The following is a 56049-nucleotide window of genomic DNA, read 5'->3' on the forward strand; positions in this document are numbered from 1 at the left end:
CTTCGAGGTCAGCGTCAGCACCTGGCGCAGCGGGTTGCTGTCGGCATCGAACGGGGCCTGGCCGTGGAAGGTGGCGCCCATGCGCACCATGTCCTTGTGGTATTCGTTGCTGAGGAAGACGGTCGTCGAAGCACCGATCGATGTCTTGACGCCGGGGAAGTTCTCGCAAATGGTGTCGAAGTTGGCCAGTTGTTTCTTGGTCGCTTCACCAGCCTCGGGCGTGGCACCTTCGCCCGGCACGACGTCGCCTGAATTCGCCAGGTGCGTCATGACGTACTGCAGCTTGATGTTGCCGAGGTTGCCTTCGCGGTCGTCCAGCAAGGCCCTCAAGTCGTCTGCATGCATGCCCGCGCGGTTCATGCCGGAGTCGACCTGCAAGATGGCCGGCAAGGTCGTCGATCGCTCCTGGCCGGCCTTGTTCCACGCTTGCACCTGCTCCAGGCTGTTGAGCACCGGCGTGATGCGGTTCTGGATCAGGAATTTTGGGTCGCTGCCGGCGAGGTTGCCGTCGAGCACATGGATGGCGATCTTGTCGGCCATGGGGTGGCCCTCGGCACGCAATGCCTGGCGCAAATCCACGCCTTCGCTGATGCGTGCAACGAAGAAGTCCTTGCAGCCTTCTTCGATGAGCACCTTTGCCAGTTTTGTGGCTCCCAGGCCATAGCCGTTGGCCTTGATCACCGCGGCTGGCGTGACGCCATCGCCCAGCTTGGCCAGGCCGGTGCGGAAGTTCTCCCGAACTGCGCCCAGGTCAACTGTGGCGATCGCTCCGGCTGCGTCTTTCTTCAAGCGGTGGGTTTGCGTATTCGTCAGCGCTTGCCGAAGCAGGGAGGGCTCGGGCGCATGGGTGCGCTCCACCGACAGCGGCCACACGTTCGGCGACGGCTCCTGATTGACCGCAGGCCTGGGCACGGCCGGGTCTTCATGGTGTTCCATGTGAATGCGGCCGGCGAGCTTCGTCTGGGTTTCGGAAGGGTTGGTGTCGTACATGTTGCCGAAGTGATCGGGCGTGATGCCGTCACCCATCAGCGTGACCTTGGTTCCCGGCTTCAGGAACTCCGGTGGGATGTTGGTCACGTCGATGGTGGTCATGTCCATCGAGGTGGCACCCACCAGCGGGGCCTTGAACTGCCCACCCACGAGCACGTAGGCCTTGGCCGGTTCTTCCCCGGGGCGGTTGCCGGCGGCGATGCGTGGCACGCCGTCGGCATAGCCGATGGGAATCGTGGCGACTTGCATGGGCTGCTTGGCGGTGAACTTCAGGCCGTAGCCGATGGCGTCCGATTCGGACAGCTCACGCACCTGGGCAATCTTCGAGGTCAGCGTCAGCACCTGGCGCAGCGGGTTGCTGTCGGCATCGAACGGGGCCTGGCCGTGGAAGGTGGCGCCCATGCGCACCATGTCCTTGTGGTATTCGTTGCTGAGGAAGACGGTCGTCGAAGCACCGATCGATGTCTTGACGCCGGGGAAGTTCTCGCAAATGGTGTCGAAGTTGGCCAGCTGCTTCTTGGTTGCCTCACCAGCCTCGGGCGTGTTGTCGCCGAGTTGCTGCGAGGGTTGGGGGTCCAGTCGCGGCCTTTTGGCTGGCGGGCTCGATTCAGGCGCATCTGCGTCGCGCGGCACGGTGTCGCCTGCGTTGGACAGGTGCGTCATGATGTACTGCAGCTTGATGTTGCCGAGGTTGCCATCGCGGTCGCTCAGCAAGGCCCTCAAGTCGTCGGCATGCATGCCCGCGCGGTTCATGCCGGTGTCGACTTGCAAGATGGCGGGCAACGTCGTCGAGAGTTCTCTGCCAGCCTTGTTCCATGCCTGCACCTGCTCCAGGCTGTTGAGCACTGGCGTGATGCGGTTCTGGATGAGGAACTGCGGGTCGCTGCCTGCGAGATTGCCATCGAGCACATGGATGGCGATCTTGTCGGCCATGGGGTGGCCCTCGGCACGCAATGCCTGGCGCAGACCCGTCCCTTCGCTGATGCGTGCGACGAAGAAGTCCTTGCAGCCTTCTTCAATGAGTACCTTTGCCAGCTTGGTGGCGCCCAGGCCGTAGCCATTGGCCTTGATCACCGCAGCCGGCGTGACGCCATCGCCCAGCTTGGCCAGGCCGGTGCGGAAGTTCTGCCGAACAGCACCGAGGTCAACGGTTGCGATCGCTCCGGCTGCCGCTCGGCGCAGCGCCGGGGCGTTGCTCAAGGTCGTGCCTTCGATGTTGAGCGGCATCGGAATCACCGCACGAGGGCCAGCGCCCTGGATCGACGGTGTCGCGCGTGCGGGAGGCATTCCCGCCCTGCCTGTCTCGCGTGCCTGGCCGCTGCTTGCTTGCTCGGCGGGCCGCTGCTGAACATCGCTGGCCGTGGAAGCCAGCGCCGGCGGTGCGAATCTTGAGGGGGTGGGGGTGAAGCGCATGTTGCTGCTACCTTTGAATGAGGCTGATGGAGAAGGTCGTGGCGGTCGATCGGGACAGCGCGTCAGCTGCGCGAAAGAGGCGGCTGCAGCGCGGCATCGACGTCGACGACATGGGTGTCGTTCCGCCGGACCTCATGGCCTGCATCGGCCGGTCGGCTGTTTGTCTCGAACGTGGCTTGGGCCACCCAATCAGCCGTGAATCGATCCGATCGCCCTGTGCCGCTCAGCAACCGATTCGAGCCGATGTGATCCCCAGCCCCGGGCAACGCTGCGGTGGACACCATTTCCATGCTGGCCGCCGTAGTCTGAACGGCCGTCGGCTGAGCGGTGGGTTGCCCGGAGCCTGCATTGGCGAAGGGCTCGTACAAGATCGCGTTGAATGCGCCGACGATGAGGTCGTTGACGGCTTCAACCAACTTCGGATTGTTGGCATACGCCGGGTCCTTGGCATAGGCGGCGACGATGGAGGTCACGCCGATCGTTGTTGCCAGAATGCCCGTACGGACCGCCCACGGACCGAGCGCCCCGTTGACGAGATTGCTCTGCTGGTAGCCGACATCCTGGATGCTCAGCTGCAGTGCATGGCTTTCCTGATTCGGGTCCAGGCGCGAACGGATGGCCGGGATGCTCTGGAACATCAGGTCCTCGCCGATCTCGCCCAACATGTTGAGGGCCGCCCGCACGAAAGCGTTCTTGGGGCTGATGCCGGCGTGATCGGTGAACGCGGCCGGCCCCGAAGGCGATGCCAGCGCCGACATCCCAAGATTGACGAGGCCCTGGTCGAGGCCGTAGCCGGCGCTGATCAATGCAAAGTGTCTGGCGTCCGGTACCTGGCCCACCGTGTTGGCATTGCTCATCCTCAGACGCGACTGCACGACCAGGTCGCGCATGGCCGTGTAGGCCGTGAATGCCAGCATCAGCGACGCGACACCGGGCGCGGCCATGGTTCCCGTCGCTGCGGTGGCGAAGCCTGCCACTGCAATCGTCGAGCCCATGATGAGGCGGGAACGTTCGCTGGTCGGGGTGTGCGTGCCGGCGGCCCTGTCGCGATAGGCGCCCAGTGCGAGCGCACCAATGGCCACACCGGGAACCACCACACCCAGCGTCGTCTTGACCGAGTCGCTGGCTCCCGCCTTGGTGAGCGCTGCTTCGATGCCGTAGCTGAGCAACTGGCGTATCGCAGTCGGGACGAAAACCGCGGCCGCGTTGCGCATGGCGACGTTGGCAACCGAAGCGGCGATCTTCGCCGGGGTGCTCTCGAAATCCTCGTTGGCGTTCACGCGCTTCACGAACGCGTGCGCCACCCTGCCCGCACGCACGAAAGCACCGGCGGCCGTGTTGACCGAATTGACAGCCGCCTGAGTGGCATAGGCGGCCGCATTGGCCACGTACGCAACCCCTTCGCCCAGCGTGCTGGCACGTGCCTGCTGAACGACCTGCGAGATGAAGGCATAGGCACCTCCCTCGGCATGCTGAGCGGTCGTGGGCACCTCGGTGCCTCGGATGAACGCATCGAGAACAGCGGCTGCGGCTTGCTCTTCAGGTGTGAGTTGTCTGTCGAGCGCGGGGCTGAGAATGCTGAGCGCAGCAGTCACGCTCTCCACCGTCGGTGTTTTCGCCGCTTCGATGGCGTGCAGGCCGTGCCCGGCCTCCAGCGCTGCCAAATTGAGTTCGGCCAGAAACTCCTGGCGGGCCGCAACAACATCTTTCAGCGTGATCTCTTCCATGGGCCGTTTCCCTGCGGCTTTTTCGCGAGCGGCTGCGCTCATATCAACCGCCGCCGTGTCCGTCGCAGCCACAGCCGACGTTCCGGCAGCCGATGAACTGCCGGCTGCCGACGATGCGGCCATCGTGGGTGTCTGTGCCTGGGTGGGGATCGGCGCCCGTGGTGACGACGAAGGCGAGTCCGCCGCACCGGCACGCGATGACGGGCGCCCCGCAGGCAGCTGTGGATCGACGGGTTGCTGTGGCGTGCCGCGAGGCGACGATGGCTGCGATGTGGGGCGCTCGGCATCGAGGGCCAGGGACGCACTGCCGGATTGCGACGAGCCGATGRACGAGGTTTTCATGGCGCTGCCTTTGCAGAAGGGAGGAATGTGAGCTGCGCCTTCGTCGATCAAGGGCCTGGACTCACGGATTCGCCGATTCTGTTTTTGATGTTCTGCGCGAGAGGCAGCAACACGAAGCCGAGTCGCGCGTGGCGAACGTGTCATCGCTTCGACACGGGCTTGTCAGTGGTGCGTGGTAAGCGCAGCTCGTCTCGCGACGACATGCCGCACGGCTAGCGCGTTATGCGCCGCGCTGCTTCAGAGCTTGGCGTTCGGCGCTTGCAGCGTCTTGCGCAGACGGCCGGGTGCCATGCCGTAGAGCTGCTGAAAATGCCGGATGAGATGTGATGCGTCGGAGAAGCCGCTCTCGTAGGCGATCGTGACGATGGGCAGGTCGGTCGTCGTCAGCAGGAAGCGGGCGTACTTGAGCCGTGAGTTTCGGTAGTACTCCGAGGGGCTCGAACCGGTTTCGGCCTGGAACACGCGCTCGAGTTGCCGGCTGCTCGAGTTCACCAGCTTGGCGATGACCGAGATCTCCAGAGGTGTGGTGATGTTCTTCTCCATCAACACCACGGCCTGGCGAAGCGTCTCGTGGTCGTTGGAGTCGTAGCCCAGCGCATGGCGGCGGGCCGTGTGGGTGGAGGTCTGGGTGGCACGCACCGTCATCTGGTGAATCACCTTGGCGGCACGGTCCGCGCCGCAGTGCAGTCGCACGAGTTCGGCGGCCAGCTCGACGATGGAGGTTCCCCCGGCGCAGGTGATGCGGTCGGCGCTCAATGCGTAATGCGAATGGGTTTCGAACGGCAACCCGGGGTGCATGGCTTTCCAGTCGTCGACATGGAATGGGTGGATGCAGGGTGTGTGCCCTTCGAGCAAGCCGAGCCGTGCCAGCACGAAGCTGCCGGTGCAGATGCCGATCAGCGGCACGTTCAGTGCGGCGACGTAGCGCAGGAAGCTCGGGTAGCGCGTATCGGCATCGCCAATGCGCAGCAGCAGCCCGCCGATGACGGCCACATAGTCATAGTCGACCGTTGCAGACAGCGGCAGGTCCACCGGCACACGCACGCCACAACTGGCGGTGACGGATTCGCCCGGGTTGCCAAGAATCGCCCACGAACATCTCATCTGCCGGCTCTGGTCACCCAGGTCGGCCGCATGCCGCAGGCCATCGCACAGGCCGGCGAGCGACAGCAACGGAAAGCCGGGCCACAGCACGATGCCGATTCGCAACTCGGCACCCGACGCGCGCTTCTTGCCAGGCAGCGGGCCGACGGCGGACGCGTCGAGCCGGTCAACGACCGAACGGAACTCGTTCTCGACTGACGCCGAGGTTGGCGAGGGCCCGGCCGCCGCTGCGTCCATCCGCGATGGGCGGCCGTCTTCGGCGGTATTGAGGGTTGTCCCGGTGTGTCGCATCTGTTCAATCTAACCGCTTTCACCTGCCATGGTCCCGTGGCTGCTCGCTTCTAGCATCGAGTCCGTCGACTTGCTCACGAACGAAGGAACCCGGTGAAAGACTCATTGCTGACCGTCGAAGGGCTGAAGAAGAGCTACGGCGCGGACGACGTGCTGCGCGGCATCTCGTTCGACCTCAAGCGCGGCGAAACCTTGTCGCTGATCGGGCCCAGCGGCTCGGGCAAGTCCACGTGCCTGCGCTGCCTCAACTTTCTCGAGCGACCCAATGCGGGCGAAATCGTGCTCGAGGGTGAACGCATCGGTCGCGTGGGCACCGGCGGGCGGGAGCGCTACATGACCGACCGTGAACTCGCGCCCCAGCGCCGAGAGATCGGCATGGTGTTCCAGCTGTTCTATCTGTGGCCTCACCTCACCGTGCGCGACAACGTGGCCCTGGCGTCCATCAAGGCCGGTGGCATGCCCAGGAGTGAGGCCTACGAGCTTGCCGAGGAGATGCTGGAGAAGGTCCACCTTCGCCACAAGGCCGATGAGTATCCCGAGCGGCTGTCGGGTGGCCAGCAGCAGCGGGTGGCCATTGCCCGCGCGCTGGCGCAAAAGCCGAAGCTGATCCTGTTCGATGAGCCCACCTCAGCGCTCGATCCCGAGCTGGTCGGCGAGGTCTTGGGTGTGATCCGCGAGCTGGCCGAAGAAGGCCGTTCGATGATTCTCGTCACGCACGAGATCCGCTTCGCCCGCGACGTTGCCGACCGCGTGATCTTCATGGACGGTGGTCACATCGTCGAGCAGGGGGCCGCAGCCGATGTGATCAACCGCCCGCAGATGGAGCGCACCCGCGCCTTCCTGGGGCAGGTGGGCGAGTCCTCCGGGCTCGCGAAGTGATCGCCATGCCGGAAGTCTTTGCTTCGATTCTGACCACGCTTCTCGCGGGCGCGGTGACAGCCGCGCAAGTGGCGGTGGGGGCGGCACTGATCGCGCTGGTGCTGGGGCTCGGACTCGCGCTGCTCACGGTGTTCACGCGGTTGGCGGTGGTGAAGCTGGTCATCGGCGTCTACGTCGAGTGGATGCGCAACGTGCCGGCCCTGGCGCACCTGTTCGTCATCTACTTCGGCCTGGCATCGGTCGGGTTGCGGCTCTCACCCAAGGCGGCCGCGATTCTCGGGCTGGGGCTGGTGGGCGCGGCCATCCTGTGTGACGTGTTCTCGGCCGGGATGCGCGCACTGCATGTCGGCCAGCGCGAGGCCGCACTCTCCGTCGGCCTGTCGCCATGGCAGGCGCTCCGCTGCATCGTGCTGCCACAGATGCTGCGGCTCTCCATGCCCGCCCTGGGCAACTACGCCAGCCAGCTGATCAAGGACACCTCGATCGCATCGGCGATTGCCGCACCGGAAATCATGTTCTACGCACGCAACCTCGTGACCTCGACGTTCCAGACCCCGTTGATCTACGCCACCGCGATACTGCTTTACGCCAGCATCGTCTTCCCGGTGAGTTGGGCGTTCAACATCGCCGAGCGCCGCCTGGGAGCAGGCCGATGAACGCCTTCTTCCACGTCTACGGCGAGTACCTGCCCGAGTGGTGGCCACGGCTGATGGAGGCGGCTCGCGTGACGGCCGAGCTGTCGTCGCAGGGGTTCGTGTTGGCGCTGGTGCTGGCGTCGCTGCTGGTCGCCATGGTCCGCTCGCGCTACGCGGTGCTCAGGCAGGTCGCCAACGCCTTCATCCAGTTCGTGCGGGCGGTTCCGTTGCTGGCCCTGCTGCTCGCCCTGTACTTCGGGCTGCCTTCGTTCGGTGTCACCCTTTCGGGCTACTGGGCGGGCGTCGTCGGTCTCGGCTTGCAAGGGTCGGCTTATGTGGCCGAGGTGTTGCGCGGCGGTTTGAATTCCGTCCACCGGGGCCAACGCGAGGCCGCACTGGCGGCCGGCCTGTCGCCCTACAGGGTGTTCACCAACATCGTGTTGCCGCAGGCCCTGCGAGTGATGCTGCCACCGCTGCTGAACTGCTACGTCTCTCTTCTCAAGGACAGCTCGTTGTGTGCGCTGATCGCGACCGACGAGTTGATGTTGACGGCCCGTGCGATGTCGAGCGAGTACTTCTTGCCGCTTCACATCTTTGTGCTCGTGGGGCTGTTCTATTTCGCAATTGCGTTCCCGCTGTCGATGTTCTCTCGCCTGTTGGCCAAGAGACTGTCTCGTGGTCGACGCGCACTAGGAGTGGCATAACCGATGCTCGAAATCAAACCCTACGCGTCCCTTGAAGAAACCGCCGCTGCCATCAGCGACGGTGAGATCACGAGCGAAGCGCTTGTCGATCACCAGCTGGCGCGCATCGCCCGGTTTGACGGTCAGCTGAAGGCATTCGTCGACGTGTACGCCGAAGAAGCGCGCGAGGCAGCACGCGCACTCGACCGGCTGTTGCAGGCCGGCGTGCGGCTCGGCCCGCTGCACGGCGTCACCATCGCCATCAAGGACTTGTTCGAGATCGAAGGCCGCCCGATCGGGGCCGGCTCGCTGGCCGTGCCCGCAAAAATATCCAACGCCACGGCCACGGTCGTCAAGCGGCTGCGTGCCGCAGGTGCGGTGATTCTCGGCAAGACGCAAACGGTGGAGTACGCCTTCGGCGGCTGGGGCACCAACACCGTGATGGGCACGCCGTGGAACCCCTGGGACATGCAAACCCATCGCATCCCCGGCGGGTCGAGCAGCGGCTCGGCAGTCGCGGTTGCCGCCGGGCTGTGCAGCGCGGCACTTGGAACGGACACGGGCGGCTCGGTGCGCATCCCGGCCGGAATGTGCGGGCTGGTCGGCATGAAGACGAGTCATGGCCTCGTCAGCCGCAACGGGCTGGTCGAGCTGTGCCCCACGCACGACACCGTGGGCCCGATCGCCCGCACCGTGCGCGATGCGGCGCTGCTGCTCGATGTGATCGCCGGGCCGGACCCGCGCGACCCGGTGACGCTTCAAGGGCCGACCCGAAGCGTGATGAACCACCTCGAGCACGATGTGGATGGAACCCGCGTCTGGGTGCTCCCGCAGTCCGAGCGGCACTCCATCGAATCGGATGTGCTCGCGCTGTACGACCGGGCCTTAGCCACGCTGGCCGAGTCGGGCGCGCGACTGGTCGAAAGAGACCTGCCGCAGAGCCTCACCGAGTCGATGCGCATTGCCGGGAGCCTGATGAGTGCCGAAGGTTATGCCAGCCTGGGCGAGCTGTTCGAGCAGGACCTGGTGTTCGACCCGAATGTGCGGCGACGCATCCTCGCCGGCCGCGACATCGACGCAGCGCAATACATCGAGCTGCTCAAGATGCGCGAGAAGGCCCGCGTGGCCATGCTCGACACGATGGATGGCATCGACGTCTGCTGCTTCCCCACGAACGCCATCACCGCCATTCCGGTGGCAGATGTCGATGAACTGTCGACACCGCTGTCCCGCCTGGGCCGTTTCGTGAACCTGCTGGACCTGTGTTCGGTGGCCGTTCCGGCAGGCCTGTCCGGCGCGGGGCTGCCGGTCTCGGTCCAGTTCATCGGCCGGCCGTTGTGCGAGCCGCTGGTTCTTCGGGTGGCCCATGCGTTCGAGAAGGTGACGCCGTGGCACAAGGCTGTGCCCCGCGGGCTCGACTGACAACCGTTTGCAGCAACACAGCAGAGACACAGCAAAGACACACATGCTCCACATCACCGACCAGCAAATTGCCGAGCAGCTCGACTACCGCAGCGTCGCTTCTGTGCTCGAACAGGCCTTCCATGACATGGCTCACGGCGGCGCCGCCGTGCATGGCCGCCAGCGCACCGATTGCGCGGGCATGAAGCTCAGCACGATGGGGGCGATCTGGCCCGCGAAAGGCGTGGCCGGCGTGAAGGTCTACCCGACCGTGGCAGGGCAGTTCAGCTTCGCGATCGTTTTGTTCGATCTGAAAAGCAACACGCCGATCGCCGTGCTCGACGGCAACGAGCTCACCCGGTTTCGCACTGCGGCGATGACCGCGCTCGTCGCGTCCAAGGCGGCCAATCCGGCCTCACGCAAGCTGGCCTTGTTCGGGGCCGGTCTGCAAGGGCGGTCACAGGCACAAGCGCTTTGCGAGGTGTTCGGTTTCGACGAGGTCTGCGTGGTGGATCCGGTCGCCGACCTGCGTTGGTGCGAGTGGCTTCAAGGTGTCGCCGATGCGCCGGTCCGGGTGACGTCGGCGCAAGACGCGGTGAGAGGCGCCGACATCGTGGTGACGGCGACACGATCCGGCCAGCCGGTGTTCGACGGCGATTGGCTGAGCCCGGGTGCCTTCGTTGCTGCCATCGGCACCAGCGCCCCGAAGGGCCGCGAGCTCGACGATCTGACGATGCTGAGGGCCACGCGGATCATCGTCGAGTGGAAGCCGCAGAGCCTGCTGGAAGCAGGCGAGATCGTGCTTTGGGATGGGCAGCGGGACCTCGAGAAGATCGTCGATCTGCCGCATCTGTTCAAGGGCGACCAGCCTTGGCAGGCGGACCGGCAAGCCATCACCGTCTTCAAGTCGGTGGGAGTGGGCTTGTCCGACGTCGCCACCGGCCACCTGGCACTGTCGAGAGTGCGTGCCAGCCTGGAGCAGCCTGCGGCAGAGGCCGGCGCGTGACGAGCGTTTGCGTGGTCGGCGCGGGCATCGTCGGTTGCGCCACGGCCTACCAGTTGGCACGGGCGGGGTTCCAGGTTCACCTGGTCGATGCTGCGCCTGAACCGGGGACGTTGACGAGTTTCGCCAACGGCGCGCAGCTGAGCTACAGCTATGTCGAGCCCTTTGCCTCGCCTGCCACCTTGCGCTCGCTGCCGAGCATGCTCTTGTCGCCTGATTCGCCGGTGAAGTTCAGGCTCCGGGCAGATTGGCGGCAGTGGGCGTGGGGCCTGCGGTTCCTGTCGGCGTGCCGTGCCAAGACGGCGCGTGATGGAACGGCCCGTTTGCTGGCGCTGGCGCAGCTGAGCCGCCACACACTCGAAGGCTGGATGCGCGAGGAACCGTGGTCGTTCGCCTTTGCGCGCAATGGCAAGCTGGTGCTGTGCCCCGATGTGCAGACGTTGCAGCGCCAGGAGGCACAGGTCCAGGTGCAGGCGGCGCTGGGCTGCGATCAAGAGGTTCTGACGCCTCAGCAGTGCTTGCAGCACGAGCCTGCGCTGAAGTCCGGCAAGGCCGCCATGGCGGGCGGAATCTGGACGGCCGACGAGTGCGTGGCCGACCCGTACCTGCTGTGCCGGGAGCTGGTGCGCAGCCTGCGCAGGATGGGCGGGAAAACTTCATTCAACACACGCGTGAGTTCGTTCGCGCGCCAGGGCCGTCGCTTCGTGGCCGCCAAAGCGGGTACGCATGACATCGCGGCCGATGCGTTCGTGCTGGCTGCGGGGCCGCACGCTGCGGCACTGGCGTCGACCTTCGGGCTCAGGCTGCCCGTCTACCCGATCAAGGGCTACAGCATCACGGTGCCCTTCCTGACGAAGTTCCGCCCCACGGCGAGCGTGACCGATCTGGGCCGAAAGACGGTCTTTGCACCGCTCGGCGACCAGTTGCGCGTGGCCGCGATGGCAGAGATCACCGGCTACGACATGGCGGTGTCGCCCGCACGAGTCCGCGCGATGGTCGAAAGTGTGGAGGCCGTCTACCCGGGGCTGTGCGACACCCGTGCGCCACAGGTCTGGTCGGGACTCAGGCCTGCGACGCCCAACTCCGTTCCCATCATCGAGCGCATGGCGGAGACCAACCTCTTCGTGAACGCGGGTCACGGTGCTCTCGGGCTGACCTTGGCGGCCGGCAGCGCAGCACGCATCTCGGAGCAAGTCGTTCGTTTCGCTCGAGCTTGAACTCGACCCTGTGGCGACGCGCCGGAATCCGACGTCGGAGGCTCGTTCGGAGTGCACCAGCGGCAGGCAAATTGGGGCTCATGTGGTGCGAACGCAAGCCAGCGCGCGACCCACTTCAGGGCGCCGTCTAAGTGCTTCCCCGGCCTGTCGCAAACGTTCAATTCCATCGGCAAAGCCTCCCATGCGCGCAGGCCTCCAAACCCTACATTCGTTGCGTGTTTCAGCCGGAACATAAAGACGATCAGGAGATTTCAAATGTTCATTCGAAAGTCACGAGCCGCTGTCTTGCTGGCGTCGCTCATCACCACGTTCGCACTGTCCACGCAGGCAACAGCCCAGTCGCTCGAGACGGTGGAAAAGGGTTCGTTCACCATCGCCTTCACCGGTGACATGCCGGGCACGGGTTATCAGGATGGCGTGATGGTGGGCTATGACGGCGAGATCCTGCAGCGGGTTGCCGACACGCTCAAGTTGAAGGTTAAGCCTGCGCTGATGGAGTGGTCGGGAACCATCGCGTCGGTGCAGTCCAAGCGCGTCGACGTCATGGCCGGCACCATGGGCTGGACGGAACAGCGCTCCAAGATCATGACGCTGAGCGATCCGATCCATTACTTCAAGAACGGCATCACCCAGACCGAGAAGAACAACTGGAGCAAGCTCAAGGACCTCGAGGGCAAGAAGGTCGGCACGATCACCGGCTTCTCGTTCATCCCCGAGCTGCGGAAGATCAGCGGCCTGCAGCTGGCCCTGTACGACACCTCGGACGCCGCCGTGCGTGACCTGCTTGCCGGCCGCATCGACGCCGTGATCGGCGACCCCCCGGTGATGCAGTACGCCATTTCGCGCAATCCGCAATGGCACATCAAGTTCAACGCATTCACCGACGCGTCGCCAGACTTCCCTCTGCTCACCGGCCTTGGCCAAGTCGTCTTCGGGTTCAACAAGGAGTCGCCTGAGCTGGTGAAGGCGGTGAACGCCGAGATCGCCAAGCTGTGGCAGACCTGCGAGCTGCGCAAGATCGGCAAGACCTACGGGCTGGTGCAAGACGTGTGGTTCGTGCCCGTGGGGCAGAACCCGCGTGCCGGCGTGGACCGCCCGGCGGACTGGAAGCTGCCGTCCTGCAAGTAAGCATTGCGCCGATTCTTCGGCGTGATTTTCTGCGTGATCTTCTGCGCGATGGCCGGCCGCTTGGGCTCAGTGCTCAGGCGGCCGGTGCGTTGATGTGAGTGAGAGTCAAAAGCGGGGTGGCGCGACCAGCCATCTCGAGGTCATTAGCTCACCTTATGGTTGATTGGCATCTTCCAATGATGTGAGCGGGGCAACGGCAATGAGAATTCGGCCACACCACGTGGTGAACGTCTCTGCCCTTCACTCATTGCAAGGAACATCCCATGCACACGAATGCCCGCCGGATTCTCTGTCTCACGGCTGTTGTCATGTCGGCTGCTGCGACGGCGCAGACCCCGTCGACCCTCGACAAGGTCAAGGCCAGCGGCGTTATCACGGTGGCCTACCGCGAGTCGTCGATCCCGTTCTCCTACCTCGACGACAAGGGCCAGCCCACCGGCTTCGGCTGGGAGATCTGCGGAAAGATCGTCGACGACGTGAAGAAGGCCACCGGCCGTGCCGACCTGAAGGTCGAGACCCAGGCCGTGACCTCAGCCAACCGCATCCCCTTGCTGCAGAACGGCACCATTGACATCGAATGCGGCTCCACCACCAACAACTCCGATCGCCAGAAGCAGGTTGCCTTCGCGATCAACTACTTCTACACCGGTACCCGCTTCCTCGTGAAGGCCGACTCGCCCATCAAATCGCTCGACGATCTGAGGGGCAAGACCGTGGTCTCGACCACCGGCACCACCAACTACAAGGTCATCCGCAACCTCAGCGAAGAGAAGAAGCTCGACATCAACCTGCTAGGCGCCAAGGACCACGCCGAGTCGGCGCTGATGGTGCAGAGCGGCCGCGCGGTCGCCTTCGGCATGGACGACATCCTGCTGTACGGGCTGAAGGCCAGCGCGCTCAACCCGGCCGAGCTCGCCATCGTCGGCGCACCGATCCAGGTCGAGCCCTACGCCATCATGCTGCGCCGTGACGACCCGGCGTTCAAGAAGCTCGTCGACGGCACGCTGACCAGCCTGATGAAGAGCGGTGAGTTCACCACGCTCTACAAGAAGTGGTTCCAGTCGCCCATTCCGCCCAAGGGCATCAACCTCAATGCGCCCATGAGTCAGGAGCTGCAGGACAACCTGAAGAACCTGCTCGACAAGCCGGCCGCCTGAGCGTGGTCGTCATCGAACTGGACGGCGGGCACTCGGTGCAAGCCCTGGCCGACGACAGCGTTCGGGACTCCTCGCCACCGCGCGAAGAGGCTCCAGGCCTGATCGGTGTGCTGGGCGGCATGGGGCCGTTGGCGACTATCGACTTCATGCGCAAGGTGCTGATCGCGACGCCCGCGGTGTCCGACCAGGACCATGTGCCCATGGTCGTCAGCTCGATCCCCCAGGTGCCCGACCGCACCGCAGCGTTTAGGGGTGACGGCATCTCGCCGCTCGCCGCCATGGTCGCAAGCGGCCAGCGACTGGCGCGTGCCGGTGCCGGCCTGGTGGTGATCCCGTGCAACACGGCCCACCTCTGGTTTGCCGAGCTCGAGCGTGCGTTGGCATTGCCGATGCTGCACCTGGTCGACGCCGCACTCGAAGATGCGGCAGAAAAGGTGGGCACCGGTGCACCGATCGGCCTGCTGTGTACCGACGCGACGCTGGCTTCCGGCTTGTATGTGAACCGCGTGCCGCGATCGGCGAAAGCCACGCGCGTGCAGTGGGCACTGCCCACCGCGACGGAGATGCTCGAGCTGGTGATGCCAGGCATCGCCGCGGTCAAGGCGGGCGCCCTCGATCGCGGTGCCGAGTTGTTGCGTGCCGCGGCGCAGGCCCTGGCGCGGCGCGGTGCACAAGCGCTGATCCTCGGTTGCACCGAAGTGCCCTTGGTGCTCGACGCAAGCAACTCGCCGTTGCCGGTGATCGATGCGACCGATGCACTCGCTCGGCGTGCGGTGGCGTGGTCGCTGTCGCAACGCAAGTTGGCCATCAAATCATGAAGTCGAAGCGATGAGATCGCGCCATGCCTGCGTGATCGGCGCCGGCATCGTCGGCTGCGCGACCGCCTACGCGCTGGCACGCGACGGCTGGCGCGTCACCCTGGTCGATGCGATGCCCATTCCCGGCCAGGGCGCGAGCCGCGCCAATGGCGCCCAGCTGAGCTACAGCTACGTCGAACCGCTGGCCACCCCGGCGACGCTGCGGGCCTTGCCGGGGTGGTTGCTGTCTGCCGACAGCCCCTTGCGCTGGCGACCGCGGCCCGAGTGGTCTCACCTGCGCTGGCTCATGGCCTTCACGCTGGCCTGCCGCTGGTCACAGGTTCGCAGCACGACGAAGGCGTTGCTGGCGCTGTCGTTCCTGAGCCGCGACGTGCTTCATGGCTGGCTGCAGGAGCAGCCCGGGATGGGTGCGGCGACGCTGCATGGCCGGCCCGGCAAGCTGGTCATCTACCGCGACACGGCAGCACGCGCTGGGGTACAGCGTCAACTGGCCTGGCAGGCCGCGATGGGCTGCGAACAGCAGATCGTCGAAGCGGATGAATGCGGGGTGCTCGAGCCCGCGCTCGCCGCGACAGGTGGAGGCCGGATCGCCTTTGGTGTGTGGACGCCCAGCGAAGAGGTCGTCGACGCGGCGGCGCTTGCGAATGAACTCGCACGGGCCAGTGGTGCTGCGTTCGTGTTCGGGCGCGAGGTGTGCGGCTTCGAGATGCAAGGCGGCGCCATCCAGGCAGCGCGCCTCGGCCGGGGCGAGGGCAGCATCACCGCCGACCACTTCGTGCTCGCAACGGGCCCGAGCGCAGCCGGTTTGTTGGGCCCACTGGGCTTGGCCCTGCCCATCGAACCGATCAAGGGCTACAGCGTCACGCTGCCCATCGTGGATGCCGCGGCAACGCCGCGTGCCAGCGTGACCGACACCGCCCGCAAGCTGGTGCACGCGCGCCTGGGCGATCACCTGCGCGTCGCAGGCTTCGCTGAGCTGCGCGGACACGACCGAGCGCTGCAGGCTCGGCGCATCGAGGCCTTGTGCGCAGCCGTGCGAGAGACCTTCCCAGGAGCGTGCGACTTCCGCGAAAACCAGGCCTGGGCCGGGCTGCGCCCCGCGACCCCCAGCGGCCGGCCGCTCGTCGGCTCAACGCGCTGGTCGAACCTGTGGGTCAACGCCGGCCAAGGTGCCCTGGGCCTGACGCTCGCGCCAGGCAGTGCGGAGGTGCTCGCCAGCCTGATGGGCCAACGACCGTCCACCATCGACGCCGATCCGTTCCGCGTGGACGCGCTGGCAATTCGCCCTTGACCCCGGCCCCGCGCCTCAGGGCGTTGTGCCGACGATGGCCTTGAAGGACTCGATCAGATCGGCTGCCGGCCGAGCCGAACGCACACCCTGCGGCAGCAGCGCCTGCACACTCACAGGCACCTCTGGCAGCAGGGTTCGCACGTGCAGCGTGTCGCTGGTGCTGGCGGCTGCGGTGAACGAATCGATGATGGCTGGCCCGAAGCCTTGCTCGGCCAGCACCATGGCGATGTGATGGGTCTGCACGGTGACGCCGCCGATAGCAGCCAGGCCTTGGCGAGCACACTGCTCAGCCAGCATGGCGCCGATGGGGTCGCGCTCGTCGATGCGTATGAACCCGCCGCGCATCACCTCGGCCAACTCGATGGTGGTGCGCCGGTCGCTGCCTGGCGAGCGAAGCGGCGAGACACACACCAGCCGCCCCATGGCCACGGGCACGTGCTGCACGGCCGGGTGCTGCGACGTCCCGTAGACGATGCCCACATCGCCTTCGCGCAGCGCGATGGCTTCGGTGATCTGCCTGGAGTGCAGTGTGCGAATCGACACCGCGAGTTCGGGGTGAAGCTTTCGAAACAGCTTCAGCGCATCGGGCAGCGCCCGCACCGCGAGAGACGGCACGACCAGCAAGCGCAGCTCGGCGCTCTTGCCTGACTTCAAGGCACCGGCCAGCCGCCGCACCGACTCGAGTTGCGAGACCAGCCGCATCACCTCGGGGTACAGCGCCTGCGCTTCGCTGGTGGGCACCAGGCGGTTGCGCTGGCGTGTGAAAAGCGTGTAGCCCAACTGAAGTTCGGCGTGCTGCAGCGTCTGCGTGACGGCCGGCTGCGTCACGTGCAGTAGCCGGGCGGCTCCGCTCACGGAGCCTGTCAGCATGATCGCGTTGAAAACTTCGATGTGCTTGAGGCGCATGTCCTACCGTGCCTTGATGTCGCCGCAGGGCAGGTCGTTGCCTGCCCGGGCTCGCATGGTAGTTCAGGCCTCGGTGATGAACGCAGCCATCACCGGTCGGTCACGCTCTCTGGTTCACGCCCTTTCAGTGCACGAAGCGCCCACCGGTGCCGATCATCGTCATCTCGACGGAATGTGAGCCGTTGTGGTTGGACGGGCTGAATGACACGCGAAAGCCGCCAGCGTCCCAGTTGGTCATCGTCTCCAGCGCGGCAATCAGCTTGGCCCGTGTGACGTCTCGCCCGGCGCGGCGCAGTCCCTCGACGAGGGTCTTCGCGGCCAAGAAGCCTTCCATGGACCCGAAGCCGAAGCCCGGTACGCCGGCCTTGTGCATGGCCCCGGCATATTCACGTTGGACTGGCGTGGCCTCGCCCCAGGGGAAGGGCACGACTTCGGAGACCATCACGCCCGCGCCGACGCTGCCCAGTTCGTCGGCCAGCGCCTTGCCGCCGACGAAGGACACGCTGACGAACTGCCCGCTGTAGCCGTTCTTCTTCATTTCCTTGACGAGCGCGGCGCTCGACGAGTAGGAGCTGATCAGCACGACCGCGGCCGGCTTTGCCGCCTGCAGCGCTTTGGCCGCGGCGCCCACGTCGGTGCTGTGGCGCTCGACCATGGCCGTGGCCGACACTTTCTGGCCGCGCTTTTCGTTGGCCCTGACCATGGCGTCGAGCCCCGACTTGCCGTAGGCATCGTTCTGATAGAAGACGGCGACGTTCTTGATTCCGGTGATCGACAGCTGGTCGATGATGTATTCGGCTTCGTCGTGATAGCTCGCTCGCATGTTGAACACGTAGCGGTTGAACGGCTCGCGCAGTGCATCGGCTCCGGTGACCGGCGCAAAGAACGGCACCTGGGCGGCTGTGATGACCGGCAGGGCCGCCAACGTGGTGGTGGTGCCGACGTAGCCGAACAGCGCGAGCACGTGTTCCTTGTCGAGCATGTCGTTGGTGTTCTGAACCGTCAGGTTGGAGTCGTAGGCATCATCCTTCGCACGCAGTTCGATCTTGCGGCCATGCACGCCACCGTTGTCGTTCACCATCTGGAAGTATGTGCGTGCACCCAGGTTGAAATCTGTTCCGAGCTGCGCCGAGGGACCGCTGAAGGGGGCGGACTGGCCAATGACGATGGCTTCGTCGCTGACCCTGTCCTTGGCGATTGCTGGCAAGCAGGCGAAGCTCAAGGAGCTGGAGATGGCGCAGGACGCTAACAACAAACGCATGGTGGTGTCTCGTGGTGAGTGGGCGGTGGTGCGAGAGCCATCGATTTTTTGGTGGCTTGCTTTGAGGCCGCGGAAGCTTTGCTCCGGCGCTGGCATCTTCGATCGACCACCGCGGCGAGCGGCGTCAAGTCGGCTGCGAATATAGGTTTGAGCAGCGAGACAAGTATTTCTGAGTTCTGATTGAATCATGACGACGCGACGACGTGCACCTGATGCTGTGCACTCGTTCACACGTTGGGTGCGCTGCCACTTGTCCGATGTCCGTCGGAACGTTCACCTCTGTGACTTCTGCATGCCTGGTGGTGCGTCTTGACGCGTCGGGTGAACAACAGCCGGATCTTGAGCGGGGTCGGGCGCGTCGTCCGAGAACACAGTGAACAGCAGCGCGCAGACGATCACCACGACCACTGCGGCCAAGGCCCACAGCAATGCGGCAACCACATCCGCGTTCGACTTGTCGGCGGCAAGTGTCGACTCGAGCTCATCCACCTGCCGCTGTGCCGGCACCGCGGCGGCAAGCGGTGCGATGCGAGCGGTGCCACGCGCTGCTGAGTGCGGGCTCCATGGCGACTCACCCGCAGAACCAGGCCTTCGTGCGTGGCCGCCCGCAAGCGTTTGATTGGACGAACCACCAGTGAAGTTCTGCGAGGTTTGCACGCCGTCTCCGCCTTCATCCACAGCGGCGTGTGCCGCTTGCTGGCTCCGGTCTTGGGACTCATCGTGAGACTGTTCTTGCGACTGCCCTTGAGCCTGATGCTGCCGTCCGCGCGGCCGTTGCCGGCGTCCATCGCGAGTCACCCGCTGGTGAGACGGGCGAGTGAGCAACTCCGCGCCATCGCCGGCTTGGGTGGTCGCCTGATCGATCGCGTCGCTCGCCCAATTGGCAATGGCGCTGTCCATTTCTTGCGGCAGCGCTATGGACTCCTCCGTGCCGTCGTCCTGGATCTGAACGTCTTCGCTTTGTCGCACCGCGAATGCTTGCGTGCGCTGCGCGCCATGCGAGCTCCCGCCTGCCGACGCGCTCGCGATGCTGCGCAGGATGCTGGCACCGCTGCGCCTGGCCGTTCGGCTCGACCCCTCGCCAGCGTTGCGCGATGGCAGGGCTTCGCGCAGAGCATCACGTGGTGCCACCTGGCTGCCGGCCTGTGTCGATGCCTCGTCCGACAGCACCTGCTCCGCGAGGGCCTCTGCCGATGCAGGCGGTGCCGGCACGGTGTTGTGCAGCTTCATGTTCGCGTCGGTGCGGTTGATTCGGGTGGCATGTTGGTCTGCACACGGTAAGGCTTACCGGCTCAGATCGACCGGGCCGAACCGAAGTACGGAGCACGAGGGCGAAGGTGGCGATTTATCAACGAATGATCACAGCTTGGTCATGACCAGGGCTCGTCGCCACGCCATACTTTTTGCACTGTTGTCTGTGTGTCTCCCGAGTCAACCGCTATCTACATCGCGGTTCGTGGTCTCCTCTCCAGAAGTGGCTCGGGTTCAAAACCTGGGGCTTGCCCCAGGTTTTTTTTGACGCTTGCTTCTCGCAGTCAGGCGCGACTCGGATGCTGTTCATCGAGCAGCTCACAGAGGTCTCGTGGCTCGACGACTTCACTGTGCCGGATCCAGATACCGTCGGCTGAGACGTACGTCGATGCGGTCACCACAACCAGAACCCGGCTGGGTTCGTGGTCATGGCGGTGCTTTCAATGCATCAAGGGCTATACAAAAAAGCATTGGGCAAGAGCGGCCGCGCCGACGATCATTTCGACATCGCAACCCGCCAACCGGCAGGAGACACCCCGTTCATGAACATCGGAATCATCGGCTCAGGCAACATCGGCAGCACCCTTGCGCGGCATCTGGTGTCTCTCGGACATGAGGTATCCATCGGCAACTCCAGAGGTCCGCAGTCACTGGCGGCAGTCTCGGCCGACACAGGCGCGACGGCTGTGACGGCAGAGCAGGCCGCAAGATCTCGGGATCTCGTCATCATTGCCGTTCCTCAGGCCGCTGTTCCGCAACTACCGATCGAGGCACTGCGCTCGAGTTCCGCCGTGGTCGTCGACACCGGCAACTACTATCCGACGCGCGATGGCGCCATCGTCGAAATCGACAACGGTTTGACCGACAGTCAATGGGTGGCAACGGTGCTGGGCAGGCCGGTGATCAAGGCGTTCAACAGCATCGTCGCGAGCAGCTTGGCGGATGGCGGCCTCCCTGCAGGAACCCCGGGCCGCATCTGCCTCCCGGTGGCTGGAGACGACCCCGAGTCCAAGACGCTGGTGCAGGAGGTCGTCCGGGCAATAGGCTTCGACACCATCGATGGCGGATCGTTGGCCAACTCGTGGCGGCAACAACCCGGAACGTTCGCGTACTGCCGGGACCTGGACGCAACCGCGCTCTCAGCGGCGCTGGCACAGGCGGATGAAGGTCAGATTGCCAGCTATCGCAAGAAGGCGGACGACGAGGCAGCCCCTTACTTCAGCGCCGCGAAAACGTAGCGGCCCTTGGCGTCGAACACTATGCGGCCGCGTCAGCCTGGATCTTGGGCCAGCGCAGGCAGCGCCGATCCATCAGCCGCAGATGCGGGTACCAAAGTGACCTCCCGTCGCGCTCGACCCACCGCCACTCCGGTGCGGCCGGCTTGACGACCAGGCCGCGTTTCGCTGCGACGCCGGTCAGGTGGGCAACCGAGGTGTCGACCGTCAACACGTCGTCGAGCATGGACGCGAGGCAGGCCGTGTCGTAGAAGTCTGCGTCGGCTCCGAGTGGCGTGACGATGCGCTGCTTCAATGCCTCCGGCAGCTCGTCGAGGTCTGCCGTTCTCGGGCCGACCTGCAGCGACACCAGTGTGCCGGTGGTGCCGCGAATCAGCGGCTCCATCGTGGCCGCGGCGCATCTGCCATCAAGGTGTGCGGCCGCGAGCAGCGAGTTTCGCCCGAGCGCTTGGGCGACACGCGCCGATGCGGCCTCGATGCGCTGCTCGCGCACCTGTCGATCGGCGAAGAAGCGGCAGCTGGTGATGAGCGGCACGGAACGCCGGAGGTCGTGGAAGTGCTCCGATGATGCTGAAGAGGGCCTCGGCCAGGTCGGTGTTGCCGTCGCGCAGTGCATTCCACCCGCGTTCGGCAAGGTGGGCAGGTGACTCGATTGCGGGAGCGGTCGTGCGCGGTCGCGTCAAGAGTTCTGTCATGGTTGCTGCCAGTGAGTTGTCGGGTGTGATGGGCGACCGCCCGCAACGATGGCGCGGCATGGCGCGTCGGTGGCGCTGCTGCAGCCACGCCGATGGCCTGCCATGCCTTGCATCGCGAGCGGTGCTCAAGGATGTGAAGAGAAGAGGGTATGAAGCGCCGGTCGGTCCGCCGCGGCTTTTGGCGAAGCAGTCGGTGGAGAAGCGAACCGCCGCGTCGCTTCGGCCGGACCTCGGTCCTCGGTCCTCGGTCCTCGAGCCGAGGCCGCTTCGCGCCTGCGTGCGCGGTGGCAAGCGAATGGGGCACGTGAATTTTCCACGTGCTTCCCCTCCGCCTTGAATGATCGACGCGCGGTCATGAGTCGCACATGGCTCCGTAATGACTCTCCGCGTACTGGGTGCTGCAATTCATACCCGACAGAACATGAACAAAAGCCGTGGGTGCCATCGATGACTGCGACAACGCGCAGCTCGATGCATTCAAGGCCCAGGAGGCACACCGCATGCAGCACGAAAGATCACCGAGCCCGCACCATCACGACAGCGGGGGCGCGTCATCGCCAGTGCCGAGCGGCGTCTCGTTCAACGCAAGGGGTCTGATCGCGATGTGCGCTGGCGGCCTCGCGCTGCTGGCCACCACGGCGGCCGGCGCGGCGCCAACGGTCGATTCCACGGTGGCGGCGAGCGCCATCTCCGCAGGCGACACGGCATGGATGCTGACCAGCACGGCCCTCGTGCTGATGATGACCTTGCCCGGGCTGGCCTTCTTCTACGGCGGCCTGGTCCGCAAGAAGAACATCCTCGGCACGATGACGCAGGTGTTCATCGTGGCCGCCGTCGTGAGCGTGCTGTGGTTCGCAGTGGGTTACACGCTGGCCTTCGCATCGGGCTCGCCCATGATCGGTTCGTTCGACATGAACCTGAACCTTCCGTTCCTGCCCAAGGGAGACCGCGTTCCGGTCCACGCGCTTGCGCCGCACATCCCCGCGCCGGCGTTCGCGCTGTTCGAAGGAGCGTTCGCGATCATTACCGCGGCGCTCATCGTCGGCGCGTTTGCCGAGCGGGTGAAGTTCGGTGTCGTTGCCTTGTTCTGCGGCCTGTGGTCTGTGCTCGTCTACGCGCCGGTCGCGCATTGGGTGTGGCATCCCGAGGGCTGGCTGTACGCCATGGGCGTGCGCGACTTCGCCGGCGGCATGGTGGTGCACGTCAACGCGGGCGCGGCCGGCCTGGCCTGTGCACTCGTCGCGGGCCCGCGGAACGGCTACGGCCGCGAGCCGATGATCCCGTCGAACCTCGCCTACATGCTGATCGGTGCCGCATTGCTGTGGATTGGCTGGTTCGGCTTCAACGGTGGTTCGGCACTAGCGGCCAACGGCGCCGCGTCCCTCGCGATGGTCAACACCCAGATCGCGGCGTCGCTGGCGGCGGTCGTGTTCGTGCTGTGCGAATGGATGATGAAGGGCCAGGCCAGCCTGGTGGGCATGTCGACCGGCGCCGTCGCCGGGCTGGTGGCCATCACGCCCGCGGCCGGCTACGTCGGCGTGGATGCGGCTTACCTGTTCGGCATGGTCGGCGGCTTGGTGGCCTTTGCATCGCTGCTGTGGCTCAAGCCACTGCTCAACATCGACGACTCGCTCGATGTCTTTGCGATCCATGGCACGGTGGGCATCGTCGGTTCGCTGCTCACGCCGTTCTTCACCATCGCCGAGTTGGCCGGTGGCAAGGGGCAGCCACAAGCCGAGGCGATCGGTGTCGCGGCGGTGCTCGGCTACAGCTTCGCCGTGAGCTGGCTGCTGATGAAGGGCCTGGACCTCATCGTGGGATGCCGGGTCAAGCGCGGGGAAGAGCAGGACGGACTGGACCTCTCGCAGCACGGCGAGCAGATCGAGTAGTGCCTGCCTACCGTCCCCTGAATTCCTGAAGCGAGTTGCAAGTGCATCCACAAATGTCCCGAGGTGTACTCGCGATGCGGCTGCGGCTCGCTTTGCTGAGGCAGAAGATTCCGGTTGAAATGGATCGCCTGCTCGCCGACTCCGTGTATGCGGCAGAGGTGCTGCTGATGTGCGAATACACCGAGCAAACGGAGTTGATCTCGCTGGCCCGGCAGGTCGTTTTCAGCGAAAGAGAAGCTCCCGCGGCAGGCGCCGCGCCGAATGCCACGCCCAGCGCATCGTCGAGGTTCCATCTGGGGTCGAGCGGAGGTTTGGACTCCGTTACGGCGGCTGCACAGCCGGCTGCCTCTCGGCCGATGCCGACCACCACGGGCGGGAGCCCGAGTGGCTCCGAAGATTCGCCCGCGCCCGATCCGGGCGATCCGGACGCACCGCGCAACCGGCGCTACCTTCGCGGCGCACGCTGAGCGTCGAGACTGCGGACGCATCGCGCTGGCAATCGCGCGTCAGTGGTTCGCACTGCTCGCGTTGCTGTTCAGAAAGGTTCTTGGCCTCTGTCGATTCGCATGGACTTCGCCGTCGCGGCGATACGCTGTGCGATCACGGCGAGAGCACGCTCGGAGCGGGGCGAAGTCGTTCCTCCGAGACGGCCCGTGAGCCTGCGGGAAGGCGACGCACATGCGGTCGCCGCCCGCTGAGCTCCGGGGATCAGATCGTCAGTTCGCGCTCGACGTCTTGCGCCTTGCGACGAGCCAGCGCCAGGTTCGACTTGCTCTTGTCCAGCACGAAGTAGACGAACACGCCTTCCTTGCGCGAGACCGGGCGAATGATGTGGTACTGCTTGCCCAGCGTGATCAGGATGTCGTCGATCACGTCGTTCAGGCCGAGCTGGCGCATGGTCTTGAGCTTGGAGCGCACGACTTCGGTGTTGCCGGCTGCGGCCACTTCAAGGTCGACGCCCGAACCCGAGGAGCCGAGCATCATGCCGCTTGCAGAGTCGACCACAGCTGCGCACATCGCGCCGTCCACGGTCAGCAGGTCGTCCAGGGCTTGTCTGATGGTTGCCATCTTGATTCCAATCGTTGGTTGAGGTGGGTTCGTCATGAACCCGGAGTGGAGATCGTTTCAGCGTCGCTCACGAGGTGAGCGCAACGCCATGCCCGATCTCCGGACTGGCATGTCTGTTGGGGCGAACGAAGCCCTAGCCTGAGCGGTGCAGCAGGTCTCCCAGCTCGCGCGCCATGCGCTGCAAGGCGATCCAGTCGACACCGCGGTGCTCGCCGTGGGCGACGAACAGCACGTTCGGGTCGGTGCAGCACGGGAACACGGCGAGCACGCCGCCGGTGTGGTACATCACTGCCGCACCGAGCGTGCCGAGGCCCGCAAAGTGAAGCTTCTGGCGGTCGTGAAGTCGCCAGTAATCCACGGCCGCCTCCCACACATGCGTGGCCTCCGCTGCGCCGCCGCGACTGGCCCACACCAGCCCGGTTTGTGCGTCGACGAGCGCACAGCCGACGATGCCGGGGTGGGCTGCCATGCGGTCGAGTTCGGCATCGATCTGGGGCAGGTTCATGCCGCGTTCATCAGCTGTTCGGCCTGTGCCAGATGGCTCAGCACGAAACCCAGCGTCACCGACTTGTCGGTGAGAACGACCGCGACGAGCGCCTGCTGCTGCACCTGCATGCAGCGCACCACGAGCCGCCCATCAGACGACTCGATGACCAGATAGCGGGGTGTGCCGATGCCGGTCTCGCGGCTGGCAGCGTCGCCGAGCGCGGACACGGAGCTGACCATCGCGGCCAAGCGCGCTGGGTCGATCGTCTGGTGGCCGGCATGCGCGAGGTCGAAGCCATCGGCGGTGGCGATCACGACGGCGCGGGCGCCATCGACCTCGGCGAACAGAGCCTGAGCGGTCTGTCGAGCCGGGTGGAGCAGGGTGGAAGTGGGCGTGGACAAGGTCATTCCGTTCATGTGCGCATCTCGGCCTGGATGAGCACGGTGTCGACAAGCATCAGCACGTCTTCGCGCCGACGCACGTCCACCGGCAGAACCGGGAATGCCAGGCCGCGTTCGGCCAACAGACTGCTGAACTGGTCGACCGTCGGCAGCGCGCATTCGCCCGTGCGGCCGATGCCGACGGCGCAGTTGATCGTCGGGAGCAGGTCGGCGTAGGCGTCGAGATAGGTTGCAAAGTCGTCCAGCGGATCGGGCCGCGTGTTGTCGATCAGGATCACGAGGCCGAGTGCGTCGGTGGCAATGATTCGCCACATGAAGTCGAAGCGCAGTTGCCCCGGCGTGCCGAACAGCCGCACGCACTGGCCGTTGCCGAGGTCGGCCTGGCCGAAGTCCAGGCCCACAGTGGTGAGCTCCTTGCTGAGCCCGACGTCGGTGTTGCGCACGTCGGTGACCACCGGTGGCGTGTCGCTCAACATGGCGATGGCGGTGGTCTTGCCGGCTCCGGGCGGCCCGCTGAAAACGATCTTGTGCTGGGTCATCGCCATGTCAACCCCAGGCCGTGACGGATGGTGGCGAAGTGGTGGGCGTCGAACTCCTGATGATTGGCCCGAGGCTCGGCGCGCGCTGTGATGGTGGTCGCTACAGCGTCAGCCGCCGCGATGTCGAGCGTGCCGGTCGTGGCGAGCAGAGCGAGAAACTCAGCGCACTGCGGCTTGCCCACGTGGCTCAGGCGTGCCAACTCATCCAGGCCGACGAGCCGCGTCAACAGAAAGCTCGCCAGGCGCTGGCGGTCACGGTCTCCTTGCAAGAGGTCGGCCGAGGGCCAGCGGAGCAGTCGGAACCTCGCGTCTGGCGGGAACGCACGCGGAACGGCACGCAGAGCGGGTGTGCTGGCGATGCGGTTCTCCATCGCAGACAGCGCATCCAAGAGGGCTTCGTACTGCAGCGGGCGCGCCAGTGCTTCGACGGCGTCGTGCTGCCCCGTACCGGCATCGGCCAGGCACACGGTGGCCGCGGCGGGGCCCGCCGTGCCGTGCACATCGCCGCGCACATCGCTCCCACGCATCAGCACTTCGAACTCGCCGTCGAACACGACTGTCCACTCGCATTGCAAACGCTCGCCACCGATTCTCAGGAAGGCGTTCACCTTCGCAAGGTCGTTGTCATTCAGGTTCTGCAGGTGCAGCCGGAGTTCGCGCTTTACCTGTGGCGCCGTGGCAGCCTCGCGGTTCATGACAGATGGGTCCGCCCGAGGTGGATCGCGCCGGGGCGCTGAAGAAAGCGGAAGCATGGGAGCGTTTCTCAAGAATCTGTGCGAGTGGCTCAGTCGGATTCCCTGCGCAAGCACACGTTGGAGTGAACAGGCTGCGTCGGAAAGCGAGAGGCGATGCTAGGTGCCCACGCTCCAGAAGGCATGACGGTTCGATGATCGATTGCTCACCACGGCGATCAATCCCGACGACCGTGATGCGTGTCACAGCCGAGGCTTTGGCATCTGAACCGCCGCTGACTGTCCAGTGACCTCGCAGGCCGCAGCACTGCGCAAAGCTTCGTTTCGCCATGCGCTGCTTCGTGGGCGCGAGGCAAGGCCAGGGGCGGCCCTTCAGCATTGACACGCGAGCCCAGGTCCGTGAAGTCTGTGGCCGCGTCGAGGCGCTGCGCCATGTGCGCGATCAAGGAAAACCAATGTCGATTTCGAACCGTTTCTCGCCACGCCTGTCCACTGCAGAGACGACCCAGACTGGCAGCGCTGCCAACATCGGGCCGAGCCCCAGCGCCCTTCCTGCTGCGAAGGCCCGGGGTGGACGGTCCTCGTTTGCCGAGAAGCTCGGTGGCTTTCATGCAGGCGCGCTCAGTGCAGGGTTGCGGCTGTTCTCCGACCCCTCGGTGAAGAACGCCATGGCTTTCGTGAAGTCGGCCGTCACGGGTCTTTCAGGCACGGTGGCGAGTGCGTACAACGCGTTCAGCGGCGGCGCAAGCCAAGCCGCGCCTCGGCCCGGAGGCCAGGTGCCTCAACAAGCCGTCACCATCGATTCTTCGGCGTTTGACAAATGGGTGTCGGACAACAAGTTCGATGGCGCCAAGCCGACACCCGCGAAGACCGCAGACGACGCGGCCTTGCGCACACGCGTGTCGTTGCCGCCCACGCAGCCTGGCTTGGCGTCGGCCAAGCTTCCCCCGCTGATCGACATCGGAGCACCAGCGCTGCCAGCACCCCAGCAACCGGCGCCGGCCGCAGCGCAAGGGCGGCCGACATCCACCGCTCCGCAGCCCGAACCGCAGGTGCCGCCGCGCACCATCGCTCAAGATCCCGGCTTTTCTGCCGCGTTCGACAAGTGGGTGCAAGACAACGGCTTCGAAAGTGCCAAGCCGACACCTGCCAAGCCCGCAACCGGGCACACGGCACACACGCCGGTGACACAGGCGACCACGCGGCCGACGGCGCCGCTCGCGCCGCTGGTGGACATCGAAACTCCCGTCTCGCCACCACCCCAGCAACCCGCAAAGGCAGCTCAGCCACCCGCAGCAGCCGCGCCGCCCACCGCGCAGAAACCGTCGATTCCCCACTCGGTTCGGACACGGCCCGCCAACCCACCCGCCCCGCAGGAGCGGCCGACCCCTGCTTCGGTTCAGACTCAGCCAGCGAACGCGCCAGCCCCGCAAGAGCGACCGATTCCCCATTCGGTTCGGACTCGGCCTGCCAACCCGCCCGCGCCGGAGAAACGGCCTGCGCCTGTCTCGGTTCAGGCTCGGCCAGCGCAACCGGCGCCTACCACTGCTCAGCGCCCGCAAGAGCCAACATCCCCTCCCGGCAGCCCCACAGCGTCGTTGCTGAACCGCAAGCAGGAACTGAACTCGTCGCAATCGGAGCTTCTCGGGCTGATGTCACAGCTTGGCGATATCAAGCCGTCCAAGGAGAAACCGTCGAATCACATTGAACCCGCGTCCACCAAGCCGGCGCCGGTCGAGCCGCAGGGCGAGGTTTACACCGACCGTGCGGCATACGGGAAGGCGCTCGACAAGTGGGAGCGCGACAACCATTTCGACTACGACAACCCGATGCCCTCGGGACACGTCAGCGAGCCCAGGCCGGTGTTCGCGTCATCGAGTCCTCGGACCGATGGCCCGGCGGCAGGCCCGTTGACGCGTGGTCAGGCTGAGATCGCTGCGCACCAGGAAGCCATGGACAACGGCTACCGGTGAAATAAATCCACGCCACAGTGACGGGCTCCGCGCCCCATGAGGATCGACGATGAATTCGGATGAACAGAACCACGAAACGGCGCTTCGGTCTTTCGTCAACAACGAGCTCGAGAAGATGGTGTCCCATGTGGCCACCATGCTCGCCGCCGACGCACCTGCTCACATGCCGAGCGCGAACGGTGGCTTGGCAGATTTGGCCGGTGCAGCCGATGCGCGCCGTGAGGCCGTACGCCTGCGGCGCGAACTGGCCATGGAGCTCGTGGTCGGTGCGCTGTTGAACGAGCACAACCCCGACTGGGACCCACGTGACCCGTCCACCTGCCGCGCAGCTGCGGACAGCGAGGTGCTGCAGTTGTTGAAGTGACCCGGGCCGCTCGTCAACCCTTGCCAATCCCCGGCTGAGGGCAGGGCGGAGAAGCTAGTTTTTCGTTGCTGCGCGTAGAGTGAGAACGAACACGCCTTGAACGCACTTCGAAGAGGTGAGGCACGCCATGAAAGACCACCTTGCTCAGGCCAGCATGCTCATTCGTCGTCCTCCCGCTGAGGTGTTCGACGCCTTCGTCAACCCTGAGACGATCACGAAGTACTGGTTGGAAAGCACGACCGGGCCTCTCGAGAAAGGGGCTCAGGTCAGGTGGCACTTCATGGTGCCGGGAGCCACCGAAACTGTCACCGTCACGGCGTTCGAAAGCCCGAAGCGCATCGCCTTTGACTGGTCCGACGGCAACAGCGTGAACCTGCTCTTCGAAGCACGCGGTGACGCTGCCACGCGTCTCGCCATCGAAGCTTCAGGGCTGCAGGACGAGAGCGAGGCTGTGAACGCAACCGAGGGCTTCAGCATTGTTCTCTGCGACCTCAAGACGCTGCTCGAAAGCGGACGCTCCGCGGATCTCGTCAGAGACAAGGCCGAACTGATTGCCGCGTCGCAAGCGGGTCAGTCGAACTGAGTCACGTCGGCTAAGTCTGGCAAGAGAATACTTCCGGAGTTCCAAGAATGGACGACGATCTGGACACCTTGTCCCGCGAGCAGCTGGTGGCCGAAGTGCACAAGCTTCGGCAAGCCATACGCCAACACAGGGACTCGACGGGCCACGACTTGTGTTGGCACCACCCGGACCTGTGGTCGGTTCTGCCGGAACGGGTGGAGCCCACACTGCTGGTCCCGGAGTGGCCTCAGTTTCTACGAGGCTGTGTCCGGTATCGGCAGTCGCTTGACGAGCAGGCGCCGCGCGCGCCCCGGTCAGACAAAGAGTTCGGCGAAGGCGACGCTTGACGCAAGCCTTGCCAGCGGTGTTCTAGATCGAACGTATCGGGCCGAGGCGGCCAGGCGACAGCGCCGATCGCCGCCGCGTCACGCACCTACTGCGTAGGCCGCCATGAACACCCTGACCGCCTCGCGCAACAGCGCCCGGTTCTCGCGCGCATCCGGCATCTCGAGCATGAGCAGCCCGCGGATGTGGCCATCGCCCAGGAACATCGACAGGAACAGATCCGCCGCCTGCCGCGGGTGCTTCACCTTCAGCGTGCCGGCCGCGTCCGCGCGGCGCAGGTAGGCGGCCAGGTCGCCGATCAGCCGGTCGGCTCCCTGCCGATAGAAGGCCTGGCACGCCTCGGGGTGGACCCCGGCGGCACCGTAGAGCGAGCGGAACTGTGCGAGCGCCTCGTCCTCGCGCGCCAGCGTCAGGAACTGCTCGCCGATCGCCAGCAACGCCTTCTGGGGCTGCGTCGCGTCCAGTGCTTCGGCGCCGGCGACACCGCCGACCACGCGCTCGGTGCGGTCGCGTACCTCTGCCTCGAAGAGCCCTTCCTTGGAGCCGAAGTGGCTGTAGATGGTCATCTTCGAGACACCGGCGTCGGCGGCGATCGCGTCCACGCTGGCCCGCTCCAGGCCGTGCGCATAGAAGTGCCTGCGCGCCGCATCCAGGATGCGGCGGTTGCGCTCGGGATCTCGCGGCCTGCCGCGGCGTGGTGTCGGTGCGACGTCGTTCTCGGTGTCGTTTTTGGGCATCTTATTTAATGTACTTGAATGTCCATTATAGTTCGCTTAGACTTACTGGACTCAATCGTCCAGTATATGAATCACACCATGACGCCCCCTCTGCATCGCAGCCTCTTCGACCCAAGCGCTTGGGCAATCCGACCCGTCGCGTTGGCGTCGCTGGTGCTCTTGTCGGCCTGCTCGGTAGCGCCCGTGCAGCCCCCATCGCCATCGGTGCCGCTGACCACCGCCTTCGCGCACGGCGTGCCTGCGGCCGGTGCCGGCCAGGCTCTCGACGGTGCCTGGTGGGCCGGCTATGGCGACCCGGTACTCACAGCGTTGATCGACGAGGCCCTGGCCGCCAACCAGGACGTGGCCATCGCCCTGCAACGCGTGGCCCAGGCCCGCGCGGGCCGCGATGCGCAGGGCTCTCGCCTGTGGCCCACGGTGGGCTTGCAGGGGTCGGCCTCGCGCAGCGAAAGCGGCCTGCCCGATCCGGTCAAGCAGGGGCAGCCTGACACGCGCGCGCTTCGTGTTGGTGTCGACGTGGCATGGGAGATCGACCTGGCCGGCGGCGTGCGCGCCGCACGCGATGCGGCGCAGGCCGATGCCGCGGCTGCCACCGCCGGTGTGGACGGCGCGCGCTTGCTGGTGGCCAGCGAAGTGGCGCGGCAGTACTTCGTGCTGCGCAGCGCTGAAGAGCAGCTGCGCATCGTGCTGGCACTGGCTGCGGCCCAGCGCGAGACGGCCGCCCGCGTGGGCAGCCGCCAGCGCGAAGGCGAGGCCAGTGCCTTCGACCTCGACCGCGCAGGCGCCGAAGCGGAAGCGCTCGACGCGCAGGTGCCTCCACTGCGGATGCTGGCCGGCGTCTCGCAGACGCGGCTGGCCGTGCTGCTGGGCCGCAACCCGTCGGCACGTGTCGTCGACGATGGCGCGGCGTTCGTTTGGCCCGCCGCGCGCGACATCGGCACCGGCCAGCCCAGCGACCTGCTGCGACGTCGCCCCGACCTGATCGCCGCGGAGGCGCGCGTTGCGGCCGAGACGCTGCGTGGCGCCGAGGCGCGCGCGCAGTGGTGGCCCAAACTGTTCCTGAGTGCTCTGTTCGGCCGCGAGGACCTGCGGCTGAATGCGCTCGATCTCGCGCCGGTGCATTTCTCGAATGTCGCGCTGGCGTTTGCCGCGCCGATCTTCAATGCCGGTCGCATCGACGCCGGCATCCGCGTGCAGTCGGCGCGGGCCGATGAGGCGCTGCTGGCCTGGCAGAAGGCGGTGCTGGTGGCCGTGCAAGAAGTGGAGAGCAGCCTGCTCGTGCGCACCGAAGAGGCCGAGCGCGCCGCCGCGCTGAGCCGCACCGTCGACCACCGTCGCCGCTCGTTGCAACGTGCCCAGTCGCTGCAGCGCGAAGGCCAGATCGACCTGCTGGTGTTGCTGGACGTGCAGCGCTCGGTGCTGGCCAGCGAACTCGCCCTGTCGGACAGCCGCCTTCAACAGGTGCTGGCCGACGTCCAACTCTACAAGGCACTCGGCGGCGGCTTTGCGCTGACCGGTGCTGTCACGACTTCTCTTGCAAGGACGCCCCAATGAACAAGATACCTCCGTCAATGACTCTCACCGTCATTGCAGCAGCCAGTGTGCTGTTGGCTGCCTGCAGTGAGCCGAGCGCCCCCGCCGCCATCGCCAAGCCTGTCTTCGTGACCACGGTGACGCAAACGGCGTCTGCGCAAACGCGCACCTTCACCTCCGTGGTTCGAGCCCGTGTCGAGACGGACCTCGGTTTTCGCGCCGGCGGCAAAGTGGTCGACCGATTGATCGAGGTCGGTGACGTCGTGAAGGCCGGCCAGCCGCTCGCTCGCCTCGACCCGGCCGACTATCAATTGGCCGCGCGGGCGGCTGCCGATCAGGTGCAGGCTGCCTCGGTGGATGCGCAACAGGCCGCATCCGATGAGGCCCGCATGCGCCGCCTGCTTGCCGACGGTTCGGTGGGCGCTGCCGACCATGAGCGCCAGAAGGCGCGTGCCGACGCAGCTGCAGCGCGCCTGGACCAGGCCCGCCGCCAGCTCGATCTGGCTCGCAATCGCGAAGGCTATTCCACGCTGGTCGCACCCTATGCCGGTGTGGTGACGGCGCTGCACTTCGAGCGCGGTCAGGTGGTCACCGAAGGCCAGCCCGTGCTGTCGCTGGCCCGTGACGGCGAGCGCGAGATCGTTGCTGACCTGCCCGAGGAATGGGTAGGCCGTGCGCGCACGCTCACTGCCGTGGCCACGCCCTGGCACGGCGCGGCGCAAGACGCGAAGGCACCGCTGCGGCTGGTGCTCCGCGAACTGTCGCCGCTGGCCAGCGCGCAGGGCCGGACCTTCCGCGTGCGTTACGCCGCGGCCCCCGAATCGCGCGCGCAGGTCGCGGCGCTGCCACTGGGCAGCACCATGCAGCTGAACCTGTCCGACGCGAGCTCGGGCGCGGCAACAGTCGCGCTGCCGGTCACGGCGCTGGTGAAGGCCAGCGGCTCCGCAGGCGTCTGGGTGCTGGACGCCAAGGGCTCCGGCCTCGCGTTCCAGCCGGTGCAGGTGGTCGGCATGGACGACGCGTCGGTGCGCGTCACCGGCCTGGCCGCCGGCAGCCGGGTGGTCAGCGTCGGTGCCCAGAAGCTCGATGCAGGCATCAAGGTGCGGGCTGTCGAACGTGCGCCCGAAGCCGCACCGGCCCCCGTCGCCAAGACCAGCTCACAGGGGCAGTCATGAAACGCTTCAATCTCTCGGAATGGGCCGTCACGCACCAGCCGATGGTGCTGTTCCTGATCATCGCAACGCTCATCGTCGGCGTTATGTCCTTCAGCCGGCTGGGCCGTCTGGAGGACCCCAACTTCGACGTGCCGCAGATGACGGCCATCGTCGTGTGGCCTGGTGCCACCGCGCAGGACGTGCAGGACCAGGTGCTCAACCGCATCGAGCGTCGGCTGCAGGAGCTCGATCACTTCGAATACGTGCGCAGCTTCTCGCGCCAAGGCTACGGCGGCATCACGCTGTGGATGAAGGGCGGCAGCACCAAGGCCGAGCTCGACAACGCCTGGTACCAGGTGCGCAAGAAGATCGGCGACGTGCGCCAGGAGTTCCCCGAAGGCGTGCGCGGGCCCTTCTTCAACGACGAGTACAACGACCGCTACAGCGTGCTCTACGCGTTGAGCGCGCCCGAGCTGTCGATGGCCGAACTGCTATCGGTCACCGAAGACGTGAAGCGGCGCATCCAGGGCGTGGCCGGTGTCGGCAAGGTCGATGTGCTGGGCAAGCAGGCCGAGCGCGTGTACGTGGAGCTGTCCACCCGGCGGCTGGCCGCGCTCGGCATTCCGGCGACGGCGGTGTTCGAGGCGCTGTCGCGCCAGAACCTGGTGGCCCCGGCCGGTTCAGCCGATGCCGCGCATGACCGCGTGCAGGTGCGCGTCGACGGCGGGCTGCGCAGCGCCGCCGATGTTTCCAACGTGACGCTGGAAGTGGGAGGCCGGTTGTTGCGGCTGGCCGACATCGCCATCGTGCGCACCGGCTATGAAGACCCGCCCAGCATGACGATCCGCCACAACGGCGTGCCGGTGCTGGCCATTGGCGTCACGATGCAGGCGAACGGAAACGTGCTCGACTTCGGGCACGCGCTGGAACAGCGACTGGCACAGGTGCGGCAGGAGCTGCCGGCGGGCGTCGAGATCCAGCAGTACGCCGACCAGCCTCGCGTGGTGGAAGAGTCGGTCTGGGAGTTCGAGCGCTCGTTCCTGGAGGCGCTGGCCATCGTGCTGGCGGTGTCCTTCCTGTTCCTGGGCTGGCGCACCGGCATCGTGGTGGCCGCATCCGTGCCGCTGGTGCTCGGGCTGGTGGCGGCCGTCATGTACGCGGCCGGCTGGGCGCTGGACCGCATCTCGTTGGGCGCGCTGATCATCGCGCTGGGCCTGCTGGTGGACGACGCCATCATCGCCGTGGAGATGATGGTGGTGAAGCTAGAGGAGGGCTGGGACCGGCTGCATGCGGCCACCTACGCCTACACGTCCACGGCGTTCCCGATGCTGACTGGCACGCTCGTCACCGCCGCCGGCTTCATGCCGGTGGGGTTCGCCAAGTCGATTGCGGGCCAGTACGCCGGCGGCATCTTCTGGGTCGTCGGGGTGGCGCTGATTCTGTCGTGGCTGGTGGCCGTGATCTTCACGCCGTACCTTGGCGTGCTGCTGTTGCCCAAGAAACTCGCGGCCGGCACACACCACGACGTCTACGACCGGCCCGTCTACCACCGGCTGCGTGCCGTCATCGACTGGGCGGTGCAACGCCGGGCCTGGGTGCTTGGCGCCACGGTGCTGATCTTCGCCATCGCCGGAGCCGGCATGCTGACGGTGCAGCAGCAGTTCTTCCCCACCGCATCGCGGCCGGAACTGCTGGTGGACCTGCGGCTTCGCGAGGGCGCGTCTTTCGCCGCAACCGAGCGCCAGGTGAAGCTGCTCGAAGCGCAGCTGGTGAAGGACCCCGACATCGAGTTCTTCACCGCCTACACCGGCGCCGGCACGCCGCGCTTCTATCTGTCGATCCAGCCGGAGCTTCCGAATCCGGGTTTCGCGCAGTTCGTCATCAAGACGGCGGGCATCGAACAGCGCGAACGCGTGCGCACACGGCTGATGGAGCTCTTCGCCAAAGACGAGGCCTTGCCCGACGTCACGGCGCGCGTCACGCGCCTGGAGTTCGGCCCGCCGGTGGGCTTCCCGGTGCAGTTCCGCGTCATCGGCCCCGACAAGACGCAAGTGCGAGAGATCGCCTACCGGGTGCGCGACGCGGTGCGCCAGAGCACGCTGGTACGCGACACGCAACTCGACTGGAACGAGCAGGTCCGCTCGATGCAGGTCCACGTCGACCAGGACAAGGCACGGCTGCTGGGCCTGTCATCGGCCGACATCCAGGGCCTGGTGCAGACCACGCTCGATGGTGCGCCCGTGACGCAGATCCGCCGCGGCGAAGAGCTCATCGACGTGGTCGTGCGAGCGACACCCGAAGAGCGCAAGAGCATCGGCCAACTCGGCGACCTGCAAGTGTTCACGCGCAGCGGCGTGACGGTTCCGCTGTCGCAGCTGGCCCGCGTGGAGCCAAGCTTCGAAGAGCCGGTGCTGTGGCGGCGCAACCGCGACATGGTGCTCACCGTGCGCAGCGACGTCGTCGACGGCGTGCAGGGCCCTTACGCCACGGCGCAGATCCGGCCGTCGTTGCAACCCATCGTCGACAGCCTGCCCACGGGTTACCGCATCGAAGACGGCGGCGCCATCGAAGAGAGCGACAAGGCCAACACCGCGCTGTTCGCGGTGTTCCCGGCGATGTTCGCGGTGATGTTGACGCTGCTGATGATCCAGCTGCAGAGCTTCTCGAGGCTGTTCATGGTGTTCATGACGGCGCCGCTGGCGCTGATCGGCGTGGTGCCGGCGCTGCTGCTGTTCCAGGCGCCGTTCGGATTCGTCGCGCTGCTGGGCGTGATCGCCCTGAGCGGCATGATCATGCGCAACTCGATCATCCTGGTCGACCAGATCGACCAGGACATCGCGCGCGGCGTGGCGCCGTGGACCGCCATCGTCGACGCCACGGTGCGGCGCTCGCGGCCCGTGGTGTTGACGGCAGCCGCCGCGGTGCTGGCCATGATCCCGCTGACGCACAGCGTCTTCTGGGGACCGATGGCCATCTCGATCATGGGCGGGCTCGTCGTCGCCACGGCGCTCACGCTCGTCTTCGTGCCCGCGCTGTATGCCGCCTGGTTCCGCGTCCGGCGTGACAGCCCGGCCCACGCACCGGCCGGCGCGCCGCTCGCCGCGGCTGCATGAACACCACTCGCTTCCCACGCAAAAGGAAACACGAAATGAACACACGGAACGCGGGACTTCCATCTGCTGTTCGGAAGCTGAAGAGCTTTCGCTTCGCGCAGATTCCCCGCATGTCGCAACTCGCACTGCATGCCGCTCTGTTGCTTGCAGCGGCCACAGCGCAAGCGCAAAGCTTCGTCGATGCCAAGTACCGATGCGCGGTGCTTGGGGACACCAGCCAGTGCGAGCACGCGCCCGACCTGCCTCCCGTTCGCGTGGAGAAGCGACCGGAGCTGGGGCCACGCGCGCTTTATCTGAAGCATCTCGGCGCCGGCACCCACGAGGCGATTGCTCAAGCCCGCCTGCTCGGCGAGGCGCCGTCGTGCCGGGTGGTTCGCATCACCACGCGACAGCTGAGCAGTGCCGAAAAGCTCGATCGGCTCAACGGACGAAACAGCATCTCGGCAGAGGCCGTTGAAACCCTCTCGCTGAGCGCCGCACCCGGCGAAACGTGTTGAGTCACGACATGACGAACAAGAACAGTCGATCACTGTGCATGGTCGACATCGATCGCACCCCCACTCATCAACTTCAAGGAATCAAGATGAAAGCTCTGAACATTGCTCTGCTGATCGCTTCCGGCCTCACCGCAGGTTCTGCGATGGCACAACCCATCGTGGTATCGGTACCACCTGCCGTAGCTGCGACGCCCCAGCCACTCAGCCGCGCCGAGGTGATGGCGGACCTGCACATCTGGCGTCTCTCGGGCATGCAGGCCGCCAGGTACTTCAGTGATTACCACGACGAGCGGAACCCTCAATACCAGGCCGCCCTGGCTCGTTACCAGGCCATGCGGTCATCGCCGGATTTCGCCGCGCTGGTGGAGAAGCTACGCGCTGATCCGTCCGCACCTGTGGTTGGACGTTGAGGCGACACGCATGAACTCCACCCAGTTGCAACAGAAGACGCTGCTCGCCGTCGCAGCCAGCCTCGCCTGCGTCGGCACCGCCCACGCCGCCGCCTTCCAGCTCAAGGAGCAAAGTGCCGCAGGCCAGGGCCGTGCCTTCGCCGGCTCCATCAGCCAAGGTGGAGACGCCACCGTCATCGCGAACAACCCGGCCGCCATGACGCTGCTGAACGGGCGGTTGATCCAGGCCGACGTCGCCGTCATTGACTACTCCGTCAAGTTCGACGGCACAGGCAACGACGCGCTGGGCCGCCCGCTGTCCGGAGGCAATGGCGGCAATGCCGGCGACACCGCCGCGGTGCCCTCGCTGTACTTCCACACCCCTGTGACGGATCGAGTTCATCTGGGCTTGTCCGTCACGGCGCCGTTCGGCTTCAAGACCGAATACGACGACGGCTGGGTCGGCCGTTACCAGGGCGTGAGAACAGAGCTGAAAGCCATCGATGCCGGCGTAGCGGGGTCGTACAAGGTGAACGAGGCCCTGTCGCTCGGTGCTTCGGTGTTCGCCGAGCGCATGGAGGTGAAGCTGCGCGACGCGGTTGACTTCGGTGCGCTGCTTGCCGCCTCCAGCGTGCCCGGCTTCTCGCCGACCAGTGCAGACGGATACATCAACATCGACGGTCACAACACCGCGGTCGGCTACACGCTTGGCGCGCTGCTGCGTCCGGTCGAGGGGACGACGATCGGGTTGGCGTACCGCTCCGAAGTCAAGCACAAGCCGAAGAACGCCCAGGTCGACTTCTCGATACCCGCTGCTGCCAACGCCGTGTTGTCTGCGGCCAGGCCCAACACTTTCGTGAGCACGACCGCGAGCACCGAGCTGACGATGCCGTCGTCGTGGACGCTCAGCGTCAGCCAGCAACTCGACGACCAGTGGACCGTGATGGCGGACTACTCGCGCACGCAATGGGAAAAGTTCGGCAGCGTGGTGCTCGACTTCGCATCCAACCTGCCCGACGAGACGCTGCACTTCGGCTACCGGAACACATCGTTCTACTCGGTCGGCACGGAGTACCGGGCCAATGACAGCTGGACCTTCCGTGGCGGCCTCGCCTATGACCAGACCCCCGTGACCGATGCGGTGCGAGACGTCCGCGTGCCGGATGTCAGCCGAAAGTGGCTGTCCCTCGGGGCGACGTGGCAGGCGAGCAAGCTGCTGGCCTACAGCGTGGGCTACACGCACTTGTTCATCAAGGACACCAGCGTCAGCCTCACTTCATCCAGCGGCAGTACGCTGCAAGGCTCGTACAAGCTGCGCAGCGACATCGTCGCCGTTTCTGCCCGGTACAGCTTCTGATCGAGAGGGTTCGTTGGAACCCCGTCAGAGCTCCGTCATGTCCTCGAGACGTCGTGGCTGGAGAATGCAGGGCGGCGAGGGGCGTTGACAAGGTGGAAGCACCTTCGAGCCGCCGCGGCTGCATGGAGGGTGTGTCTTCGTTAAGCGCACCCTTTTGCCGGTCTCAGATTCACCTACTACGACAGAAGAACACCATGATCATGACGGCTCCAAGATTCACGATTCCCCTCCTGCTGGCCGCAATGGCGCTGGCCGGTTGCATGAGCTCCGGCGGCACGGCTTCGAAGGCCATGCCCACTGCCACAGCGCAGCTCAAGGCCACGCAAGGCAACGCGGCCAACGGCACGGTGCGGTTTACGCAGGACGGTTCGCACGTCAACGTGCGCGTTCAACTCAGCGGCCTGACGCCGAACCAGGAACACGGCTTCCATGTGCACGAGAAGGGCGATTGCTCGGCTCCCGATGGCATGAGCGCCGGCGGCCACTTCAACCCGAGCGGCCACCCGCACGGCCCGCAAAACGCAGCGCACCACGGCGGCGACATGCCAGCGCTGAAGGCCGACGCTGCCGGCAATGCGCAGGCGAGCTTCCAGATGGACGGCGTCAGCATCGGCACCGGTGTCGACGGCCTGCTCGGCAAGGGCGTGATCGTGCATGCCAAGCCCGATGACTACACGACGCAACCCACCGGCAACTCGGGCGCGCGCATCGCCTGCGGGGTGATCGTCGCGTCCTGATCCAGCGTCGCCGCGCGGCAAGGCCGCGGTGTCTCCGCGCGAACGTGGGTCGGGATGGCCTGCGTGAACCACTTCAGGAACACCGGGTACTGCTCGCGCGGGCACATGCGCTGAGCGACGGTGCGCGCGATGTCTTCTGCGCTTGCGGATGCGCGGCCGTCGAGTTTGTGCTCTGCAGCGAGGGCCTTCTCGATGGCGGACAAAGAGTCCGGGTTCAATTGGCCCAGGGACAGCAGGTTCGAGATAACGATGCGGCGCGCCTCCTGCATCGTCTTGTCGAGCGGTGCGCCACCGAGACGCGCGCCACGGCAGGAGTGATTCGTCCAGCCGGACAGGCAGGCCGCAATGGATGCACGGCTCCGCGGCACGACGGCGAAGGCACCGCTGGATCGAGCCCACATGGCCTGCGTCGGGTTCACTGCATCTGACAGCAGGAAGACCAGAACGTTCGGGTCTTCGGCCCGCATGCGCCGCGCCAGTTGCAAACCCGTGGTGCCGCACGCCAGCGGCCCGAAGTCCGCGAGAACGTGCGTGTGCCGCTGCTGGCGCCACAGGGCCAGGGCACCAGCGGCCGAGCTCGTCACATCGGCCCAGTCCTTGTCGCTTGCCGTTGGCCTGCGGGCTGCCAACAGCGCCTTGATGGGGCCGCCATTGGTGGGTTCACCTGCGTGCTGCGTCATGTGGGTCCTTGAACACCGGGCAGTGTCAACTGCCGACTCGTGATGCGATGTTGATGGCGGTGAAGCCAGGCCGCCTCCACGGCCCGAAGCTGCGCCGGAGATTGCGAAGGCACGCAGCACCACGCCATTCATCAATGCGCGGCTTGTGCGCAGCGCGGCACTTCGCGTGCCCGGCGATTGCTGCGTGCGGCCCTACATCGCCCGCTGCGGGCGTCCTTAGGCTTGCCTCTATCCGAAAAGGAGTCATTGAATGAACCAAGTCCCCGTCGCAGCTGGGCGAGCCGATGCGGCCGCCGCCCTCGCTGCGCCACTGATGACGTCGGCCCAGACCGACTTTCTTTCGCAGCTTGCCGTGCATCTCGGCATGCTCCCGTCCGATGGCGCGTCGCTGGCTGCGCCGCGTTTTTTCACCGGGCCGGCCGGCCTGGCGTGCCGGCTCCACCTGTTGCTCGGCGAGCCGGCCGTGCGCCCCGAGGCATTGCTGCCGATGTCTGCACAGGAGCTGGCTGGCCCGGAAGTGCATCGCCTGCTGTCGCTTCAGTCGCTGGTGCTCAGCGAGCTGGGCTGGTATCTCGGCACGTCGGGCGAGGGACTGCTGCAGCTCAGCTCCCTGGCCTGGATCGACGACCCACTCGATGCGGCGACAGCCCTCGATCTTGCCAACGGGGTCGGCATCGCAGTGCTGCATGCACTGATGAGCGACGAAGCCATGACGCCGTCCGCAGACCGAATCGCTCATTGATCACAGAGAGGCCTGAAGATCATGGTGTTGCCCGTCTCAAACCCGTCGCTAGTCGTGCGGCCATCGGCACCGGAAGAGTCGTCGATGGTGTCTTCAGAGACGGCGGGGCCGTCGCACGAGTTACAGACCTTGCCGGACATGCCGCGGCGGCAGGTCCACTCTCAGTCGGCGCGTGGCTTCGATGAGTCGAGCATCCGGCGAGGCGCCGGGCCCACCTTGTCCGCGACGACCTCGTCGGCGCGTTTCGCCGGCGACGTCGAGACCTTGTTGCCTCCGGCGAAGCTGTTCGGCCGATCGGACCGATTCGACCTCAGTCCGAACCGCATTGCGTCACCCGACGTCGAGCTGAACATCGCGCCCGCGGAAACGCCTCTCGAGCGCATCTCGGATGCCCTCGACGCCTTCGAATTCCATGCGCCCGAGGGCGAAGCACGGACCGCTCAGATGGCGATGCAGGTGGAATACATCCCCTGGGCTGCGAAGGTGCTGGAGTCGCGCGAGAAGGCTTTCGGCGCTGGCGGGTATGCGCTCAACCGCAACCGCAGCATCGCGTTCGGCGAGGCCGCGCTGCCGGCGCTGTACGACGGCGTGCGGCAGTTCATCTCGTCGATGTCGCGCTCGCCCTTGCGCAATGCGGTGGCCACGCTCGTCGGGCCTCGCTCCGCGGGCACCGATGCCAGCGGCCAGAGGCTCAATGCGGGTGAACTCAACAACAACTACGACCCGTCGCTGGCGGGCGGTGTGGCGGGCGCGTGCACGGCCTACGCCGTCGACACGGCGCTGCTGTCGGCGATGGACCGGCGCGCCCGGCTGGCCAACTTCCCGGAGTTCAAGCCGGTGGACCTGAAGGCCCTGGTGCCGGACCCGGCACCGGTGCAACTGCGCATGGTGCAGGGGCGCAAGGAATTCTGGCGCCCGCTGCACGATGAGTCCGGCGCGCTGCAGGCGGATGCGCCGGGCGGGCAGGGTACGCCCAGCATGGCGGCCCTCAAGGACAAGACCGAGACGCGGCGCAAGCTGCTCACCGATGTGCAGGAGATGCTCGAAGCCAAGCAGTGGGGCCTGCTCGCCCAGCCCATGCTGGCCGGTGGAGCCAACGTGCTGCGGCGCGCCATCCTGTCGAAGGAGGCGCTGCTCCGGCCTCTGCCAGTGCTCGGCCATTCGATGTGGGCCTCCGGCCTGGGCGGAGCCAGCGCCAAGCTGGGCCTGGGCCTGGCCAAGTCGGCGGCCTGGGCCGATGTGGACAACCTCGTCGGCGGCAAGCAACGTGTCAACCTCTTCGCGACCCGGGTGGCCGACTCGAACGTGCGTCCTGCGGGGCTCGCCGACTATCGCGGCCTGCCGGGCCATGCCTGGCAGGTGACGAAAGAGACGGTCTCGCTGACCGCGCATTTCGCCCTCGGACCTTGGCGCAGCAGCGGCTCGCGCATTCCGTCGCGCGAGGCGGTGCAGGCGCGTATCGGCGATCTGGCGCGGACCGTGGTGTCGAACGTGTTTGCCAGCGTGCTGTCGACAGCCACCGGGCCGCTGGTGGCTCAGCTTCTTCGCAACGGCGCAGCGGCTCCGCTGCCCGGTGAATCGCCGCAATCAGGCGCTTACCTGCTGCAGCAGGCAGCCCAGAGCGCCACCAACGACTTCGTTTGGCAGGCATCGAGGGAAGCCCTGCGAGGCGGTGCGTACAACCTGGGTGCCTCGCTCGATCGCTGGCGCGACAACAGGCAGGCGCAATCGCTGCGAGCGGCGCATGCCGCGCAGAACGAGCTGCCCGCGTTGGCGGCCAGCCTGCAAGGTGCAGCCGATACGTTGCCGGGTGGCGACGCGCCAAGAGTCCAAGCGGCGCTCGCCGAGATACAAAGCATCGGTCTTGACCAGAACATCCGTGTCGATGTGCTGCAGCGCGCGCTGGCCGTGCTGAAGGATCAGCCTGCGCTGGCTTCGGCAGACCCACAGGGTCATGCCAGTCTGGTGGAGCGTGCGCAAACAGTGATTCACAGCATGGCGCAGCGCGACGAGTCGAAGCGATGGCGCGACCCCTTGGGGACGCAAGCGCAGGCCGATCGCACCCGCTGAAGGAAGCGCCGCAGAAGAAAGTGCGCGACGAGCGTCTCGCTCATCCCGACGTGTCATTCGCTTGCAGCCCATCACCCTTTTTGCGGGTGGGCCATCGCTGAACAGGGGCTTGCCTGATCCGTCTTCTCTCCTGAGCACACGCAACGCGCGTGCCGCAACGGGAGAGAAGAATCGATGCACGTCTACGACTTCGTCGCGGTCGGCTTGGGTCCGTTCAACCTGAGCCTGGCCTGCCTGATGGCGCCGCTGAAAGAACACGGCGGCCTGTTCCTCGAGCGCGGCAGCCAGTTCGCGTGGCACCCCGGCATGCTGATGGACCGCTGCACGCTGCAGAACCCTTTCCTGGCCGACCTGGTGACACTGGCCGATCCGACCAGCCGCTTCAGCTACCTCAACTACTGCAAGCAGCAAGGCCGCATCTACTCGTGCTACGTGCGCGAGAACTTCTATCTCACGCGCAACGAATACAACCGCTATTGCCAATGGGCCGCGGCACAGCTCGACAGCGTGCGCTTTCAGCATGAGGTGACGGCCATCGCGCACGATGCGGAGCACGGGCTGTACTTCGTGTCGGGTCGCGACTTGCGCACCGGCCGGCCCTTCGAGCACGCTGCGCGCCGGCTGGTGCTCGGCGTCGGCGCCTCGCCGCGGCTGCCATCGTGCTGTGCTGAAGGCGAGGGCCCCTATCTGCACAGCGCCGACTACCTGCATCACAAGGACGAACTGCAACGCAGGCGCTCCATCACCGTCGTCGGCAGCGGCCAAAGCGCTGCGGAGATCTACCGCGACCTGCTGCAAGACATCGACCAGCATGGCTACAGCCTGAACTGGGTGACGCGCTCGTCGCGCTTCTTCCAGATGGAGAACGCCAAGCTCGTGCTGGAGCTGATCTCGCCCGACTATGCCGATCACTTCCACGGCCTGCCCGAGCTGGCCAAGGAGCGCGTCGTGCGCGAACAGAAGAGCGTCTACAACGGCATCAACGGCGAACTCATCAACACGCTTTATGAGTTGCTCGACGAGCGCCGCGACGAGCTTCGCGGCCGCACGCGGCTGCTGCCCAACATGGAGTTGCGTGCATGCCGCCGCAGCGGCGGGGGCCACGAGCTGGAGTTCGTGCACACCGAGCAGGGGAGCCGCTACCGTCACCAGGCCGACGGCCTCGTGTTCGCCACTGGCTATGCGCCGCGGGTGCCGGGCTTCGTGGAAGGCATCCACCACCGCATCGCCTGGGACGACGCGGGCCGCTACCACCAGCAGCGCAACTATGCCGTCGACGTGGAGGGCCGCGAGATCTTCGTGCAAAACGCCGGCTGCCACAGCCATGGCGTGACCAACCCCGATCTCGGCCTGGCCTGCCATCGCAACGCCTGCATCATCCGTGCGCTGACCGGTGTCGAGTACTACCCGATCGAGACGCAGACCACGCTGCAGGACTTTGCGCCGCGTGCGGACGGTGCTTTCGTGGAGGTGATGGCGTGAGAGATCGGTTGATCGCATCATGGCGGGCCGTGCGCCGGGCCGCTCCCAAGCCGGCCCGTGTCTCCTTGGGGGACCGCACGACGTACTCGTCGGGCGAGGGGTGGTCATCGTGAGCGGCCTGCGCCCGGCCATCGTCGCGATGTCCGCATTCGCGGTGGTAAGCGACGCCATCCTGATCGCCTTCTACCCACACTTTTTCGAGCGGCGCTACGGCGTGACGAGTGCGTTCCACGTCGGCGCGTACATCGCGGCGATCTCGATCGCGGTGATGTGCACGCTGCCGCTGTGGGCGCGCGTGGCGCGTCGCGTGGAGACCATGCACCTGCTGCTCTTCACGCAGGCTGCGGCAGGCGTGCTGTGCCTGCTGAGCTGGTTTGCCGACAGCGTGTTCGTCTACTGGGTGCTGTCGATGCTGATGTTCATGTGCAAGAGCAGCTACCTGCTCATGTATCCCTACCTGATGCGCATGCAGACGCCCGACACGCACGCCCACACGATCGGCCTGCTGTCGGTGGTGGTGCACCTCGGCGGCATCTTCGGCGCGGTGGTGGGCGGCTTCGTGCTGCAGCGCTTCGGCCCCGCGGCGTGCCTCGGCTTGATGGCCGCCGGCGACTTTGCACAGATGGCCGTGTGCGCATGGCTCATCCGCAGCGGACGCGTGGTGCGCGTGGTGGCAGCCGACGCCGCCGCACCGGCACCGGCGCGCGCGCCGGGCGCCCTGCGGCGCATCCTGCAGCTGTGCGGGCTGGTGATGCTGATCGACTTCAGCGCCTACCTGGTCCGCCCGTTCTTCTCGCGCTACTGGGAGCAGGTGTCGGGTTCGAGCGAGCAGCTGGTAAGCGGCGCGGTGTTCGCGATTCCCGGCGCGGTCGCGCTGGTGGCGCTGTTCGTGAACCAGCATGCGCGCGGTCGCAGCGGCCGGCTGCACGATCACGTGCTGGCCAACCTGCTGCTGGGCACCGCGGGGCTGATGCTGCRGGCCGTGCCGGCCGAATGGTCGATCCTGGCTGGCCGCGTGCTCTACGGCTGGTCGCTGTTCCAGCTGATCGTGAAGTTCGAGGTGCTGCTGTTCCGCTTCAGCACACCGCCTTCTTATGCACGCGACTTCAGCGTCTTCAACTTCTTCCAGAACCTGGGCGTGCTGCTGTCATCGTTCGCGGCCGGCGCGCTGGTGGAGCGCCATGGCATCGCGCTCACCTTTGCCATCGCCGCCGTCGGCCTGGCCGTCGTCGCCGTGCTCGACCGGCTGCTGCTCGGACTGGACCGGCTCACATCCACGGCGCCCGCCCGCGCCATCCCCCTGGAGGCCACCCATGCCGGTTGACTTCACCGCCTGCGACCTCGAGCGCCGGCCCTTCTCGAGCGAGGGGCTGTGCATCCGCGCACTCGATCTCGATGCCGACATTACGGTGATGCACCGCTGGTTCGCGATGGACTACGCGAGCTTCTGGGGCATGCAGCACAAGGCTCAGCGCGAGGTGCACGCGGTTTATGCAGCGCTCGTGAACAGCGGCCACGCGATGGCCTACACCGGCGTGTGGCATGGGCAGCCGGCCTTTCTGCTGGAGTGCTACGACCCCGCGCACGACCCGCTCGGGCGGCACTACCCGGTGCGCCCCGGTGACGTGGGCATGCATTTCTTCGTCGGCCCGCCGACAGTGCCGTCGCGTGGCTTCACGCGTTGCGTGTTCCGCGCGCTGATGCGATTCATCTTCGAGCGGCTGCATGCGCGCCGCGTGGTGGTGGAGCCCGACGCACGCAACGACAAGGTGCACGTGCTCAACCGCGAGATGGGTTTTGCCTATGCGGGCCAGGTGCAACTGGCCGAGAAACTCGCCGCCCTCGCGTTCTGCACGCGCGAGAGCTTTTATCAGACCCAAGCAAGTCGGATCCAAGCAGATCAGACCCACCGAGAGGAAATTGCCGAATGAAGCTCACAGACCCCACCGTCGCCGCCTCGCACCTGGACCCGCAGGTGTGGGCCAAGGTGAACCGCCTGCTCGTGCGCAAGGCGATTGCCGAGTTCTCGCACGAGTTGCTGCTCGTGCCGCAGGCCGTGGGCGCCGCACTGCGCCCCGGCTGGCAACGCTATTCGCTCACCGCGGGGCAGGGCGCGGAGTACCGCTTCGACGCGCAGACCATGTCGCTCCGCCATTGGCGCATCGACGCGGCATCGATCGGCCGCTTCGTGGACGACACCGCGCATGAGCTGGACGCGCTCACCTTCGTGATCGACTTCAAGGAGGTGCTCGGCATCCGCCCCGAGCTCTTGCCGGTGTACCTGGACGAAATCAGCAGCACGCTCTACGGCGCGGCCTTCAAGCACCACAAGGAGAACCCGGGCAGCGACGCGCTGGCCGATGCGGACTTCCAGACCTTCGAGCACGCGATGATGGAAGGCCACCCCGGCTTCGTCGCGAACAACGGCCGCCTGGGTTTCGACGCCGAGGACTACCGCGCCTACGCGCCCGAGGCCGGCACCACCTTCCGCATCGTCTGGCTCGCCGTGCGGCGCAGCTGCGCCACCTTCGCAAGCCTCTCCACGCTGAGCTATGACGCGCTGATCGCGCAGGAGATCGGCACCGCGGCGCGCACGCGCTTCGCCGCCGAACTGCAGCGCCTGGGGCTGGGCGAGGCGGATTACCTCTTCATGCCCACGCATCCGTGGCAATGGTTCAACAAGTTGTCGATCGCGTTCGCCAGCCACGTCGCGCAGCGCGACATCGTGTGCCTCGGCTACAGCGAAGACCACTATCAGGCGCAGCAGTCGATCCGCACCTACTTCAACGTCGGCCACCAGAAGCGCCATTACGTGAAGACCTCGCTGGCGATTTTGAACATGGGCTTCATGCGCGGCCTGTCGCCGTACTACATGTCGGGCACGCCGGCCATCAACGAGTGGATCAACGCGCTCGTCGAGGGCGACGGTTATCTGCGCGAGCGGGGCTTCTCGATCCTGCGCGAGGTGGCGTCCATCGGCTTTCGCAACCGCTACTACGAGGCGGCCATCGCCACCGACAGCCCGTACAAGAAGATGCTCTCTTGCCTGTGGCGAGAAAGCCCGCTGGCCCGCGTGCAGCAGGGCGAGCGGCTGATGACCATGGCCGCGCTGCTGCACGTGGACCGCGATGGCCAGGCGCTCCTGCCGGTGCTGGTGAAGCGCTCGGGCCTGGGTGCGGAGGAATGGCTGCGCCGCTACCTGCGCGCCTACCTGTCGCCGCTGCTGCACTGCTTCTACGCACACGACCTGGTGTTCATGCCGCACGGCGAGAACCTCATCCTCGTGTTGGACCAACACGTGCCGGTGCGCGCCATCATGAAGGACATCGCCGAGGAGTCGGCCATCCTCGACAAGAACGCGCAGCTGCCCGAGAACATCAAGCGCCTTGCGGTCGACGTGCCCGCCGACTACAAGCTGCTGGCCATCTTCATCGACGTGTTCGATGGGTTCTTCCGCTTCCTGAGCCAGACCCTGGTGGACAGCGACACCTGCGACGAAACCACGTTCTGGCGACTGGTGGCCGAGTGCGTGACCGACTACCAGGACACACACCCGCAGTACCGCGCCAAGTTCGAGGCGCACGACATGTTCGCCCCGGAGTTCTTGCACTCGTGCCTGAACCGGCTGCAGCTGGCCAACAACCAGCAGATGGTGAACATCGCAGACCCGGCATCGAGCCTGAAGATGGCCGGCCACCTGACCAACCCGATCGCGGCGTTTCGCCCAGCGCAAAGCGCAGCGCGGGCGCGTGCCGTCGCCCCGGTCGTGTGAGCGAGGCATTGCGCGCGCTGGTGGCCGAGGCCGCGCGCGTGGTGCCGGGTCTGGACGGCCGTGTCGCGACCAGCGACGCGGCTGCGCCATGGCATGCCGGCACTGGGCTTTCAGCCGTGCAGCACTTCTGGGCGTCCCGCTACCCCGAGGCCGGGCCACACTACGCGGCGCTGCGCGGCTGGGGGCTGCTGGTCTGGCAGCCGATCTACGTGGCGGTGATTGCCGCGCATCTGGGCGACGCGCAGCCGGACCTCGATTGCTTGTCGCTCGTCGTGGACGACGGTGAGGTCAGCGGCTATCGGATCGGCACGCACGAGCCGCTGCGCAGCGATGAGGCCGGGCGAATGCGCTTCGGCGCGATGCAGATCGCCGCGGGCATCGAACGGTTGCTGCCGGCGTGGCAGGCGCACGCGCAGCTGCATGCCAAGGCGGCGCGGCGCACCTGCGCGGACTGCGCTCTCGCCGCCGTGCTCGCGGTGCGGCGGCAGCGGCAGTGGTCGTCGGCACACACGCGCGAGATGGGCGCGCAATGGCTGGCCGCGCTGGGTCTGCCTGGCGAGAGCGGCTTTCTCGCGTACCGCGCGGCGTCGGGCACCGAGGCGATGGCTCTGGAGCACAAGGTCTGCTGCCTGCACTTTCGCCGCCGCGATGCCGAGCGTTGCAACACCTGCCCGAAGCGGCCGCTGGCCGAACGAATCGAACGATTGAAGGATGCGGCGAGGGATGAGGTGAAGAGCGAGAGCTGACCCGAACTTGGGACGCTTCCGCGCTTCACTCGGCTCGGGTCATGCGCGAGGCAGGCGGCAGTGCGGCATTCACCCGCGCAGTGCAGCGCGGCAGCGCTCGAGCGCCTCTCGAATCAGGGTGTTCACGGTCGCGGCGGACAGGCCGAGTTCGGCGCCGATCTCGCGTTGCGTGCGGCCTTCGAGCCGGTAGAGGTTGAACACGCGGCGCAGGCGCTCGGGCAGCTCGGCCAGTGCCCGCGTCATGAGCGCGAGTTCCTGGCGGTCGATGGCCATGGCCTCGGGCGTGTGGGCCGCCGGCGCCGCCACTTGCGCGCCGCTGTCTTCGCACTCGAAGAGCTCCGACTCGAGCGCGCTGCGGCGGTACCGGTCGATCGCCAGGTTGCGCACCAGGCGGTGCACGTACGAGAGCGGATGCGCCACCGCCCCCTGCGCACATGCCGTCTCCTTGGCGCGCAGGTAAGCGTCCTGCACCAGGTCCTCGGCGAGGTGTGCATCGCCGAGGATGCGCTGCGCCGCGCGCCGTAGTTGCGCGCGGTGCTTGGCGAAGACCTCGCCGAGTTCGTCGGCTGACGTCAGTACGTCCATTTCAGAGCAAGCGATGCATTGCGCGGTGCGCCATAAAAGGTCTGTCCGGGCCACATCAGGCTGTTCAGGTAGCGCTTGTCGGTCACATTCTCGACCTTGGCCGTTAGGCTGAGCTGGCGTGTGAACTCGTAGGTTGCCGCTATGTCTAGCAGCGCATAGGCGGCCTGGCGCGTCGGGACTTCACTCGATATGGGCGGTGTGACGGTCCTGTCGGTGGCAATGTCCGTGCGCTCGTAGTCGCTCTGCCACTTGACGCTGGTGCCGAGCTTGAGCGCCTTCAGTGCGGGCACCTTGTAGCTCGTGGTCAGACGCAGGGTCTTGCGCGGCACGTAGGTGCGCACCGCGCTGCCGTCCGCCCCCTCGATGCGCATCTGCGTGTAACCGCCGTTCAGCTCCCAGCCGGGCGCCAGCATGCCGCCGATGTCGAGTTCGAAGCCGGTGGAGGTGGCGTCGACGCTGCGGTAGACGGTTCCTATCCCGGCGACGAAGCGGTCAGCCTCGGCCAGGTTGTCTTGCTTGACGCGGAACACCGCGAACGAGCCATTGAGCCGGCCGTCCATCCACTCACCCTTCACGCCCAGCTCGGTGTTGCTGCCCTTGATCGGGTCGAGCACCTTGCCGTTCTCATCGATCTGGTACTGCGGGTTGTAGATGCCGCCGTAGCTCGCATACAGCGAGTGGTGGCCGTCGAGCGCCAGGGTGGTGCCGACATAAGGCGTCGCTTTGGTCGAGCGGTAGTCGTGCGAGACGAGGTATTGCAAGCCGCTGCTGCTCGAGCGCGTGACGTTGGCGCCGGTGACGAGCTTCAAGGCGTCGGTGACGTTGAAGCGCGAGACCGCATACAGCGTGGTGCGGCGGTTGTCGAAACCGGCCGAGCCGGTGATGCCGGTGTCGAAGGCCGGCCGCGGGGCGTTGCCGTTGAGCATGTCGTTCTCGGTGAGTGCGTCTGATCCATCGTCGGTCGAGCGCAGCGCGTTCTCGCTCTTGCCCCAGTTGGCGCCGAGCACCAGTTCGTGGCGCCGTCCGCCGAGCGTGAAGGGACCGGTGACGCTGGCGTCGGCGACCCACTGAGTCTCCTTGCTGCCGTACTTCGAGGGCCAGCTCGTGAGGCCGGCGCCTGTGGTGGCGTCGGGCTGGCCGATCACGAAGAACAGCTCGGAGTCCGACTCCAGCACGCGCCGCGTGAGCACGGCCTTGGCGCGCCACTCGCCGCCCAGGCGCTGGTTCAGTTCGGCAAAGGTCTGCGTGTCGTCGGAGTCCCAGTACGTCCAGCTCGGTGCGGAGTTGGCCGAGGTGGGGTAGTTCGTCGGTGTGCCGTCGCTGTAGAACATCGGCAGCGCGCCCCACATCACGCCGTTGGGCCGGTTGTGCTGCTCCGAGTGGCCGAGGGTGAGCGTGCTGCCCGCCGCGAGGTCGATGTCGACGATGCCGGAGAACAGGTGTTTCTCGAGCGAGTAGCGGTCGAGATAGGAGTCGCCCTTCTGCGCGGCGGCGGTGAAGCGGCCGCGCACGGTGCCCGCTTCGTTGAGTGCGCCCGACACGTCGGCATCCAGGCGGCGCGTGTTCCACGAGCCGAAGCTCAGCGCGGCACTGGCTGCAAATTCGGCGGTCGGCCGCTTGCGCACGAAGTTGACGGTGGCCGAGGGGTTGCCGGTCGACGACATCAGCCCGTTCGCGCCGCGCAGCACCTCCACGCGGTCGTACAGCGCGGTGTCGAGGTTGCCGATCTGATCGCCGGTGGCGAAAGGCAGGCCGACGCTGTCGATCTGGAAGTTCGACACCTCGAAGCCGCGCACCGAGAAGTAGGTGCGGTCGGGTTCGACGCGCTCCACGTTCACACCCGTCACGCCAGCAAGCACGTCGTTGACGTTGTTCAGCGAGAAGTCGTCCATCAGCGTGCGCGGCACCACGCTGATCGACTGCGGTGTTTCACGCAGCGTGAGGTCGAGCTTGGTCGCGGTGCTGGTCGAGCGCGTGGTGTAGCTGCCGGTGCCCTCGGTGGCGCGGTCGGGGTTGGCCTTCACCTTCACTGCAGGCAGCACGGTGTCGGTGGGCGGCTCGGTGCCGGCCTCCTGGGCGGCGCGCGCGTGCAGCGCAACGAAGAGCGGCGCGGCCAGCGCAATGGGGCGAAAGACGGAGCGGGCGCGGCGGCGCATGGCGGATGACACGGAGAGACCTCCTCGGGTTGCGGTTGGAATGGGGACGGGAAAGGGCTGGTGAAACTCAGCCCGTGCGCTGCGGTGGGCTCCGGCCATGGGCCTTGCCGACGGCACGGCTGCGCTTCACGCGCTGGGCATGAGCCGCATGCAAGGGCATGACTTGCCCGGCGGCACGGCGCACGTGTGCGCCGGCCTCATCGAGGAGGGTGGCGCAGCTCGGCCGTGGCAGCGCTGTCGCGTGCGCGGCGGCATGACGGATTGGAAGCGCGGCGGAAATCAGCGCGAGATTGCGCAGCACGATGCTGTCGTCCTTTCAAAGGATGCACGGTGCTGGCGAATCGCTGGCGGATGCGGGAGCGGTGGGCTTGCTGGTTGTCGCTGGACCGGGGTCCGGTACGCGATTCCGGCTCACGCCGGTGGCCGTGCAAGCGCCTCACTCACGAAGATTGTAGATAAGAGTCATTCTTATTTGCAACCCTTGGCCCACAGCCCTTGGGGTGAAATTGTGTGAAGCGTGGCCGCAGCCATTCGCGGGCTTTCACGGCGCTGTCACGTGTGCTCAAGATGATGCGGGCGCATGTCGATCGACGGAAATCTCAGTTCGCAAAACGTGCATGCACTGCCAGCATGGCGGGCCATGTCTGCTGCTCTTGGCTCCTCTTCCGCTCCTGCGTGTGCGCTCGTTGCCCGCTTTCTTCGCCCCGATGACATCCCGGCCTTGCTGCGGCTCGAGCACCGCCAATGGACTGAGGGGCAGGCCGCCGACGCGGCCGAGCTGCTGCGCCGCATCGAGGCCTATCCCGGGCTGTGCGTCGGTGCGTTCTGCCGTGCCACGGGAGAAGCGCTCGCCTCGCTCTTCATGAAGCCCGCGCGGCGCGAACAGATTGCGCAGGCGCGCAGCTGGAAAGACTGCGCCCGCGGCATTGACGCCGATGTGGATGCGCCCCGCACACGCAGCCTCTTCGGCATCAGCCTGACCAGCGTCGACCCCAAGGCTGCGTGGAGCTTGATCGGGTTCTTCTGGCCCTGCGCGCTCAAGCAGGGCTGGCGCGACATCTACCTCGGCTCTCCGATTCCTGGCCTGAAGCGCGCGCTGCAGTGGGAGCACCAGCTCGCGGTCGAGCACTACGCGCGAGCGCGGCGCGGTGGGTTGCCGCAGGACCCGCAGCTGCGTTACTACCACCGCAGGGGCTTTCGCGAGATCGTGGCGGTGCGGCCGGGCTACTTTCCGCATGAAGCGTCGCTCGACTACGGTGTGGTGTTGCGCGGGCGGATTCCACTTGCGCGCCTGTGGCCGCTGTGGCGCCGCCTGCCGCTGCCGCTGCTGCAGCGCATGTCTCGTTTCATCACGGCGTTGATATGACCGCGGCGGGCCTGGACATCGACGGTGCGGCCCGCGCGGCGCCGTGGAACGGCGATGCATTTCGCACGCGCCTGTTCGACGCGCTCTCGCTCTTGCTGCCCTGCGGTGAAGCCTTCGTGATCCAGGCCGCGTCGGACTGGCTGGCGGCGTCGCCGCAGGCAGAGGCCGGCCTACGCTCACACGCCGAACGGTTCGTGCGTGAAGAGCTGTCGCATCAGCGCGCACACCGGCTCTACAACGACGGGCTCGCGCGCAGTGGCGTGCCGTCGCAGGCGCTGGAGCAACGCATCGAGTCGGCCGTGCGTGAACTCGCTCCGCTGGACCTGCGAACACGACTGGCCTTGTCGGCTGCCTTCGAGCACCTGACCGCTGTGCTGTCGGCCGAGGTGCTGCGCGGCCCGGTATGGTTGACGGCATCACCCTGCCGCGAGAGCCGGCTGTGGCGCTGGCATTGCGAAGAGGAACTGGCCCATCGGCACGTCACCACCGATCTGTTGCGTGCGAGCCGGGTGGACTACTTGCGACGCATCGGCAGCCTGGCGCTCGCCACGTGCTACCTCGGCATCGACATGGCGCGGCTGGTGTTCGCCTTGTGCGCTCACGACGTGCGCTGTGGCGCGGTGAGCCGTGGCCGTTTGCTGCTGCAAGCCTGCGGGCTGGCGTGGCGCGCCTGTCCCGGTGTGGCGCGCATGGCTGTGGCCTGGCTCGGCTACCTGCTGCCTGCGCACCGCTGAGCAGCCGCTGCTTCGCCGGCCGCGCTGGCGTTTCGCCTGGAGCGCGGCTCGATGCCGTGTGAACGCCGATCCTTCGTCCGTATTTGCATCACTGGATGAACGGAGCCGATCGCCATGCCATCTCATGCGCACTTCTTTGCCGAGCCTGGGTTCTCAGCACCCGCGGCGAAACCCACCGAACGGATGGCGCCCCTGCTGACACGCCATTCGCTGCTGTATCCGCCGATTGCTGGGGCAGACAGCGCGCTGCCAACCGATGGCTTGAACGCACTCAACGCCGGCATGGGCACGGTGTGGAAGCCCGCCAGCGGTTCACTCAACAGCGAGGACACGCTGCTGACGGCGCGTTACCTTGCAGTGCAGGCGCTGCAGTTCAGGCTCGAACAACAGCTGCTGGGCCGCGGTGTGCTTTTCAGTCCCGAGGTGGACCTCTTCCTCCACGGCCGGTTCGACCACGCCTATGTCGACGCGCGCACCTACCGCCGGTTGATGACCGATGCCACCGCTGACTTGCTGGGCGAGCCCGAAGCCTTGCCGGTGTTCTTCGACCTGCGCAGCGAGCGCCTCGTCGTCGACACCTCGCGCTTCTTCGAGGCGGGCACGGCACGACCGACGTCTGCGGCGTATCACGGCATCGTCGTGATGACGGAGTCGCCCCGTTTCGTGGCCTATGTGAAACAGCGTTCGGCGTTGATCGGCCCCGATCTGCTGGAGTCGGAGATCAGCCTGGTGAGCAAGACCCTGCAGGCGGAGTCGCGCTGCGTCGCGCGCTATGTGTTGACCGAGCCGGGGCTCGAACTCACGCGCCCGGCCGAGCAGCTTGCACGCTACGTGGGTGCCAAGGTCGTGGTGCGTGCCCTGTTGACCGGTTCGGTGAACGAGACGCAGGCCACGCTCTCGGCCTTCGTGGCGCTGTGGCAGCAGGGCCTGTGGGCCTCCGACAAAACGGCCTTCACGTTCTCCTGACCTCTTCGCACTTCGCAAATCCTCATGTCGTTTCGCGCAGCGCATGAGGTCAGAGTTTCACGCGCTTAGTCTGGAACTGCGGGCGCCAACCTGACGGCTGTCAAGGCGCACGCCGTCGCATCAACTGTCCCACCTCTAGGAGTCCCTATGTCATTCAAGAACAACGTCGGTTCCGGCCCGAATATCAACCTGATAGATTTTGATTCGCACGTGCCGGCGTCTGATGTGCCGACGTCCACGCCCCACCCCAGCAAGCAACAGGTTCCCGAGGGCATTTCCACTCGCACTTCGGAACACGCCAGCCTCCCCCCGCGCAGCAACAACCTCAACCTGCAGGATCTTGGCTCTGACATCCGCAAGGAAGGGGGGAATGCAGCTTCCACCGACGGCAAGTCCGCCATCAACGACATGGCCGCGATGAACAGAATGAACATGGAGTTCCAGATCGCCACGGGCATCCAAGCCATGAACAAAAGCATGGTCGAAGCCATGGCCAAGACCATCAAGGATGCGGGTGCCAAGGTCGCGCAACTGGCTGGCTGACACTTTTTCCAAGCTTCCTCGAGAAGGCCCGCGCCGTCTGCTGACGGTGCGGGCCTTCTTGCGTTCTGACGCCGAATTTGGCGTGGGCGATTGCCGCCCCGTTCCATCACATTGATGAGGAACGAAGAGAGGATTGGTGAGGATTTCGCTGAAAGCTTGTGAGCCACTTCGGAGCCCTCAAAACCTAGCATGAGCTCATCGGCAAACGCCAACCACTTGGCACTTACGGAGAGATCATGCTTCTACTCGCTTTGACATCGCTGCGGGCCATCCAGGCTCACCACGACCTGGCCCGGCTCGTTCTGGATGGCGACTTTTCCAGCGCCCTGCGCATGGGATGCGACCGAATCGAGCGCTCCGCCGGCGCGGCGGACACGGTGCAGCAGCGCGCGCTGCTGGGTCAGCTGCTGGGCCGCGTGATGCTGGGCTGTGGCCGCGAAGAAGAAGCCGAAGAGCTGTTCCAGCGCCAGCTGAAGATTTACGAGAGCGTGTCGCGGCACACGGTGCGCTGGCATGGTTCGCTCGACCAGGGCGCGCTGCTGCTGCATCTGAACCGCCCGGCACGCGCCGTGGAATGCTTCAACGCGGTGGCCGACGATCGCCGCGCCCCTGTCGACGTGCGCATCGAAGCCATGGTCGGCTCGGCGGTGGCGATGCATCGCCATGGCGACTGCCGCGCGGCGTTGCAGGCACTGGACGTAGCGCGTGACCTGAGCGGCTCGCTGCCCGACGGCCGCATTGGCCAGCTGGTGGACTGCATCGCCCTTGAATTCGCCATGCTCCACCACGAGCGGGCCAGCGAGGCGCTGGACGACCACGCGCTGAGCGCCGTGTACAGCGAGAGCGCCGGCGAACTCGCGTCGAACGGCGTGCTGATGCAGCAGCTCAGGGCTGCGGCGAATGCCTTCGGCACCTCTGCGCCGCTGGTCGCGCTGCGCATGTG

General features: G+C 66.2%; 53 protein-coding genes (1 of these 53 only partly in view). 36 read left to right on the top strand and 17 right to left on the bottom strand.

Annotated features, from left to right (window positions below; genetic code table 11):
• The 3 genes from AC1DYS_RS20945 to AC1DYS_RS20955 form a co-directional block, all read right to left on the bottom strand.
• The coding region (locus AC1DYS_RS20945; protein WP_477902717.1) for an alanine racemase at nucleotides 1–2277 on the bottom strand (2277 nt) is incomplete at its 3' end.
• Nucleotides 2278–2465: 188 nt separating this feature from the next.
• Nucleotides 2466–4130 carry a hypothetical protein gene (locus tag AC1DYS_RS20950; protein WP_477902719.1) on the bottom strand — a complete coding sequence of 555 codons (1665 nt, stop codon included), beginning with the start codon at nucleotides 4128–4130 and terminating at the stop codon, nucleotides 2466–2468.
• Nucleotides 4131–4709: 579 nt separating this feature from the next.
• Nucleotides 4710–5867 carry a GlxA family transcriptional regulator gene (locus tag AC1DYS_RS20955; protein WP_477902721.1) on the bottom strand — a complete coding sequence of 386 codons (1158 nt, stop codon included), beginning with the start codon at nucleotides 5865–5867 and terminating at the stop codon, nucleotides 4710–4712.
• Between the two features lie 93 nt (nucleotides 5868–5960).
• Between AC1DYS_RS20955 and AC1DYS_RS20960 the strand changes: the two genes are divergently transcribed.
• From AC1DYS_RS20960 to AC1DYS_RS21005, 10 genes are all read left to right on the top strand, one after another.
• The gene (locus tag AC1DYS_RS20960; RefSeq protein WP_477902723.1) at nucleotides 5961–6746 is read left to right on the top strand and encodes an amino acid ABC transporter ATP-binding protein; all 786 of its coding nucleotides are present in this window, start codon (nucleotides 5961–5963) and stop codon (nucleotides 6744–6746) included.
• A 5-nt stretch (nucleotides 6747–6751) separates the two neighbouring features.
• Complete coding sequence (locus tag AC1DYS_RS20965) at nucleotides 6752–7402, top strand: amino acid ABC transporter permease (protein WP_477902725.1); 651 nt, start codon at nucleotides 6752–6754, stop codon at nucleotides 7400–7402.
• Nucleotides 7399–8085: an amino acid ABC transporter permease gene (locus tag AC1DYS_RS20970; protein WP_477902727.1), complete on the top strand. Its 687-nt coding sequence runs from the start codon at nucleotides 7399–7401 to the stop codon at nucleotides 8083–8085. Before AC1DYS_RS20965 ends, AC1DYS_RS20970 begins: the two co-directional genes overlap by 4 nt.
• Nucleotides 8086–8088: 3 nt before the next feature.
• Nucleotides 8089–9486, top strand: coding sequence for an amidase (locus tag AC1DYS_RS20975; RefSeq protein WP_477902729.1), 1398 nt, complete (start codon nucleotides 8089–8091; stop codon nucleotides 9484–9486).
• Between the two features lie 43 nt (nucleotides 9487–9529).
• Nucleotides 9530–10471 (top strand): ornithine cyclodeaminase family protein, encoded by a 942-nt coding sequence (locus AC1DYS_RS20980; protein ID WP_477902731.1) that lies wholly within the window; start codon nucleotides 9530–9532, stop codon nucleotides 10469–10471.
• The gene (locus tag AC1DYS_RS20985; protein ID WP_477902733.1) at nucleotides 10468–11685 is read left to right on the top strand and encodes an FAD-dependent oxidoreductase; all 1218 of its coding nucleotides are present in this window, start codon (nucleotides 10468–10470) and stop codon (nucleotides 11683–11685) included. Before AC1DYS_RS20980 ends, AC1DYS_RS20985 begins: the two co-directional genes overlap by 4 nt.
• 255 nt (nucleotides 11686–11940) lie before the next feature.
• Complete coding sequence (locus AC1DYS_RS20990; RefSeq protein WP_477902735.1) at nucleotides 11941–12813, top strand: ABC transporter substrate-binding protein; 873 nt, start codon at nucleotides 11941–11943, stop codon at nucleotides 12811–12813.
• 263 nt (nucleotides 12814–13076) lie between these two features.
• Nucleotides 13077–13970, top strand: a complete 894-nt coding sequence (locus tag AC1DYS_RS20995; protein WP_477902737.1) for an amino acid ABC transporter substrate-binding protein — start codon at nucleotides 13077–13079, stop codon at nucleotides 13968–13970.
• A 2-nt stretch (nucleotides 13971–13972) separates the two neighbouring features.
• Complete coding sequence (cuyB, locus tag AC1DYS_RS21000; protein ID WP_477902739.1) at nucleotides 13973–14788, top strand: cysteate racemase; 816 nt, start codon at nucleotides 13973–13975, stop codon at nucleotides 14786–14788.
• Nucleotides 14789–14798: 10 nt separating this feature from the next.
• Complete coding sequence (locus AC1DYS_RS21005; RefSeq protein ID WP_477902741.1) at nucleotides 14799–16079, top strand: FAD-dependent oxidoreductase; 1281 nt, start codon at nucleotides 14799–14801, stop codon at nucleotides 16077–16079.
• A 15-nt stretch (nucleotides 16080–16094) separates the two neighbouring features.
• On the opposite strand, the gene AC1DYS_RS21010 is transcribed toward AC1DYS_RS21005, so the two are convergent.
• The 3 genes from AC1DYS_RS21010 to AC1DYS_RS21020 form a co-directional block, all read right to left on the bottom strand.
• Nucleotides 16095–16985 carry a LysR family transcriptional regulator gene (locus tag AC1DYS_RS21010; RefSeq protein WP_477902743.1) on the bottom strand — a complete coding sequence of 297 codons (891 nt, stop codon included), beginning with the start codon at nucleotides 16983–16985 and terminating at the stop codon, nucleotides 16095–16097.
• A gap of 124 nt (nucleotides 16986–17109) precedes the next feature.
• Nucleotides 17110–18246: an ABC transporter substrate-binding protein gene (locus AC1DYS_RS21015; RefSeq protein ID WP_477902745.1), complete on the bottom strand. Its 1137-nt coding sequence runs from the start codon at nucleotides 18244–18246 to the stop codon at nucleotides 17110–17112.
• Between the two features lie 273 nt (nucleotides 18247–18519).
• The gene (locus AC1DYS_RS21020; protein WP_477902747.1) at nucleotides 18520–19476 is read right to left on the bottom strand and encodes a hypothetical protein; all 957 of its coding nucleotides are present in this window, start codon (nucleotides 19474–19476) and stop codon (nucleotides 18520–18522) included.
• A gap of 449 nt (nucleotides 19477–19925) precedes the next feature.
• Here AC1DYS_RS21020 and AC1DYS_RS21025 point away from each other — a divergent pair, with 449 nt between their 5' ends.
• Nucleotides 19926–20735 carry an NADPH-dependent F420 reductase gene (locus tag AC1DYS_RS21025; RefSeq protein WP_477902749.1) on the top strand — a complete coding sequence of 270 codons (810 nt, stop codon included), beginning with the start codon at nucleotides 19926–19928 and terminating at the stop codon, nucleotides 20733–20735.
• Nucleotides 20736–20754: 19 nt separating this feature from the next.
• On the opposite strand, the gene AC1DYS_RS21030 is transcribed toward AC1DYS_RS21025, so the two are convergent.
• Nucleotides 20755–21267: a hypothetical protein gene (locus AC1DYS_RS21030; protein ID WP_477902751.1), complete on the bottom strand. Its 513-nt coding sequence runs from the start codon at nucleotides 21265–21267 to the stop codon at nucleotides 20755–20757.
• Between the two features lie 594 nt (nucleotides 21268–21861).
• Between AC1DYS_RS21030 and AC1DYS_RS21035 the strand changes: the two genes are divergently transcribed.
• Nucleotides 21862–23316, top strand: coding sequence for an ammonium transporter (locus tag AC1DYS_RS21035; RefSeq protein ID WP_477902753.1), 1455 nt, complete (start codon nucleotides 21862–21864; stop codon nucleotides 23314–23316).
• Between the two features lie 53 nt (nucleotides 23317–23369).
• On the top strand, nucleotides 23370–23783 hold the full coding sequence (locus tag AC1DYS_RS21040; protein ID WP_477902755.1) for a hypothetical protein: 414 nt from the start codon (nucleotides 23370–23372) through the stop codon (nucleotides 23781–23783).
• Nucleotides 23784–24024: 241 nt separating this feature from the next.
• Here the strand turns inward: AC1DYS_RS21040 and AC1DYS_RS21045 are convergent, their stop codons facing one another.
• The 5 genes from AC1DYS_RS21045 to AC1DYS_RS21065 all read right to left on the bottom strand — a co-directional run bounded on the left by AC1DYS_RS21045 (nucleotide 24025) and on the right by AC1DYS_RS21065 (nucleotide 26506).
• Nucleotides 24025–24384, bottom strand: coding sequence for a hypothetical protein (locus AC1DYS_RS21045; protein ID WP_477902756.1), 360 nt, complete (start codon nucleotides 24382–24384; stop codon nucleotides 24025–24027).
• Between the two features lie 133 nt (nucleotides 24385–24517).
• Nucleotides 24518–24889: a hypothetical protein gene (locus AC1DYS_RS21050; protein ID WP_477902758.1), complete on the bottom strand. Its 372-nt coding sequence runs from the start codon at nucleotides 24887–24889 to the stop codon at nucleotides 24518–24520.
• Nucleotides 24886–25287, bottom strand: coding sequence for a roadblock/LC7 domain-containing protein (locus AC1DYS_RS21055; RefSeq protein WP_477902760.1), 402 nt, complete (start codon nucleotides 25285–25287; stop codon nucleotides 24886–24888). Before AC1DYS_RS21055 ends, AC1DYS_RS21050 begins: the two co-directional genes overlap by 4 nt.
• On the bottom strand, nucleotides 25284–25817 hold the full coding sequence (locus AC1DYS_RS21060) for a GTP-binding protein (RefSeq protein WP_477902762.1): 534 nt from the start codon (nucleotides 25815–25817) through the stop codon (nucleotides 25284–25286). Before AC1DYS_RS21060 ends, AC1DYS_RS21055 begins: the two co-directional genes overlap by 4 nt.
• The gene (locus AC1DYS_RS21065) at nucleotides 25808–26506 is read right to left on the bottom strand and encodes a hypothetical protein (RefSeq protein ID WP_477902764.1); all 699 of its coding nucleotides are present in this window, start codon (nucleotides 26504–26506) and stop codon (nucleotides 25808–25810) included. Before AC1DYS_RS21065 ends, AC1DYS_RS21060 begins: the two co-directional genes overlap by 10 nt.
• Before the next feature lie 452 nt (nucleotides 26507–26958).
• Between AC1DYS_RS21065 and AC1DYS_RS21070 the strand changes: the two genes are divergently transcribed.
• The 4 genes from AC1DYS_RS21070 to AC1DYS_RS21085 all read left to right on the top strand — a co-directional run bounded on the left by AC1DYS_RS21070 (nucleotide 26959) and on the right by AC1DYS_RS21085 (nucleotide 29749).
• A complete protein-coding gene (locus tag AC1DYS_RS21070; protein WP_477902766.1) occupies nucleotides 26959–28476 on the top strand; it encodes a hypothetical protein in 1518 nt (505 codons plus the stop codon).
• Between the two features lie 49 nt (nucleotides 28477–28525).
• On the top strand, nucleotides 28526–28840 hold the full coding sequence (locus tag AC1DYS_RS21075; RefSeq protein WP_477902768.1) for a hypothetical protein: 315 nt from the start codon (nucleotides 28526–28528) through the stop codon (nucleotides 28838–28840).
• Between the two features lie 154 nt (nucleotides 28841–28994).
• Nucleotides 28995–29423: an SRPBCC domain-containing protein gene (locus AC1DYS_RS21080; protein ID WP_477903285.1), complete on the top strand. Its 429-nt coding sequence runs from the start codon at nucleotides 28995–28997 to the stop codon at nucleotides 29421–29423.
• A 47-nt stretch (nucleotides 29424–29470) separates the two neighbouring features.
• Complete coding sequence (locus tag AC1DYS_RS21085; protein WP_477902770.1) at nucleotides 29471–29749, top strand: hypothetical protein; 279 nt, start codon at nucleotides 29471–29473, stop codon at nucleotides 29747–29749.
• Nucleotides 29750–29827: 78 nt separating this feature from the next.
• Here the strand turns inward: AC1DYS_RS21085 and AC1DYS_RS21090 are convergent, their stop codons facing one another.
• The gene (locus AC1DYS_RS21090) at nucleotides 29828–30484 is read right to left on the bottom strand and encodes a TetR/AcrR family transcriptional regulator (protein WP_477902772.1); all 657 of its coding nucleotides are present in this window, start codon (nucleotides 30482–30484) and stop codon (nucleotides 29828–29830) included.
• 78 nt (nucleotides 30485–30562) lie between these two features.
• On the opposite strand from AC1DYS_RS21090, the gene AC1DYS_RS21095 reads away from it, so the two are divergent.
• From AC1DYS_RS21095 to AC1DYS_RS21125, 7 genes are all read left to right on the top strand, one after another.
• The gene (locus AC1DYS_RS21095) at nucleotides 30563–32038 is read left to right on the top strand and encodes an efflux transporter outer membrane subunit (protein WP_477902774.1); all 1476 of its coding nucleotides are present in this window, start codon (nucleotides 30563–30565) and stop codon (nucleotides 32036–32038) included.
• 17 nt (nucleotides 32039–32055) lie between these two features.
• Nucleotides 32056–33192 (top strand): efflux RND transporter periplasmic adaptor subunit, encoded by a 1137-nt coding sequence (locus AC1DYS_RS21100; RefSeq protein WP_477902776.1) that lies wholly within the window; start codon nucleotides 32056–32058, stop codon nucleotides 33190–33192.
• A complete protein-coding gene (locus AC1DYS_RS21105) occupies nucleotides 33189–36284 on the top strand; it encodes an efflux RND transporter permease subunit (protein WP_477902777.1) in 3096 nt (1031 codons plus the stop codon). Before AC1DYS_RS21100 ends, AC1DYS_RS21105 begins: the two co-directional genes overlap by 4 nt.
• A gap of 35 nt (nucleotides 36285–36319) precedes the next feature.
• Nucleotides 36320–36781 carry a hypothetical protein gene (locus tag AC1DYS_RS21110; RefSeq protein WP_477902779.1) on the top strand — a complete coding sequence of 154 codons (462 nt, stop codon included), beginning with the start codon at nucleotides 36320–36322 and terminating at the stop codon, nucleotides 36779–36781.
• 8 nt (nucleotides 36782–36789) lie between these two features.
• Nucleotides 36790–37191, top strand: a complete 402-nt coding sequence (locus tag AC1DYS_RS21115; RefSeq protein ID WP_477902781.1) for a DUF4148 domain-containing protein — start codon at nucleotides 36790–36792, stop codon at nucleotides 37189–37191.
• A 10-nt stretch (nucleotides 37192–37201) separates the two neighbouring features.
• Entirely contained in the window at nucleotides 37202–38527 is a 1326-nt protein-coding gene (locus tag AC1DYS_RS21120) for an outer membrane protein transport protein (RefSeq protein WP_477902783.1), read from the top strand.
• Between the two features lie 200 nt (nucleotides 38528–38727).
• Nucleotides 38728–39264 carry a superoxide dismutase family protein gene (locus AC1DYS_RS21125; protein WP_477902785.1) on the top strand — a complete coding sequence of 179 codons (537 nt, stop codon included), beginning with the start codon at nucleotides 38728–38730 and terminating at the stop codon, nucleotides 39262–39264.
• Here AC1DYS_RS21125 and AC1DYS_RS21130 read toward each other — a convergent pair.
• A complete protein-coding gene (locus AC1DYS_RS21130; protein WP_477902787.1) occupies nucleotides 39198–39944 on the bottom strand; it encodes a response regulator in 747 nt (248 codons plus the stop codon). The genes AC1DYS_RS21125 and AC1DYS_RS21130 overlap by 67 nt on opposite strands.
• 313 nt (nucleotides 39945–40257) lie before the next feature.
• On the opposite strand from AC1DYS_RS21130, the gene AC1DYS_RS21135 reads away from it, so the two are divergent.
• The 7 genes from AC1DYS_RS21135 (at nucleotide 40258) to AC1DYS_RS21165 (ending at nucleotide 48756) form a co-directional block, all read left to right on the top strand.
• Entirely contained in the window at nucleotides 40258–40686 is a 429-nt protein-coding gene (locus AC1DYS_RS21135) for a hypothetical protein (protein WP_477902789.1), read from the top strand.
• Nucleotides 40687–40770: 84 nt separating this feature from the next.
• Nucleotides 40771–42756, top strand: a complete 1986-nt coding sequence (gene xopF / locus AC1DYS_RS21140; RefSeq protein ID WP_477902791.1) for a XopF/Hpa4 family type III secretion system effector — start codon at nucleotides 40771–40773, stop codon at nucleotides 42754–42756.
• A gap of 174 nt (nucleotides 42757–42930) precedes the next feature.
• The gene (locus AC1DYS_RS21145) at nucleotides 42931–44238 is read left to right on the top strand and encodes a lysine N(6)-hydroxylase/L-ornithine N(5)-oxygenase family protein (protein ID WP_477902793.1); all 1308 of its coding nucleotides are present in this window, start codon (nucleotides 42931–42933) and stop codon (nucleotides 44236–44238) included.
• Nucleotides 44239–44347: 109 nt separating this feature from the next.
• A complete protein-coding gene (locus AC1DYS_RS21150; protein ID WP_477902795.1) occupies nucleotides 44348–45562 on the top strand; it encodes an MFS transporter in 1215 nt (404 codons plus the stop codon).
• Nucleotides 45552–46169 (top strand): GNAT family N-acetyltransferase, encoded by a 618-nt coding sequence (locus AC1DYS_RS21155; protein ID WP_477902797.1) that lies wholly within the window; start codon nucleotides 45552–45554, stop codon nucleotides 46167–46169. Before AC1DYS_RS21150 ends, AC1DYS_RS21155 begins: the two co-directional genes overlap by 11 nt.
• Nucleotides 46166–48010 (top strand): IucA/IucC family protein, encoded by a 1845-nt coding sequence (locus AC1DYS_RS21160; protein ID WP_477902798.1) that lies wholly within the window; start codon nucleotides 46166–46168, stop codon nucleotides 48008–48010. The genes AC1DYS_RS21155 and AC1DYS_RS21160 overlap by 4 nt, the downstream gene beginning before the upstream one ends.
• An 8-nt stretch (nucleotides 48011–48018) precedes the next feature.
• Nucleotides 48019–48756 carry a siderophore ferric iron reductase gene (locus AC1DYS_RS21165; RefSeq protein WP_477902800.1) on the top strand — a complete coding sequence of 246 codons (738 nt, stop codon included), beginning with the start codon at nucleotides 48019–48021 and terminating at the stop codon, nucleotides 48754–48756.
• A gap of 69 nt (nucleotides 48757–48825) precedes the next feature.
• On the opposite strand, the gene AC1DYS_RS21170 is transcribed toward AC1DYS_RS21165, so the two are convergent.
• Genes AC1DYS_RS21170 through AC1DYS_RS21180 form a run of 3 tightly spaced genes read right to left on the bottom strand, consistent with a single transcriptional unit; the run spans nucleotide 48826 to nucleotide 51798 of the window.
• Nucleotides 48826–49341 carry a sigma-70 family RNA polymerase sigma factor gene (locus AC1DYS_RS21170; RefSeq protein WP_477902802.1) on the bottom strand — a complete coding sequence of 172 codons (516 nt, stop codon included), beginning with the start codon at nucleotides 49339–49341 and terminating at the stop codon, nucleotides 48826–48828.
• Entirely contained in the window at nucleotides 49329–51509 is a 2181-nt protein-coding gene (locus AC1DYS_RS21175; protein ID WP_477902804.1) for a TonB-dependent siderophore receptor, read from the bottom strand. Before AC1DYS_RS21175 ends, AC1DYS_RS21170 begins: the two co-directional genes overlap by 13 nt.
• A 55-nt stretch (nucleotides 51510–51564) precedes the next feature.
• A complete protein-coding gene (locus AC1DYS_RS21180) occupies nucleotides 51565–51798 on the bottom strand; it encodes a hypothetical protein (protein WP_477902806.1) in 234 nt (77 codons plus the stop codon).
• A 339-nt stretch (nucleotides 51799–52137) separates the two neighbouring features.
• On the opposite strand from AC1DYS_RS21180, the gene AC1DYS_RS21185 reads away from it, so the two are divergent.
• The 5 genes from AC1DYS_RS21185 to AC1DYS_RS21205 form a co-directional block, all read left to right on the top strand.
• Nucleotides 52138–52863, top strand: a complete 726-nt coding sequence (locus tag AC1DYS_RS21185; protein WP_477902808.1) for a hypothetical protein — start codon at nucleotides 52138–52140, stop codon at nucleotides 52861–52863.
• Complete coding sequence (locus AC1DYS_RS21190) at nucleotides 52860–53597, top strand: metal-dependent hydrolase (protein ID WP_477902810.1); 738 nt, start codon at nucleotides 52860–52862, stop codon at nucleotides 53595–53597. The genes AC1DYS_RS21185 and AC1DYS_RS21190 overlap by 4 nt, the downstream gene beginning before the upstream one ends.
• Nucleotides 53598–53711: 114 nt before the next feature.
• Entirely contained in the window at nucleotides 53712–54563 is an 852-nt protein-coding gene (locus AC1DYS_RS21195; protein WP_477902812.1) for a hypothetical protein, read from the top strand.
• 147 nt (nucleotides 54564–54710) lie between these two features.
• Nucleotides 54711–55106: a hypothetical protein gene (locus AC1DYS_RS21200; protein WP_477902814.1), complete on the top strand. Its 396-nt coding sequence runs from the start codon at nucleotides 54711–54713 to the stop codon at nucleotides 55104–55106.
• 236 nt (nucleotides 55107–55342) lie between these two features.
• Nucleotides 55343–56049, top strand: the 5' portion of a protein-coding gene (locus AC1DYS_RS21205; RefSeq protein WP_477902816.1) for a helix-turn-helix transcriptional regulator. Its footprint extends 766 nt past the window's final position; only the first 707 of its 1473 coding nucleotides appear in the window; the start codon lies at nucleotides 55343–55345; its stop codon lies beyond the right edge, outside the window.

It is taken from the genome of Rhizobacter sp. P2_G4 (genome assembly GCF_056403575.1).

Excerpts from the sequence above, each read along its gene's own strand:
- AC1DYS_RS20950 (WP_477902719.1), bottom strand. The coding sequence starts at position 4,130 with ATGGAAGAGATCACGCTGAAAGATGTTGTTGCGGCCCGCCAGGAGTTT.
- AC1DYS_RS20955 (WP_477902721.1), bottom strand. The coding sequence starts at position 5,867 with ATGCGACACACCGGGACAACCCTCAATACCGCCGAAGACGGCCGCCCA.
- AC1DYS_RS20965 (WP_477902725.1), top strand. The coding sequence starts at position 6,752 with ATGCCGGAAGTCTTTGCTTCGATTCTGACCACGCTTCTCGCGGGCGCG.
- AC1DYS_RS20970 (WP_477902727.1), top strand. The coding sequence starts at position 7,399 with ATGAACGCCTTCTTCCACGTCTACGGCGAGTACCTGCCCGAGTGGTGG.
- AC1DYS_RS20975 (WP_477902729.1), top strand. The coding sequence starts at position 8,089 with ATGCTCGAAATCAAACCCTACGCGTCCCTTGAAGAAACCGCCGCTGCC.
- AC1DYS_RS20980 (WP_477902731.1), top strand. The coding sequence starts at position 9,530 with ATGCTCCACATCACCGACCAGCAAATTGCCGAGCAGCTCGACTACCGC.
- AC1DYS_RS20990 (WP_477902735.1), top strand. The coding sequence starts at position 11,941 with ATGTTCATTCGAAAGTCACGAGCCGCTGTCTTGCTGGCGTCGCTCATC.
- AC1DYS_RS20995 (WP_477902737.1), top strand. The coding sequence starts at position 13,077 with ATGCACACGAATGCCCGCCGGATTCTCTGTCTCACGGCTGTTGTCATG.
- AC1DYS_RS21005 (WP_477902741.1), top strand. The coding sequence starts at position 14,799 with ATGAGATCGCGCCATGCCTGCGTGATCGGCGCCGGCATCGTCGGCTGC.
- AC1DYS_RS21010 (WP_477902743.1), bottom strand. The coding sequence starts at position 16,985 with ATGCGCCTCAAGCACATCGAAGTTTTCAACGCGATCATGCTGACAGGC.
- AC1DYS_RS21015 (WP_477902745.1), bottom strand. The coding sequence starts at position 18,246 with ATGCGTTTGTTGTTAGCGTCCTGCGCCATCTCCAGCTCCTTGAGCTTC.
- AC1DYS_RS21020 (WP_477902747.1), bottom strand. The coding sequence starts at position 19,476 with ATGAAGCTGCACAACACCGTGCCGGCACCGCCTGCATCGGCAGAGGCC.
- AC1DYS_RS21025 (WP_477902749.1), top strand. The coding sequence starts at position 19,926 with ATGGCGGTGCTTTCAATGCATCAAGGGCTATACAAAAAAGCATTGGGC.
- AC1DYS_RS21040 (WP_477902755.1), top strand. The coding sequence starts at position 23,370 with ATGTCCCGAGGTGTACTCGCGATGCGGCTGCGGCTCGCTTTGCTGAGG.
- AC1DYS_RS21045 (WP_477902756.1), bottom strand. The coding sequence starts at position 24,384 with ATGGCAACCATCAGACAAGCCCTGGACGACCTGCTGACCGTGGACGGC.
- AC1DYS_RS21050 (WP_477902758.1), bottom strand. The coding sequence starts at position 24,889 with ATGAACCTGCCCCAGATCGATGCCGAACTCGACCGCATGGCAGCCCAC.
- AC1DYS_RS21055 (WP_477902760.1), bottom strand. The coding sequence starts at position 25,287 with ATGAACGGAATGACCTTGTCCACGCCCACTTCCACCCTGCTCCACCCG.
- AC1DYS_RS21060 (WP_477902762.1), bottom strand. The coding sequence starts at position 25,817 with ATGGCGATGACCCAGCACAAGATCGTTTTCAGCGGGCCGCCCGGAGCC.
- AC1DYS_RS21065 (WP_477902764.1), bottom strand. The coding sequence starts at position 26,506 with ATGAACCGCGAGGCTGCCACGGCGCCACAGGTAAAGCGCGAACTCCGG.
- AC1DYS_RS21070 (WP_477902766.1), top strand. The coding sequence starts at position 26,959 with ATGTCGATTTCGAACCGTTTCTCGCCACGCCTGTCCACTGCAGAGACG.
- AC1DYS_RS21075 (WP_477902768.1), top strand. The coding sequence starts at position 28,526 with ATGAATTCGGATGAACAGAACCACGAAACGGCGCTTCGGTCTTTCGTC.
- AC1DYS_RS21080 (WP_477903285.1), top strand. The coding sequence starts at position 28,995 with ATGCTCATTCGTCGTCCTCCCGCTGAGGTGTTCGACGCCTTCGTCAAC.
- AC1DYS_RS21085 (WP_477902770.1), top strand. The coding sequence starts at position 29,471 with ATGGACGACGATCTGGACACCTTGTCCCGCGAGCAGCTGGTGGCCGAA.
- AC1DYS_RS21090 (WP_477902772.1), bottom strand. The coding sequence starts at position 30,484 with ATGCCCAAAAACGACACCGAGAACGACGTCGCACCGACACCACGCCGC.
- AC1DYS_RS21095 (WP_477902774.1), top strand. The coding sequence starts at position 30,563 with ATGACGCCCCCTCTGCATCGCAGCCTCTTCGACCCAAGCGCTTGGGCA.
- AC1DYS_RS21100 (WP_477902776.1), top strand. The coding sequence starts at position 32,056 with ATGACTCTCACCGTCATTGCAGCAGCCAGTGTGCTGTTGGCTGCCTGC.
- AC1DYS_RS21105 (WP_477902777.1), top strand. The coding sequence starts at position 33,189 with ATGAAACGCTTCAATCTCTCGGAATGGGCCGTCACGCACCAGCCGATG.
- AC1DYS_RS21110 (WP_477902779.1), top strand. The coding sequence starts at position 36,320 with ATGAACACACGGAACGCGGGACTTCCATCTGCTGTTCGGAAGCTGAAG.
- AC1DYS_RS21115 (WP_477902781.1), top strand. The coding sequence starts at position 36,790 with ATGACGAACAAGAACAGTCGATCACTGTGCATGGTCGACATCGATCGC.
- AC1DYS_RS21120 (WP_477902783.1), top strand. The coding sequence starts at position 37,202 with ATGAACTCCACCCAGTTGCAACAGAAGACGCTGCTCGCCGTCGCAGCC.
- AC1DYS_RS21125 (WP_477902785.1), top strand. The coding sequence starts at position 38,728 with ATGACGGCTCCAAGATTCACGATTCCCCTCCTGCTGGCCGCAATGGCG.
- AC1DYS_RS21130 (WP_477902787.1), bottom strand. The coding sequence starts at position 39,944 with ATGACGCAGCACGCAGGTGAACCCACCAATGGCGGCCCCATCAAGGCG.
- AC1DYS_RS21135 (WP_477902789.1), top strand. The coding sequence starts at position 40,258 with ATGACGTCGGCCCAGACCGACTTTCTTTCGCAGCTTGCCGTGCATCTC.
- xopF (WP_477902791.1), top strand. The coding sequence starts at position 40,771 with ATGGTGTCTTCAGAGACGGCGGGGCCGTCGCACGAGTTACAGACCTTG.
- AC1DYS_RS21145 (WP_477902793.1), top strand. The coding sequence starts at position 42,931 with ATGCACGTCTACGACTTCGTCGCGGTCGGCTTGGGTCCGTTCAACCTG.
- AC1DYS_RS21155 (WP_477902797.1), top strand. The coding sequence starts at position 45,552 with ATGCCGGTTGACTTCACCGCCTGCGACCTCGAGCGCCGGCCCTTCTCG.
- AC1DYS_RS21160 (WP_477902798.1), top strand. The coding sequence starts at position 46,166 with ATGAAGCTCACAGACCCCACCGTCGCCGCCTCGCACCTGGACCCGCAG.
- AC1DYS_RS21170 (WP_477902802.1), bottom strand. The coding sequence starts at position 49,341 with ATGGACGTACTGACGTCAGCCGACGAACTCGGCGAGGTCTTCGCCAAG.
- AC1DYS_RS21185 (WP_477902808.1), top strand. The coding sequence starts at position 52,138 with ATGTCTGCTGCTCTTGGCTCCTCTTCCGCTCCTGCGTGTGCGCTCGTT.
- AC1DYS_RS21190 (WP_477902810.1), top strand. The coding sequence starts at position 52,860 with ATGACCGCGGCGGGCCTGGACATCGACGGTGCGGCCCGCGCGGCGCCG.
- AC1DYS_RS21195 (WP_477902812.1), top strand. The coding sequence starts at position 53,712 with ATGCCATCTCATGCGCACTTCTTTGCCGAGCCTGGGTTCTCAGCACCC.
- AC1DYS_RS21200 (WP_477902814.1), top strand. The coding sequence starts at position 54,711 with ATGTCATTCAAGAACAACGTCGGTTCCGGCCCGAATATCAACCTGATA.